Source organism: uncultured Flavobacterium sp., from assembly GCF_963925185.1.
Classification (GTDB): domain Bacteria; phylum Bacteroidota; class Bacteroidia; order Flavobacteriales; family Flavobacteriaceae; genus Flavobacterium.
On the sequence record NZ_CAWURC010000041.1, the window covers coordinates 1 to 57671 of the forward strand.

40 protein-coding genes, 3 tRNA genes and 1 pseudogene are annotated in these 57671 nt (G+C 34.4%); 24 read left to right on the plus strand and 20 right to left on the minus strand.

Translation table 11 applies throughout. The features are described from left to right. Positions 1-234: 234 nt before the first annotated feature. Positions 235-2073 (plus strand): SulP family inorganic anion transporter, encoded by a 1839-nt coding sequence (locus AABM59_RS09225; RefSeq protein ID WP_338408679.1) that lies wholly within the window; start codon positions 235-237, stop codon positions 2071-2073. A 12-nt stretch (positions 2074-2085) separates the two neighbouring features. Here the strand turns inward: AABM59_RS09225 and fumC are convergent, their stop codons facing one another. After that, complete coding sequence (gene fumC / locus AABM59_RS09230) at positions 2086-3483, minus strand: class II fumarate hydratase (protein ID WP_338408680.1); 1398 nt, start codon at positions 3481-3483, stop codon at positions 2086-2088. Positions 3484-3835: 352 nt separating this feature from the next. On the opposite strand from fumC, the gene AABM59_RS09235 reads away from it, so the two are divergent. Further along, entirely contained in the window at positions 3836-4006 is a 171-nt protein-coding gene (locus AABM59_RS09235) for a hypothetical protein (RefSeq protein ID WP_338408681.1), read from the plus strand. Between the two features lie 51 nt (positions 4007-4057). Here AABM59_RS09235 and AABM59_RS09240 read toward each other — a convergent pair whose 3' ends face one another. Together AABM59_RS09240 and arsC are read right to left on the minus strand one after the other, a co-directional pair. Next, on the minus strand, positions 4058-6424 hold the full coding sequence (locus AABM59_RS09240; protein ID WP_338408682.1) for a TonB-dependent receptor: 2367 nt from the start codon (positions 6422-6424) through the stop codon (positions 4058-4060). Positions 6425-6597: 173 nt separating this feature from the next. Then, a complete protein-coding gene (gene arsC, locus AABM59_RS09245; RefSeq protein WP_338408683.1) occupies positions 6598-6939 on the minus strand; it encodes an arsenate reductase (glutaredoxin) in 342 nt (113 codons plus the stop codon). A gap of 115 nt (positions 6940-7054) precedes the next feature. On the opposite strand from arsC, the gene AABM59_RS09250 reads away from it, so the two are divergent. Together AABM59_RS09250 and AABM59_RS09255 are read left to right on the plus strand one after the other, a co-directional pair. Continuing rightward, positions 7055-7975, plus strand: coding sequence for a CPBP family intramembrane glutamic endopeptidase (locus AABM59_RS09250; RefSeq protein ID WP_338408684.1), 921 nt, complete (start codon positions 7055-7057; stop codon positions 7973-7975). A gap of 8 nt (positions 7976-7983) precedes the next feature. Beyond that, positions 7984-9027, plus strand: a complete 1044-nt coding sequence (locus tag AABM59_RS09255; RefSeq protein ID WP_338408685.1) for an AMP-binding protein — start codon at positions 7984-7986, stop codon at positions 9025-9027. A gap of 211 nt (positions 9028-9238) precedes the next feature. On the opposite strand, the gene AABM59_RS09260 is transcribed toward AABM59_RS09255, so the two are convergent. From AABM59_RS09260 to prfB, 3 genes are all read right to left on the minus strand, one after another. Further along, the gene (locus AABM59_RS09260) at positions 9239-10867 is read right to left on the minus strand and encodes a carboxyl transferase domain-containing protein (protein ID WP_338408686.1); all 1629 of its coding nucleotides are present in this window, start codon (positions 10865-10867) and stop codon (positions 9239-9241) included. 149 nt (positions 10868-11016) lie between these two features. Continuing rightward, positions 11017-12015 (minus strand): UDP-3-O-(3-hydroxymyristoyl)glucosamine N-acyltransferase, encoded by a 999-nt coding sequence (gene lpxD / locus AABM59_RS09265; RefSeq protein WP_338408687.1) that lies wholly within the window; start codon positions 12013-12015, stop codon positions 11017-11019. A gap of 107 nt (positions 12016-12122) precedes the next feature. Further along, positions 12123-13221 (minus strand): peptide chain release factor 2 gene (prfB, locus tag AABM59_RS09270; protein ID WP_338408688.1). Its coding sequence is split into 2 segments (ribosomal slippage): positions 12123-13157 and positions 13159-13221, totalling 1098 coding nucleotides; the frame shifts between segments, so codons are not numbered across the junction. Positions 13222-13303: 82 nt separating this feature from the next. Here prfB and AABM59_RS09275 point away from each other — a divergent pair. Beyond that, positions 13304-14326 (plus strand): GntG family PLP-dependent aldolase, encoded by a 1023-nt coding sequence (locus AABM59_RS09275; RefSeq protein ID WP_338408689.1) that lies wholly within the window; start codon positions 13304-13306, stop codon positions 14324-14326. A 208-nt stretch (positions 14327-14534) separates the two neighbouring features. Here the strand turns inward: AABM59_RS09275 and AABM59_RS09280 are convergent, their stop codons facing one another. Further along, positions 14535-14855, minus strand: coding sequence for a YbaB/EbfC family nucleoid-associated protein (locus AABM59_RS09280; protein WP_338408690.1), 321 nt, complete (start codon positions 14853-14855; stop codon positions 14535-14537). A gap of 143 nt (positions 14856-14998) precedes the next feature. Between AABM59_RS09280 and AABM59_RS09285 the strand changes: the two genes are divergently transcribed. Continuing rightward, positions 14999-17059, plus strand: a complete 2061-nt coding sequence (locus AABM59_RS09285; protein ID WP_338408691.1) for a S9 family peptidase — start codon at positions 14999-15001, stop codon at positions 17057-17059. 71 nt (positions 17060-17130) lie between these two features. Continuing rightward, positions 17131-18171, plus strand: a complete 1041-nt coding sequence (locus AABM59_RS09290; RefSeq protein ID WP_338408692.1) for a cysteine synthase family protein — start codon at positions 17131-17133, stop codon at positions 18169-18171. 73 nt (positions 18172-18244) lie between these two features. Here AABM59_RS09290 and AABM59_RS09295 read toward each other — a convergent pair whose 3' ends face one another. The 5 genes from AABM59_RS09295 to thrA form a co-directional block, all read right to left on the minus strand. Beyond that, the gene (locus AABM59_RS09295; protein WP_338408693.1) at positions 18245-18955 is read right to left on the minus strand and encodes a YebC/PmpR family DNA-binding transcriptional regulator; all 711 of its coding nucleotides are present in this window, start codon (positions 18953-18955) and stop codon (positions 18245-18247) included. Positions 18956-19096: 141 nt separating this feature from the next. Further along, on the minus strand, positions 19097-20179 hold the full coding sequence (gene gcvT / locus AABM59_RS09300) for a glycine cleavage system aminomethyltransferase GcvT (RefSeq protein WP_338408694.1): 1083 nt from the start codon (positions 20177-20179) through the stop codon (positions 19097-19099). Positions 20180-20450: 271 nt separating this feature from the next. After that, a complete protein-coding gene (gene thrC, locus AABM59_RS09305; RefSeq protein WP_338408695.1) occupies positions 20451-21740 on the minus strand; it encodes a threonine synthase in 1290 nt (429 codons plus the stop codon). Positions 21741-21779: 39 nt separating this feature from the next. Then, on the minus strand, positions 21780-22703 hold the full coding sequence (locus AABM59_RS09310) for a homoserine kinase (protein WP_338408696.1): 924 nt from the start codon (positions 22701-22703) through the stop codon (positions 21780-21782). Positions 22704-22784: 81 nt separating this feature from the next. Next, positions 22785-25232, minus strand: coding sequence for a bifunctional aspartate kinase/homoserine dehydrogenase I (gene thrA, locus AABM59_RS09315; protein WP_338408697.1), 2448 nt, complete (start codon positions 25230-25232; stop codon positions 22785-22787). A 381-nt stretch (positions 25233-25613) separates the two neighbouring features. Between thrA and hutH the strand changes: the two genes are divergently transcribed. The 11 genes and pseudogenes from hutH to AABM59_RS09370 all read left to right on the plus strand — a co-directional run bounded on the left by hutH (position 25614) and on the right by AABM59_RS09370 (position 38504). Then, the gene (gene hutH, locus AABM59_RS09320; protein WP_338408698.1) at positions 25614-27128 is read left to right on the plus strand and encodes a histidine ammonia-lyase; all 1515 of its coding nucleotides are present in this window, start codon (positions 25614-25616) and stop codon (positions 27126-27128) included. A 48-nt stretch (positions 27129-27176) separates the two neighbouring features. Further along, on the plus strand, positions 27177-27821 hold the full coding sequence (locus AABM59_RS09325) for a DUF47 family protein (RefSeq protein ID WP_338408699.1): 645 nt from the start codon (positions 27177-27179) through the stop codon (positions 27819-27821). A gap of 98 nt (positions 27822-27919) precedes the next feature. Continuing rightward, on the plus strand, positions 27920-29287 hold the full coding sequence (locus AABM59_RS09330; protein WP_338408700.1) for an inorganic phosphate transporter: 1368 nt from the start codon (positions 27920-27922) through the stop codon (positions 29285-29287). Positions 29288-29956: 669 nt separating this feature from the next. Continuing rightward, a pseudogene (locus AABM59_RS09335) lies at positions 29957-30298 on the plus strand (heavy-metal-associated domain-containing protein); the annotation flags it as partial. 25 nt (positions 30299-30323) lie between these two features. Further along, positions 30324-30593 carry a heavy metal-binding domain-containing protein gene (locus tag AABM59_RS09340; RefSeq protein WP_338408701.1) on the plus strand — a complete coding sequence of 90 codons (270 nt, stop codon included), beginning with the start codon at positions 30324-30326 and terminating at the stop codon, positions 30591-30593. A 52-nt stretch (positions 30594-30645) separates the two neighbouring features. Further along, positions 30646-31914 (plus strand): efflux RND transporter permease subunit, encoded by a 1269-nt coding sequence (locus AABM59_RS09345; RefSeq protein ID WP_338408702.1) that lies wholly within the window; start codon positions 30646-30648, stop codon positions 31912-31914. A 49-nt stretch (positions 31915-31963) separates the two neighbouring features. Next, positions 31964-33898 (plus strand): efflux RND transporter permease subunit, encoded by a 1935-nt coding sequence (locus AABM59_RS09350; protein WP_338408703.1) that lies wholly within the window; start codon positions 31964-31966, stop codon positions 33896-33898. After that, positions 33888-35138, plus strand: a complete 1251-nt coding sequence (locus AABM59_RS09355) for a TolC family protein (protein WP_338408704.1) — start codon at positions 33888-33890, stop codon at positions 35136-35138. Before AABM59_RS09350 ends, AABM59_RS09355 begins: the two co-directional genes overlap by 11 nt. A 2-nt stretch (positions 35139-35140) precedes the next feature. Continuing rightward, on the plus strand, positions 35141-36391 hold the full coding sequence (locus AABM59_RS09360) for an efflux RND transporter periplasmic adaptor subunit (protein ID WP_338408705.1): 1251 nt from the start codon (positions 35141-35143) through the stop codon (positions 36389-36391). Between the two features lie 2 nt (positions 36392-36393). Further along, a complete protein-coding gene (locus AABM59_RS09365) occupies positions 36394-37596 on the plus strand; it encodes an efflux RND transporter periplasmic adaptor subunit (RefSeq protein ID WP_338408706.1) in 1203 nt (400 codons plus the stop codon). A gap of 197 nt (positions 37597-37793) precedes the next feature. Next, positions 37794-38504: a hypothetical protein gene (locus tag AABM59_RS09370; RefSeq protein WP_338408707.1), complete on the plus strand. Its 711-nt coding sequence runs from the start codon at positions 37794-37796 to the stop codon at positions 38502-38504. A 423-nt stretch (positions 38505-38927) separates the two neighbouring features. Here AABM59_RS09370 and AABM59_RS09375 read toward each other — a convergent pair whose 3' ends face one another. From AABM59_RS09375 to AABM59_RS09390, 4 genes are all read right to left on the minus strand, one after another. Continuing rightward, positions 38928-40568: an AMP-binding protein gene (locus AABM59_RS09375; protein WP_338408708.1), complete on the minus strand. Its 1641-nt coding sequence runs from the start codon at positions 40566-40568 to the stop codon at positions 38928-38930. Positions 40569-40782: 214 nt separating this feature from the next. Next, positions 40783-41529: a malonate transporter subunit MadM gene (gene madM / locus AABM59_RS09380; RefSeq protein ID WP_338408709.1), complete on the minus strand. Its 747-nt coding sequence runs from the start codon at positions 41527-41529 to the stop codon at positions 40783-40785. After that, a complete protein-coding gene (gene madL / locus AABM59_RS09385; RefSeq protein ID WP_338408710.1) occupies positions 41516-41914 on the minus strand; it encodes a malonate transporter subunit MadL in 399 nt (132 codons plus the stop codon). The genes madM and madL overlap by 14 nt, the downstream gene beginning before the upstream one ends. A 6-nt stretch (positions 41915-41920) precedes the next feature. Next, entirely contained in the window at positions 41921-43411 is a 1491-nt protein-coding gene (locus AABM59_RS09390; RefSeq protein WP_338408711.1) for an acyl-CoA synthetase, read from the minus strand. Between the two features lie 261 nt (positions 43412-43672). On the opposite strand from AABM59_RS09390, the gene AABM59_RS09395 reads away from it, so the two are divergent. Continuing rightward, the gene (locus AABM59_RS09395) at positions 43673-46186 is read left to right on the plus strand and encodes a heavy metal translocating P-type ATPase (protein WP_338408712.1); all 2514 of its coding nucleotides are present in this window, start codon (positions 43673-43675) and stop codon (positions 46184-46186) included. A gap of 140 nt (positions 46187-46326) precedes the next feature. On the opposite strand, the gene rimK is transcribed toward AABM59_RS09395, so the two are convergent. Then, complete coding sequence (gene rimK / locus AABM59_RS09400) at positions 46327-47697, minus strand: 30S ribosomal protein S6--L-glutamate ligase (RefSeq protein ID WP_338408713.1); 1371 nt, start codon at positions 47695-47697, stop codon at positions 46327-46329. Positions 47698-47794: 97 nt separating this feature from the next. Then, entirely contained in the window at positions 47795-50338 is a 2544-nt protein-coding gene (locus AABM59_RS09405) for an ATP-dependent Clp protease ATP-binding subunit (protein WP_338408714.1), read from the minus strand. A gap of 262 nt (positions 50339-50600) precedes the next feature. Here AABM59_RS09405 and gyrA point away from each other — a divergent pair, with 262 nt between their 5' ends. Both gyrA and AABM59_RS09415 read left to right on the plus strand, forming a co-directional pair. Next, complete coding sequence (gene gyrA, locus AABM59_RS09410) at positions 50601-53252, plus strand: DNA gyrase subunit A (RefSeq protein ID WP_338408715.1); 2652 nt, start codon at positions 50601-50603, stop codon at positions 53250-53252. Positions 53253-53304: 52 nt separating this feature from the next. After that, a complete protein-coding gene (locus tag AABM59_RS09415; protein WP_338408716.1) occupies positions 53305-54594 on the plus strand; it encodes a tetratricopeptide repeat protein in 1290 nt (429 codons plus the stop codon). A gap of 53 nt (positions 54595-54647) precedes the next feature. On the opposite strand, the gene AABM59_RS09420 is transcribed toward AABM59_RS09415, so the two are convergent. Then, positions 54648-55409 carry a C40 family peptidase gene (locus AABM59_RS09420; RefSeq protein ID WP_338408717.1) on the minus strand — a complete coding sequence of 254 codons (762 nt, stop codon included), beginning with the start codon at positions 55407-55409 and terminating at the stop codon, positions 54648-54650. A 146-nt stretch (positions 55410-55555) separates the two neighbouring features. Then, a complete protein-coding gene (locus AABM59_RS09425; protein ID WP_338408718.1) occupies positions 55556-56734 on the minus strand; it encodes an acetyl-CoA C-acyltransferase in 1179 nt (392 codons plus the stop codon). Positions 56735-57040: 306 nt separating this feature from the next. Here AABM59_RS09425 and AABM59_RS09430 point away from each other — a divergent pair. From AABM59_RS09430 to AABM59_RS09440, 3 genes are all read left to right on the plus strand, one after another. Then, positions 57041-57127 (plus strand) — tRNA-Ser (locus AABM59_RS09430). Positions 57128-57141: 14 nt separating this feature from the next. After that, positions 57142-57216 (plus strand) — tRNA-Pro (locus tag AABM59_RS09435). A gap of 45 nt (positions 57217-57261) precedes the next feature. Beyond that, positions 57262-57335 (plus strand) — tRNA-Arg (locus AABM59_RS09440). Positions 57336-57671: the final 336 nt, after the last annotated feature.

Sequence of the window (57671 nt, forward strand, 5' to 3'; positions counted from 1 at the left end):
CAGAGAAAAAAATTTGGTTTTAAAATATTAAATTAACTATATTTATAAAAATTAACAAACAAGGAAAATGTTGCATTTATGGCTTGAATTTATTATACAAAATGAATTTTAAAAATAGTATTTTAGATTTTTTTTTTTTAGCTATGTTGAATACAATTTAGATGATAAAAATCTTTAATTTTATGTTGGAGATGTAAGACTTTAATAAAGATCTTGTAATAAAAGTAAATAAAAATGAATAAGCTATTTAATTTTAATCACCTCAAAGGAGATTTGTTTGGAGGTATCACTGCGGGTATTGTTGCTTTACCACTTGCATTAGCGTTTGGTGTTAGCTCAGGGTTAGGGCCAAGTGCAGGTCTATATGGAGCTATTTTTGTAAGTTTCTTTGCAGCACTTTTTGGAGGAACTAACACTCAGATTTCTGGCCCAACAGCTCCTATGACCGCTATAAGTATGGTTTTAATAGCAGGAATAGTTGCCGCTTTTGATGGTGATGTAACTAGATCATTACCTACAATTTTAACTGTTTTTTTGTTAGCAGGTTTAATTCAAATTGGCTTAGGAGTGTTAGGTTTAGGTAAATATATCAAATACATCCCTTACCCTGTGGTTTCTGGCTTTATGACAGCTATTGGTGTTATTATTTTGATTACACAGATTTTGCCTTCTATTGGTTATTATCCAAAAGAAGATAAGGAATTTGTTTCCAGATTTGGTCCTCAAGCCAAAGAAATTATATTAGATAATATTTTTAAAAAAGAAATAGGTGAAGGTGTTTTGGTTCTTGAAAACTTTAATGAAACTTTAAAAAAAGCAGAAGATATTTCAGACATTCAAATACTCAAAGAGTCACAATCATTAGCAAGTAAAGACGCTTCGGGTGTAATAGGTTCTTTAAAAGTATTGCCTAGAGCATTGCAAAATATAAATTGGTTGGAATTAATTTTAGCAGGAAGCACAATTCTTATTATTTATGGTTTCAAACGCATAACAAAAACAGTTCCAAGTACATTGGTAGCACTAATTGTAATGTCCGGAATAGCAATAGGTTTTAAATTAGAGTATAGGTCAATTGATGAAATACCAAGTGGATTGCCAATACCTAATTTAGAAATTTTTACCGGTTTTAATTTTGACATTATTACCTCTTATATTTTTACAGCACTGACATTAGCGATTTTAGGTTCTATAGACTCCTTGTTGACTTCGGTAGTTGCTGATAATATGACCAAAACCAATCACAAACCCAATAAAGAACTAATTGGTCAAGGCATCGGGAATTCTATTGCATCTATTTTTGGCGGAATCCCTGGAGCAGGAGCAACGATACGCACTATTGTAAATATTGGTGCAGGTGGAAAAACTAGGTTGTCTGGAATGATATCAGGGGTTTTACTACTTTTTATTTTATTAGCATTAGGACCCATTGCATCTCAAATTCCAGCAGCAGTATTAGCAGGAATATTAATTACAGTTGGTATTGGTGTTATGGATTATAAAGGATTAAAGGCAATTCCATTTATGCCCAGAACAGAAGTGTTGATTATGATTACAGTTTTAATTTTATCCTCTGTTTGGAATCTTGTTTATGCTGTTGGAATTGGCTTGATAATAGCATCGTTAATGTTTATGAAAAAAATTGGAGATTTAACGACCGAACATTCCCATATTAAACCATTACTAAATGAAGAATATTGGCCCGATGAAATTAATTTTCCTGAAAATTTAAAAGAAGAAGTTTTTATCAAACACATAAATGGACCTTTATTTTTTGGTTCTACCGGAGATTTTCAACAATTGATGAGTCAGATTCCAGATACAGCTACAACTGTTGTCATAAGAATGGAACTCATGCAATATATTGACCAAACTGGGCTGTATGCTTTAGAAGATGCATTAATGGAATTAGTAAATCAGAACAAAAAAGTGCTATTTGTAAACATTTCAAAACAACCAAAATATTTACTGGAAAAAATAAATGTTATTCCGGACTTTGTTCCAAAAGATCAAATGTTTGACAATTTTGATGATTGTTTGCTGTGGATAATAAAAAACGTGAAAGATAATTAAAAACCACCTAAATTATTTCAAGCTTCCCACCATTTCCGCAGGGACTACCCAAGCATCAAAATCTTCGGCGGTTACATAACCCAAACGAACGGATTCTTCTTTTAAAGTAGTTCCGTTTTTATGCGCGGTTTGAGCGATTTCGGCTGATTTATAATAGCCAATTTTAGTATTCAAAGCCGTAACCAACATCAAGGAATTATTGACTAATTCTTCGATACGTTTGTAATTCGGTTCAATTCCGCTGGCGCAATGTTCGTCAAAAGACAAACAAGCTTCGCCCAATAATCTAGCTGATTGCAGGAAGTTAGCCGCCATCATCGGTTTAAAAACGTTCAGTTCATAATGACCTTGCATTCCTCCAACAGTAATCGCCATGTCATTTCCCATCACTTGAGCACAAACCATAGTCAGTGCTTCGCATTGTGTTGGGTTTACTTTTCCGGGCATAATCGATGAACCGGGTTCGTTTTCTGGAATGATGATTTCGCCAATTCCGGAGCGTGGTCCAGAAGCTAGCATTCGAATATCATTTGCAATTTTGTTCAATGATACGGCTAGTTGTTTCAAGGCACCATGGGTTTCCACAATGGCATCATGAGCGGCCAAAGCTTCGAATTTGTTAGGAGCAGTTACAAAAGGATGTCCGGTGAATTTGGCAATATATTCAGCTACTTTTACATCGTAACCTGCCGGCGTGTTCAAGCCAGTTCCTACAGCAGTTCCGCCCAAAGCTACTTCTGACAAGTGTGCCAAAGTGTTTTTAACTGCTTTTAAACCATAACTCAACTGCGCTGCATATCCAGAAATTTCTTGTCCCAAAGTTAATGGAGTTGCATCCATTAAATGGGTACGACCAATTTTTACGACCGTATTAAATTCGGCTGCTTTTGCTTGAAGCGTATCTCTTAATTTTTCGACACCAGGAATGGTGATTTCAACAACGGCTTTGTAGGCTGCAATGTGCATTCCTGTTGGGAACGTATCGTTTGAAGATTGTGATTTGTTTACGTCGTCATTTGCTTTTATGAATTGTTCGCCTTCGCCAATAGTAAATCCTTTTAAAACTTGGGCACGATTTGCTACTACTTCATTCACGTTCATATTACTTTGCGTTCCGGAACCTGTTTGCCATATCACGAGCGGAAATTCATCGGCTAGTTTTCCGGCAAGGATTTCGTCGCAAACGGCAGCAATGGCATCCCGTTTTTCGATTGGAAGAACACCTAAATCACAATTGGCATAAGCCGCGGCTTTTTTTAGATAAGCGAAACCTTCGATGATTTCATTTGGCATGGAAGCCGAAGGTCCAATTTTGAAATTGTTTCTGGATCGTTCTGTTTGTGCACCCCAATATTTATCAGCGGGAACTTGCACTTCACCCATGGTATCTTTTTCGATTCTGTATTTCATCTGTTTATTTTTATTATTTTTATTGGTCAGAAGTAACGCTTTGATAATCTTTTTCGTGTGTAAAAAAAAAATAGTTATGCACGTTCCATTTTATTTTTTATTTCTTTATTTTTTATTTGGTAATTCGACTTCCTAGCCCAGATAGCAGTGGAAATCCTTTTTTTAAACCTATAAGATTTGTTAAACCATATAGGTTTAAAAAAGATTGCAACGTATAGCTGGAAAAAGCTCCTGTAAATTGTAGTCCAAATTTAGGGATTACCGTTGTTTTAAAAAAATATTATGAACTATTTATTGGTAAGAAAAAATATTACACTTACATTTGTTGTTACATTCAAAAATTCCGGAAAAAATGTTTGATTTCTCACAGTATTTAGGCTTTTTACTTTTCTTAACCGTCCTTACAATGGGATTTTGGTTAATGTTTTTTTTAGTTGGTTTTGTATCCTATTGGGTTGGCGGAGCAACTTGGGAAGCATTTAAAGAGAAAAGAGCAAAAAAGAAACAAGAAGAATCAGTTTAGTTTGATTCAGCTCGAATAAAAAAAGGACCCGTAATAACGAGTCCTTTTTTTTTATCCTTGAAAATCATCGCCATTATCGTATTCTCTTTTTTGAGGTTTTTCTTTTTCCTTTTGTTTATTAAATCGATAGGTAAACGAAAAATTAATTTGTCGCGAGCTCCATTGCATTTCGCTATACGAGTTTAGTACTTTAGGAATAGTAGTTTCATATTTTCTTTTTCGAGTATTGAATATGTCTTGGGCATTTAGGGCTAAAGTTCCTTTTTCTTTAAACACATCTTTGCTAAAGCCTAAATTAGCACTAATAACTCCTAAAACACGTCCTTGAGCACTGTTTTGAGGACCATTGTAGGTGATGTTTGTTTGCCAATCAATTTTGTAAGGTAAGTTAACTTTTGATGATAATCGGGTAAACCAAGATTTAGCAGTGTTGTCAAAATTTTGGCTAATCAATACATTTTGTGTATTGGTATACGAATAATCCCCTTTGTTATCTACCCTAAAAAAATTGAAATTACTGTTTAATTTCCACCATTTATAAGGAGAATAATTCAGTGTGAATTCGAAACCATAACGAAATTCAGTAGCTAAATTAATTGGTGTGCTCAAAATTACAGGAGTTCCATTTATAAAATTACCATTTTCTCTTCGAATAAACTGAAAAGAATCGGTTGTTTTATTCACATACATCGAAGTATTGAAAGTTAGTTTATTCCAACGTTTCAAGTAGCCAAAATCTAAAGCATTTGTAAACGCTGGATTCAAATCTGGATTCCCCTTGAAGATATTGATATTGCTCGAATAGTTCGAAAACGGATTAATCATTCTTCCTCTGGGTCTGGAAATCCTTCTACTATAACTGATAGAAGTACTACTTTCGTCTGACATTTCATAGGTAACGAAAGCACTTGGAAAGAAGTTGTTGTATTTTTTAGTGTTAAAATCATTCGTTACTAATTGGTTGACATCTATATTTGAGTCTTCCCAACGCAATCCAAACAAGAAGGAAAATTGATTAATTTTAGTCCCTAATTGCGTATAAAAAGCGTTTACCTTTTCTGTATAATCCAATATGTTTGTAAATTGACTATTTGGAGTGTATTTACCTGAGTTATCTAAATCACCAACTTTATAGTCTGTAAGTAAGCTATTAAAATTGCCTTTATACCCCATTTCAAACTGGCTTTCTTTACCGAAAGGTAAAACGTAATCTGCTTTAATCAAACTTTCGTTTTGTTTTTGCGCATTACTTGTTTGCTCTAGAGCATCGCTAGTAATAATGGAATTGTCGTTGTCTTTATCAAACGAAAAGGAGGCGTCAATAGTAATTTTGTGTCCCTCTTTTTTAAATTTTTTAATAAAATTTGAGGTGTATTCAATGTCTTGGCTATTACTATTTTGATTACTATAACGGAAATTCGTAAACTCATATTGATGGTTTAAATCATAATTGTCATAGGAAATGGTTTCGGGAGTATTACCATTATTTTTTCTGATACTAAATGCATTTGTCCAAGTCGTAGTTTTGTCAAGATACAAATCCATACCAAAATTCGAATTATAACCATCTCTTAATCTGTTGCTATTTTTGCTTTCATCAATATAGTTTCGGGTGCTTCCGTCCTGATTTAAATAGGCAGTATTAGTAAATGAATTTCTGGGATCCCTTCGGTAACTATAAGCTGTTGTCGAAAATAAATTAATCCGTTCTGATTTATAATTTATATTTCCGGAAATCCCATAGTTTTTCGGATTTCCTGTAGAAGCAATTACGGTTCCGTTTAAACCTAGGTTTTTTCCTTTTTTTAGAACAATATTTAAGAGGCCTCCACCACCTTCAGAATCATATCTAGCCGATGGGTTGGTAATTACTTCCACTTTTTCGATGGCATCGGCAGAAATTTGACGTAGCGCTTCAGCAATATTAATAGCGTTAGAAGGTCTTCCGTCAATAAGAATTCGAACATTACTGTTTCCTCTCAAGCTTACAGCGCCGTCTGGATCTACTGAAACAGAAGGAATATTGTCTAAAACATCACTCACAGTTCCGCCCCTCACCATTAAATCTTTACCTACATTATATACTTTTTTATCAAGTTTGATTTCAACAGTGGTTTTTTCGGAACGCACGATAACTTCATTCAATTGAGAAGTATCTTCCTCTAGATTTATAATTCCTAAATCAATATTTTCTTGAAGTTTTCTTTGTTTAATAATAATTGGCTTAAAAGAAATAAATTCTATTTTTACGTCGTATACGCCTGGGGTAATGTCGATATTAAATTCGCCTTTTTCATTTGTAATTCCTCCGGTTGTTTCTTTAGGGGATTTTGGGTTTACAAAGATAATTGTTGCGTATTCAAGAGGTTGTTGGCTAATTTTTTCAACCACTTTTCCAGTTATTTTTATTTTAGGCATTTGAGGCCTTTGTTGTGCAAAATTCAAAAAAGTTATAAAAAGAAGTAGAGATGTTAATGCAAATTTATATTTATTCATAAGTGAAAAATTATTTTTCTATAGGACTGCAAAAGTAAACTATGGTTTAATTATTAATTCATAAAAAGATGTTAAATTGACAAATTATAGTACTATTAAATTATTGTATTTGCCTTTTCCAAAGGCCTTGCAACTACAGCTTTTTCACCGTTGATGACGATGGGTCTTTCGATAAGAATGGGATTCGAAATCATTGCCCGAATAATTTCATCATCGGACATTTTCAAATTTTTAAAATTTTCTGTCCAATTTTTTTCTTTTCTACGCACTAGTTCTATGGGTTTTATGTTTAATTTCTTGATAATTGACTTCAATTCATCAAAAGAGGGAACGTCATTAAGATAGGTAACAACTTCGAAATTTTGACCAGATTCTTCAAGAAAAGCTAAACATTCTCTTGATTTTGTACAACGCGGATTGTGATAAATTTGAATCATGAAATAAGTGTTAAGTTTATTGCAAAGGAATAGATAAAAACGAAAAATTTAGTTAATTTCGAAAAAAAGTAATAAAAGTATAAAACGAATAAATAGTAATTCAACCGATTTTAAAATGTTTATAGAACAAGCGCATAAAGGGAATAATTCATGTTGGCGGGTTTTGATCACGTCATTATTTACTGCTGGGGTTTTTCTAGCCAATTTTGTGTTGTATTTATTTATGTCCAAAGAGCAAATGGATGAGGCATATCAATCGATGAGTGAGGTTCCAAATAATTTGTCATTGATAATCAACTTGTCTCCGTTTATTTTTCTTCTATTATTGTTGTTCTTTTTTGTTGGGATTTTGCACAAAAGAAGTATTATTTCACTCACGACATCAAGAGATAAAGTTGATTTTACAAAATTTTTTTTCTCTTTTGTATTAATAATTATATTAACCTTAGCTGGATTTACAGCATCCTATTTTAGCGATAATTCCGAAATTATTTGGAATTTTAATCCCACGAAATTTGCCGTTTTGTTTTTAGTGAGTATTTTATTTTTCCCATTTCAAATAGCTTATGAAGAATATTTATTTAGAGGGTATTTAATGCAACAAATTGGTATTATTACTAAAAATAGATGGTTTCCGTTAATTTTCACCTCTGTCGTATTCGGATTGTTTCATAGTGCAAACCCCGAAGTGGCCAAAATGGGTTTTGGAGTTATGCTGTTTTATATAGGAACTGGTTTTTTTCTTGGAATAATAACTTTAATGGACGAAAGTATTGAACTTGCTTTAGGGTTTCATCTAGGAAATAACCTTATGGCAGCACTATTGATAACTTCTGATTTTTCGGCAATACATACCGATGCTGTTTTTAGATATTCGGGTGTTGAAAATCCTGTTGATATGTTAAATGAAATGTTAGTTTCGATAGCAATTGTCTATCCAATTATGTTATTTATATTTGCAAAGAAATTCAAATGGACTAATTGGATATCAAAATTAAGTGGTAAAATAGAAAATTCCGCTTCAATTTTAAACTAACATAATTAATGCTTAAAATAACGTACAAAAACATACACAATCGTTTTAAATTAAATGGTTACCATATTACTAGAGATGAAATATTTTATGTGGCTTATTGTTTTATAAAAGAAGGAGAACCGTTTGAACAACATATAGGAAATTTTTTATTAGACTGGTTTGACGATAAATCATATATCGAATTAAGTACATCTGGAACCACAGGAACGCCAAAAGTTATCAAAATAAAAAAACAAGCAATGCTTAATTCCTCCATAGCAACAGGTGATTTTTTTGATTTGAAACCTGGAGATACTATGTTGCATTGTTTGCCAACTAATTATATTGCAGGAAAAATGATGTTTGTTAGATCCATAATTTTGGGGCTTGAAATGAAATTTGTAGAACCATCTTCGGATCCTTTAAAAAAATGTGATGATGAATTTGATTTTTGTGCAATGGTTCCGCTTCAAGCAAAAAATTCATTGGAACAACTGAAAACAAAACAAATCAAAAAATTAATTATTGGAGGCGTAAAAGTGCATAAAGCATTGGAAGAAGAACTTGTAAAATTGCCAATAGAAATTTATGAAACTTATGGTATGACTGAAACCATCACGCACATTGCTGCTAAAAAAATAGGAGAGAAAGCATTTACGGTCTTACCAAATGTAAAAGTATCTGCTGACGAAAGACAATGTTTAGTGATTAATGCCAAAAATATAAGCAGTCATGAAATCGTGACCAATGACGTTATAAATTTAATTTCTGACACTCAATTTGTTTGGGAAGGAAGATTTGACAATGTAATTAATAGTGGTGGAATCAAATTAATACCAGAACAAATAGAGAATAAACTTTCTAACTTAATTTCGAGAAGGTATTTTATTTATGGATGCCCAGACGACACGCTTGGCGAAAAGGCCGTGCTTTATGTAGAAGGAGCGTTTTTTGTAATTGAGGAATCTGTTTTCAATGTTCTTGAAAAATATGAAAAACCAAAAGAAATTGTGTTTATTCCAAAGTTTAAAGAAACTCCAACAGGAAAAATCAGGAGAAAGGAAAGCTTATAATTTTTTTGCAATAGAATATTTTACATAAATAAAAAGGGAGGATTTTTTTTAAAAATACTCCCTTTTTATTTGGAGTTTATTTCTGGATTTTAAAATCGTAATTTTATAAATTAATTAATACATCCCAATAACAATTTGTACTTGATTTACTGAAAAATAAGTCTGCACATTCGAAGTAAACAGCCTTTAACGAAACACTTAATACTAATTTTTAAACTTGGATAACGCCTAAATTAAATTTCTTTTCGATAGGCGAGTGGTTCGCAGCTTCAATTCCCATAGAAATCCAGTTTCGGGTGTCTAAAGGATCAATTATGGCATCTGTCCAAAGCCTAGAAGCGGCATAATAAGGAGAAGTTTGTTCATCGTAACGTGCTTTTATTTTGTCGAATAGTTCCTTTTCTTTCGCTTCGTTAACGACTTCTCCTTTAGACTTAAGCGATGAAGCTTCGATTTGTGCTAATACTTTTGCGGCTTGAGTTCCGCCCATAACGGCGAGTTCTGCGCTTGGCCAAGCCACGATTAATCTAGGATCATAGGCTTTTCCGCACATTGCATAATTTCCTGCTCCATACGAATTTCCCACTATTATGGTGAATTTTGGCACAACCGAATTCGAAACCGCATTGACCATTTTGGCACCGTCTTTTATGATTCCGCCTTGTTCCGATTTAGAACCCACCATAAATCCGGTAACGTCTTGCAAGAAAACCAATGGGATTTTTTTCTGGTTGCAATTGGCAATGAACCGGGTAGCTTTATCAGCAGAATCCGAGTAAATTACACCACCAAATTGCATTTCGCCAGTCTTGGTTTTCACCACTTTTCGTTGATTAGCAACAATTCCCACAGCCCAGCCATCTATTCTGGCATAACCCGTGATAATGGTTTGTCCATAACCGTCTTTGTAGGCTTCAAACTCCGAATTATCGACCAAGCGACTAATGATTTCCATCATGTCGTATTGCTCATTTCGAGCTTTTGGTAAAATGCCGTAGATTTCTTTTTCTTCCAATGCTGGTTTCACGCACTTAATTCTGCTAAATCCTGCCTTGTCATAATCACCAATTTTGTCGACGATGTTTTTTATTTTGTCTAAAGCATCCTTGTCATCCTTGGCTTTATAATCCGTAACTCCCGAAATTTCGCAATGTGTTGTTGCTCCGCCAAGTGTTTCGTTGTCAATATTTTCGCCTATGGCCGCTTTGACTAAATAGCTTCCAGCCAAGAAAATGCTCCCTGTTTTATCTACAATCAAAGCTTCGTCACTCATTATGGGTAGATAGGCACCACCTGCTACACAACTTCCCATCACGGCAGAAATTTGGGTAATTCCCATACTGCTCATTATGGCATTATTCCTAAATATGCGTCCAAAATGTTCTTTGTCTGGAAAAATCTCGTCTTGTAATGGCAAAAATACGCCCGCACTATCGACCAAATAAATGATTGGAATTCTATTTTCCATCGCAATTTCTTGCGCTCTCAGGTTTTTCTTTGCTGTAATCGGGAACCAAGCTCCTGCTTTTACAGTGGCATCATTAGCCACGACAATGCATTGTTTTCCTTTGATGTACCCAATTTTCACAATAACTCCGCCCGATGGACAACCGCCAAATTCCTTGTACATTCCTTCTCCAACAAAAGCACCAATTTCGACATACTTTCCTTTGGAGTCAAGCAAATAATCGATGCGCTCGCGTGCTGTCATTTTGCCTTCGGAATGTAATTTTTGAATTCGTTTTTCCCCACCGCCCAGTTTGACTTTGGCAAATCTATGACGCAAGTCTGAAAGAAGAAGCTTATTGTGGTCTTCGTTTTTATTGAAGTTCAAGTCCATAATGAAATTGTGTTTATCTAAAGAGATGGCTAAATTACGAAATCCATTGAAACAAATTTAACTCTTATTTTTTTTAGCCACGAACTATACTAATTTTCATAAATTAATTTGTCAAATCTGTGCTTAAAGTTTGAGTCTGATATTCTGATTTATTTCTTAGATTCGTTGACTAATCTTTTTAAAATTGCCCATTGTCTCAAGGCATCACGTGCTTCTATGGCAGGATAACCCAACAAAGTTACACCGGCAGGAACGTCTTTTGTTACGCCAGAACCTCCGCCAATAATTGATCCATCGCCAATGGTTACGTGATCTGTGATGGATGCGCTTCCGCCAATCATTACTCCGTTTCCTAAAGTTACCGAGCCAGCCAAACCGCTTTGTCCCGCCATAATACAGAATCTACCGAGCTTGCTATTATGACCAATTTGTATTAAGTTATCAATTTTGCAACCATCACCCAAAATTGTCGAACTGAATTTTCCCCTATCAACACAAGAGTTAGCACCAATTTCGACATTGTTTCCAAGAACAACATTCCCTATTTGTGGGATTTTGACCAAACCTTTTTCGGGGTCAGGACGAAATCCAAAACCGTCCGCGCCGATCGTGGCATTGGAATGAATAATGCAACCATTGCCCATATGACAACGTTCCCTAACTACTGCGCCTGACCAGATTACCGTGTTTTTTCCAATAGTGCATTCATCGAGAATAGTGACATTTGGATAAATCGTGACATTTTCACCAAGTTGAACTTTTGGTCCAATATAACTTCCGGCACCAATTCGGGTTCCGTTTCCTATGACGGCAGTGGAGTCAATAATTGCTGTTGGATGAATATCTGTGCTAAATAGTGGAGTAGGTGGTGCGAAAAGTTCCAATACTTGTGACATGGCCAAATCAGCATTCTTCACCTTGATAAAAGCCCTGTTTTCACCGGGTTCTATCGAAACATCTTCATTAACAATGGCGGCACAAGCTTTGGAAGATTCCCAAAATTTTTCGTATTTTTTGTTTCCAATAAAAGAAATTTCGTTAATACTAGCCAGTTCTAATTGTTCTGGAGCTGACATTTTTATGGTAGTTTCGCCAACAATAGTGCCTTTTAAAACTTCATTTATTTCTTGGATGGAATACGATTTCATTAGTTTGAGAGTATTTAGATTTGGAATATATTTATCAAATAAAGCAAATTTGCGTTGCAATTCCTAATGGATTTTTTTATGTAATTTATAGTTAAAGATAATGCAAATTATTCCTCTTCTTTTTGTCCCATCATCATCAAGAAAGCTTTCAAAAATTCATCGATATCGCCGTTCATCACACCATCTACATTGCTAGTTTCATAACCAGTGCGAACGTCTTTGACTAATTTATAAGGTTGCATCACGTAATTCCGGATTTGTGAACCCCATTCGATTTTCATCTTTCCGGCTTCAATATCGGAGCGTTGTGCTTGTTGCTTTTTCAATTCAATTTCATACAATTGCGATTTCAGCATTTGCATCGCTCGGTTTCTATTATCGTGTTGTGATCGCGTTTCCGAACATTGAATTTGAATTCCAGACGGTTTGTGGTACAGTTGAACTTTAGTTTCTACTTTATTTACATTTTGACCGCCAGCACCGCTTGATCTAGAGGTTATAATTTCGATATCAGCGGGATTGATTTCAATTTCTATTGTATCATCGACAAGCGGATAAACATAAACAGAAACAAATGAAGTATGTCTTTTAGCATTACTGTCAAAAGGGGAGATGCGTACCAATCGATGTACGCCATTTTCCCCTTTGAGATACCCAAAAGCATAATCACCTTCAATCTCCAATGTTACTGTTTTTATACCTGCTGCATCGCCTTCTTGATAGTTGAGTTCCCTTATTTTGTAGCCCGATTTTTCAGCCCACATCATATACATTCGCATCAACATCGAAGCCCAATCGCAACTTTCCGTTCCACCAGCACCCGCCGTAATTTGCAAAACGGCACTCAAACTATCGCCTTCATCCGAAAGCATATTTTTGAATTCGATTGCCTCAATATGATTTTTTGTAGCTAAGAATTGCTCGTCTAATTCTTCTACAGAAAGTTCTCCTTCTTTATAGAATTCCTGAGCTAACTGCAATTCGTCGGTCATTTCGATTGCCTTATTGTAATCTTCAATCCATTTTTTCTTGGAACGGAGCGTTTTTACATAGCTTTCGGCTTCTTTGGGATTGTTCCAAAAATCAGGAGCCAAGGTTTTCTCTTCTTCGTTTGTTATCTCAATTAATTTGGCATCAACGTCAAAGATACCTCCTCAACGCACCAAGGCGCTCTACAATACCTTTTATTTGTTCGGTAGTTGTCATAAATTATAGTAATTTTGTGCTACAAAAATAGAAAAATTTTAGAAAGGGACAAGTCGAGTCTTGTTCATAATACTATAAAAAAATGGAAATAAATTTAGTAAGCGATACCGTTACCAAACCAAGTCAGGAAATGATGCGTGCAATGTTTCACGCTGAAGTAGGGGATGATGTATATAGACAAGATCCAACCGTAATAGAATTAGAAGTCAGAGTTGCTGAAATGTTTGGAATGGAAGCAGCACTTTTTTTTCCCTCTGGAACGATGGCTAATCAAACGGCAATCAAATTACACACACAACCGGGCGAACAATTAATAGCTGATAAATATGCCCATGTTTATAATTATGAAGCTGGTGGAGTTTCCTTTAATAGTGGAGTTTCCTGCTGTTTATTGAATGGAAATCGTGGAATGATTACTGCCGAACAAGTCGCTGGAGCTATCAATGACCCTGAGTTTTATCACAGTCCACTAACAAGTTTGGTTTGTGTCGAAAACACAACTAATAAAGGAGGTGGTGCTTGTTATGATTTTGAAGAATTTAAGAAAATAAGACAAGTTTGTGATGCCAATAATTTAAAATTTCACTTGGATGGTGCGAGGATTTGGAATGCTTTGGTTGCCACCAATGATAATCCGGAAGCATACGGAAAAGTATTTCATACGATTTCCGTTTGTTTGTCAAAAGGTTTGGGAGCACCAATTGGATCCCTTTTATTATCCGACAAAGCAACTATTCATAGAGCACTTAGAGTTAGAAAGTTATTTGGCGGAGGAATGCGGCAAGTAGGTTATTTGGCGGCAGCCGGAATTTACGCTTTAGATAATAATATCGAAAGATTAGCAGACGACCACAGGCGTGCGAAAGAATTAGGCGATGTTTTAGAAAAGCTAAACTGGGTTGCTAAAGTAGAGCCAGTAGAAACCAATATCTTAATATTTTCGGTTCAACCACAAATTAACGAAGCTGTTTTAATGGATAAATTAAAACAAAAAGGAATATTCATAAGCTCAATGGGACATGGAAAACTCCGTATTGTGACTCATTTAGATTATCGAGAAGTGATGCATACCTATGTATTAGAAACCTTAGAGAAGTTATTTTAGTTTACCGTTTAAGGCTTCCGTTTTTGGTGTAATAATAAACTGTAAACCTTAATTGTTTTTTTTATTTCTTCGAGCATTGCGATAAACTTATCTAACTTACTAACATCCAGTTTATTGAGTATTAAAGTCAATACTTCAATTTCTTGTTTGGCTTCAATGTTGGTTTGTTTTAGGGTTTTGTTAAATTGGGTTGTTTTTTTGAATGTTTTTATTTAAACATTTCATCCATTCCGGGAATCATTGGCATATCAACTTTGGCGACTGCATCAAGTTCTGCTTGATTTACTTTTGCCGCTTTTTCGATAGCTTTGTTTAGCGTTACTGTCAAATAATCTTCTAATTGCTCTTTGTCCTGAAGTAAAGAATCGGCAATAGAAATTGATTTTAATTTTCCGTTGGCTGTGAAAGTAACTTTCAATGTGCCGTCATTGCTTTGTTCGTCAATTAAAACAGAATCCATTCTTAGTTTAGTTTCTTCCATTTTACGTTGGGTTTCCTTCAATTTACCCATCATTCCCATTAAGTCCATCTTTTATTATTTTAAAAATTATGTTGACAAAATTACTATATTGCAAGCTGATATTTAATAAAATTTTATTAAAATATAGACTTGTTCTAAGTTGACATTATGTTATTTTTGCGATAGATACATGAAAACCGAAATCTTAAACTATGCCAAAAACAATAATTCCACCAGTTGCTAAAATAATTCCTAAAATATTGGAGAAATTCGGCAATATTAGAATCGATAATTATTTTTGGTTGAAAGACAGAGAAAACCCCGAGGTTATTGATTATTTGAAAAAGGAAAATGCTTATTACAAAAAAATGACCGCTCATACTAAGGAATTCCAAAAGGAATTGTTTGAAGAAATGAAAGGCAGAATTAAAGAAGATGACCAATCGGTACCTTATTTATACAATGGCTATTACTATATTACCCGTTTTGAAAAAGGAAAAAATTATCCTATTTATTCGAGAAAAAAAGAAAGCCTTTCGGCAAAAGAAGAAATTTTGTTTGATTGTAATCAATTAGCCAAAGGACATTCTTATTTCCAATTGGGAGGTTTAAGCATTAGTCCCGACAATAAATTGGCCAGTTTTTCTTTGGATACCGTTGGAAGAAGAATTTATACCATTCAAGTAAAAAACCTGCAAACGGGTAAAATACTGTCTGATAAAATCGAAAAAGTTACTGGAAGTGCGGTTTGGGCAAATGATAATAAAACTATTTTTTATTCGAGTCAAAACGAAACCACATTACGTTCGGATAAAATTTTTAAACATAAATTAGAAACAAATCAGGCGGATGATGTATTGGTTTACTTTGAAAAAGATGAAACTTTTAATGTAGAAATTGCCAAATCAAAATCTAGAAAATATTTAGCTATAGAATCCGGAAGCACTCTTACGACCGAATATAGGATATTAGAAGCTGATAATCCGGATGGTAAATTTAGGATTTTTCAAAAACGTGTGCGAGGTTTAGAATACAGTATCAATCATTACGCGGACAGTTTTTATATAATGACAAATAAGGATCAGGCTACGAATTTCAAGCTGATGAAAACCCTGGAAACAGCCACTTCAAAAGAGAATTGGATAGAAGTGATCTCACATAGAGAAGATGTTTTGTTAGAAGATATCGAGATTTTTAAGGATTTTTTGGTTCTTGAAGAACGTTTCAATGGTTTGAACAAAATTAGGATTATGCCTTGGAGTGGGGAAGGAGAATATTATTTGCCTTTTGAAAGTGAAACTTACACGGCTTACACAACAACTAACGTTGATTTTGAAACCGATACGCTACGATATGCTTACCAATCGATGGCAACTCCTTCTTCGGTGATTGATTTCAATATGAGGACAAAAACAAAGGAAATCAAGAAAGAGCAACAAGTTCTAGGCGGAAAATTCGATAAAAATAATTATACCGAAGAACGTGTTTGGGCTACTGCGAAAGATGGAACTCAGATTCCTATTTCGATGATTTATAGAAAAGGTTTAATAAAAGAGGGTTCAAATCCATTATTGCTTTATGCTTACGGTTCTTATGGCCATTCTATGGACGCCACATTTTCCTCAACACGTTTGTCATTACTCGACAGAGGATTTGTCTTCGCAATTGCGCACATTCGCGGAGGTGAGGATTTGGGAAGACATTGGTATGAACACGGAAAATTGATGAAAAAGAAAAATACTTTTACCGATTTTATCGATTGTTCCCAATTTTTAATTGACCAAAAATACACTTCCCCACAACATTTGTATGCCGAAGGAGGTTCTGCCGGAGGGTTATTGATGGGCGTAATTATAAATTTAGCACCCCAATTATATCATGGTATCATTGCTCAAGTGCCATTTGTAGATGTCATTACTACAATGTTAGATGATACTATACCTTTAACTACGGGAGAATATGACGAATGGGGAAATCCAAATGTTAAAAAATATTACAATTACATGAGGTCCTATTCGCCTTATGATAATATTAAAAAGCAAAATTATCCCAATGTATATGTTTCAACAGGTTTACATGATTCTCAAGTTCAATACTGGGAACCCGCTAAGTGGGTTGCTAAATTAAGAAATATGAAAACAGACAATTCAATTTTATTTCTAGACACTAACATGGATGCTGGCCATGGAGGAGCTTCGGGAAGGTTTGAAGCCATTAAAGAATTAGCCAAAGAATTCAGTTTTTTGTTAGATTTAGAAAAAATAGAAAAGTAATTCAAAAATTTTTGTTAAATTTGCAAGGCTTTTACTTTAAAAAAAAAGTGTCCTTGATTAACTATTTTTTTATGAAAGAAGAAATTAATGCTTATAATAATATTTTAGAATTAATAGGAAACACGCCTCTTATTAAGCTAAATAGAGTTACCGAAGAATTGAAAGGAAATTTTTACGCAAAAGTAGAGGCTTTTAATCCCGGTCATTCCAGCAAAGATAGAATTGCTTTATTCATAATAGAAGAAGCTGAAAAGCGAGGTATTCTTTCTCCAGGTGACACCATTATTGAAACCACTTCTGGTAACACCGGTTTTAGTTTGGCGATGGTTAGTATCATTAAAGGCTACAACTGTATTTTGGCTGTAAGTTCAAAATCCTCAAAAGATAAAATTGATATGCTTCGTAGTTTAGGAGCAAAAGTATATGTTTGTCCAGCACACGTTTCTGCTGATGATGAACGTTCTTATTACAATGTTGCCAAGCGTTTACACGAAGAAACCAAAGGATCCGTTTACATCAATCAGTATTTTAACCAACTCAATGTTGATGCACATTATAAATCAACAGGTCCGGAAATTTGGGAACAAACTAACGGTAAAATAACACACCTTGTCGCTTGTAGCGGAACTGGCGGAACTATTTCTGGTACAGCAAAATACCTGAAAGAACAAAATCCAAACATCAGAATCTTAGGAGTAGATGCTTTTGGTTCTGTATTAAAAAAATACCACGAAACTAAAGAGTTTGACAACGACGAGATATATCCATACAGAATCGAAGGTTTGGGGAAGAACTTGATTCCATCGGCTACAGATTTTGACGTAATTGATAAGTTCATGAAAGTTACTGATGAAGAAAGTGCTCATGCAACTCGAGAGTTAGCAAAAAGAGAAGGTTTGTTTGTTGGGTATACTTCTGGAGCAGTGCTTCAAGCCATTAAACAATATTCCGAAGAAGGGGAGTTTGACGAAAAAAGTAATGTAATCGCTATTTTTCCGGATCATGGTTCTCGTTATATGAGTAAAGTATTTAGTGATGACTGGATGAACGAACAAGGGTTCTTTGATAGTATTAACGAAGAAGAAGTACAAAAAATAGAATTTATAAAATAAAGTATTTAGTACCAAGACATAAAAAAAACTCCATTCGATAAACGAATGTAGTTTTTTTTATGTAATCTAAAATCTATTCCTCCATAGTATGATACACGTTCATCACGTCATCATCTTCTTCCAGTTTTTCGATTAGTTTCTCCACGTCAGCAACTTCTGCTTCGGTCAGTTTTTTTGTGATTTGAGGAATTCTTTCAAATCCTGAAGAAAGGATTTCTAATTTTCTGTTTTCCAATTCTTTTTGAATCGTTCCAAAACTACCAAAAGCAGCATAAATCAATATTCCATCCTCGTCTTCAAAAACTTCTTCCGCACCAAAATCAATTAATTCTAATTCCAGTTCTTCAGGATCCATTCCGTTTGCTGGAATTCTAAAATTACACGTATGGTCAAACATAAATTCTACCGAACCTTGTGTTCCCATTGTCCCGTTGCATTTATTAAAATAACTTCTCACATTAGCAACAGTTCTGTTGTTGTTGTCGGTGGCAGTTTCAACCAGAATTGCGATTCCGTGTGGTGCATAACCTTCAAACAATACTTCTTTATAATTCGCCGTATCTTTATCGGTAGCTTTTTTAATGGCGCGTTCCACATTTTCTTTAGGCATATTTACTGCCTTCGAGTTCTGGATAACGGCTCTTAATCTTGAATTCGCTTCAGGATTTGGTCCGCCTTCCTTTACAGCCATTACAATATCTTTCCCAATTCTGGTAAATGCTTTGGCCATTGCTGACCAACGTTTCATTTTTCTTCCTTTTCTAAATTCGAACGCTCTTCCCATTTCTTATTTTTTTTACTTCTAAAATCAAAAATCGTTAATCATCAATCTTAAATCATTTTTTCAACAAGCAAAAATAACTTTTTCAATAGCAATATCAAAATTCAATTTCAAACTTCAATTTTTCAATCTTCAAATCTTTCCTTACTTCTTATAAAAAGGCAATTTCACTACCTTAGCCGGAATATCATTTTTTCGGATTCTAATGAAGATCTCGCTGTCAATTTTGCTGTTTTCGGTAGTTACATAACCCATTCCAATCCCAACATTCATTGATGGCGACATGGTTCCCGAAGTTACAATTCCAATTACAGTTCCCGAAGCATCCACAATTTCATAATCGTGTCTTGGTACCGAACGCTCTTGCATTTCGAAAGCCACTAATTTCTTAGTAGCACCCGCTTCTTTTTGCTTTTTCAAGTTTTCTGAATTCGTAAATTCTTTATTGAATTTGGTAATCCAACCCAAACCAGCTTCAATTGGCGATGTCGTATCGTTGATGTCGTTTCCGTACAAACAAAAACCCATTTCTAATCGTAACGTATCACGAGCCGCAAGGCCAATAGGTTTGATACCAAAGGCTGTACCCACTTCAAAAACTTTATTCCAGATTTGTTCGGCATCCGCATTTTTGCAATAAATCTCGAAACCTCCAGAGCCAGTGTAACCTGTTGCTGAAATAATCACGTCCTTAATTCCTGCAAAATTTCCCACTACAAAATGGTAATATTCAATCGCCGATAAATCTATAGAAGACAAGGCTTGCATAGATTCCACCGCTTTTGGACCTTGAATGGCCAATAACGAATAATCATCCGAAAGGTTTTTCATTTCCACGCCCAAATCGTTGTGCGCCGAAATCCAATCCCAATCTTTATCGATATTCGAAGCATTTACAACCAATAAATACTGCTCGTCTTTCATTTTGTAAACCAATAAATCATCTACAATTCCGCCCTCATTATTAGGTAAACAAGAATATTGCGCTCTTCCAATGGTCAAAGTCGATGCATCATTCGAAGTCACTTTCTGAATCAAAGCCAAAGCATTTGGACCCGTAAGCAAGAATTCACCCATGTGCGACACATCAAAAACGCCCACAGCATTACGAACCACCTCGTGTTCAGCATTCACACCTTCATATAAAATAGGCATATTGTATCCGGCAAACGGAAGTATTTTTGCTCCCAAAGCTTCATGTAGGTGCGTAAGCGCAGTATTTTTCATTGTAGATTTTGTGTAAAAATTGTGTAGCAAATTTATCGATTTTTTATGGAGTGGCAAAGGTTTTCTTGTAGCATTTTGCTTCGCCAGTTCGCTTCGCTCGAGACCGGATTTACATTGCAATCTGTCATTGCGAGTCACTAATCAATCTCATTTGTAACTCTCGATAGTTAGATGGCGCTCATGCCTGGTAATGACACAAAATAAACGCTAATTCACAAATTATATAATCTGCGAATTAGCGGTTGTTATTTTTTGAAATTACAATCCTGTTTTATCCCAAAAACGCTTTCAATTCTTCGTAAGTTTTGATTTTTAAACTTACTTTTTCTTTATTCAAGACGCTTTCAATTTGCTTAGGAATTGGTAATTTTACGTTCAATGCAGGTTCAACCACATCCAAAAACTTGATAGGATGCGCCGTTTCTAAGAAAATCCCAATGGCGTTTGTGTGGTTTTTCAATTCTTTTTTCAAACCTAGATAACCAACAGCACCGTGTGGTTCTGAAATATACCCATTTGTTTTATAGATTGATTTCATCGCTTCTAAAGTTTCGGCATCGGTATAAGAAAACGAAGAAAAGTCTTTTTTGAATTGTTCCAAATCGTTGTTATACATTTCCTGAATACGGATAAAATTACTAGGATTCCCCACATCCATCGCATTCGAAATCGTAGCTTTTGAAGGTTTTGGATCATAATTTCCGTTTTCTAAAAATCTCGGAACGGTGTCATTTATATTGGTGGAAGCCACAAAATGTTCGATTGGTAAACCTAATTTTTTCGCGATAATTCCGGCGCAAATATTTCCAAAATTTCCACTCGGGCAAGAAAATACCAAAGGCTTATTTTGCGATTTCAGTTGCTTGTAAGCAAAGAAAAAATAAAACATTTGAGGCAACCAACGCGCAATATTGATCGAATTGGCCGAGGTTAGGTTTTTATGTTTCAGACTTTCGTCCAAAAATGCTTTTTTGACCATATCTTGGCAATCATCAAAAACACCATCCACTTCAAGGGCTTTTATATTTTGTCCCAAAGTCGTTAATTGTCGTTCTTGAATGTCGCTCACTTTTCCAGAAGGATACAAAATAATCACTTCTACACCTTGAACACCAAGAAAACCATTGGCCACTGCGCCACCAGTATCGCCCGATGTGGCTACAAGAACCGTGTTGGTATTGTCTTTTTGGTCTTTATTAAAATACGCCAAACAACGTGACATAAAGCGTGCGCCGACATCCTTGAACGCCATCGTGGGTCCGTGGTACAATTCTAATGCGTAAATATAATCTTCGACTTTCACCGTTGAAAAATCAAAACATAAAGTTTGGGTAATAATTTCTTTTAAAGTTTCGGATGGAATTTCGTCCCCTACAAATTGTTTTATGGCTTCGAAAGCAATTTCCTCGTTGCTTAGGTTTTCGATATTTTCGAAGAAATCAGCATTTAATGGCGTTATTGATTTCGGAAAATACAATCCTTTGTCGGTTGCTAATCCTTGTATTACCGCTTCTTGGAAAGAAACTTCAGGAGCATTATGATTTAAACTGTAGTATTTCATTTTATTGTCATTGCGAGGCACGAAGCAATCTGTTTGTTGTTATTTTATTATACTTATTCCTTCTGCATTCACTTTTGAAACGTGAATTTCATAAGGCAATTTCATTTCGTCATATACAGTGCTCATGGCGACTGCAATTTTATTGGCGGTTACTTTTCCTTTGCTTAATGCAAAAATAGAAGGCCCAGAACCGGAGATTCCAGAACCTAAAGCTCCGTTTTCGTAAGCGGTTTTCTTGATTAAATCGAAACCAGGAATTAGCATGCTACGAACGGGTTCGATGATTTCATCATGCAAGGAACGACCGATTAATTCGTAATCATTCGTGTATAAACCGGCAATTAATCCACCCACATTTCCCCATTGTATGATGGCACTTTTTAGAGAAACCGTTTGTTTCAAAACTGAACGCGCATCCGAAGTTTTCAACTCAATTTGCGGATGAACTACAGTAGCGTACAATTCTTCAGGGCTTTCAATTTTAATAATATCCAAGGTGTCGGAGCATCTTACCAAAGTAAAACCACCTAATAAGCAGGGAGCAACATTATCGGCATGGGCATTTCCACTGGCTAATTTCTCGCCTTGCATGGCAAATTTAACCAATTCTATTCTGGTAAAAGGTTGTCCCAATAATTGGTTGATTCCAAAAACTGCTCCAGCCGAACTGGCTGCACTGCTCCCAATTCCGCTTCCAGCTTTGATGCGTTTGTAGATTTCAATTTCAAAACCAAAATCGGTTTCCACTTCCTCTAACATGGCTAAAGCCGCAACTCCAGCAACATTATTTTCGGTTTCCAATGGCAAATTAGCCCCTACAATTTTAGTGATACGAACTCCTTTAATAGCCGATTTACGGATGATCATTTCATCTCCCGCAGTAGTTAAACAAAGTCCTAAAACGTCAAATCCACAAGAAAGATTGGCAATTGTTGCAGGGCAAAATATTTTTATTTCATTCATAGTATTATTGTTGTCGGTTGTCGGTTGTCAGTTGTCGGTTGATTTTGTTTTCAACCAATAGCCAACTAATGATCAACTAAATTATATATTTCCCACACGAATCACATCGGCAAAAATTCCCGAAGCCGTAACCGCAGCACCAGCACCAGCACCTTTTATCAATAAAGGTTGGTCGATATAACGGTCTGTATAAAATTGTACAATATTATCTTTTCCTTCTAAATTATAGAACGGACTTTCTTTCGGGATGAATTCTAAACCAACGCTTGCTTTTCCGTTTTCGAAAGTGGCGACAAATTTTAATCTGCTGTCTTTGGTTTTGGCTTCTGCCAAAAGGTTTTCAAAATGCGATGCATTGGCAATTAATGACTTGAAAAAATCATCATTGTTTCTTGTACTCATACATTCCAATGGAAGAAAAGAATTGTTTTCGATGTCTTCAATTTCCATCATATAACCACTTTCCCGAATCAGAATTAATATCTTTCTAGCAACGTCGACTCCGCTTAAATCTATTTTCGGGTTAGGCTCTGTAAATCCTTGAATTCCAGCTTCTTTTACTACATCATGAAAAGAATTATTTTCGTCAAAATTGTTAAAAATAAAGTTCAAACTTCCTGACAAAACTGCTTGAATTTTGTTGACTTTATCGCCAGATGCAATCAAGTTTTTCACGGTGTCGATAATAGGTAATCCTGCGCCCACATTGGTTTCAAACAAGAACGGTGCATTGTATTGGTGGGAAAGATTTTTGAGGTTTTTGTAGTTATCATAGCCTGAAGAACAGGCAATTTTATTACAAGTAACCACAGCAATATTCTGTTTTAAATACTGTTCGTAAGTTTCAGAAACACTTTGATTTGCCGTAATATCAACAAAAATACTGTTGCGTAAATTGAGTGCTGCCACTTTTGAAGTGAAAGCTTCCATAGTGGCAGGTTCACCATTATTTAATACTGATTTCCAGTTTTTTAGAGAAATTCCTTCATCGTCAAAATGCATTTTTCTAGAACTAGACAAAGCAATAACTCGAAGGTTTATTTTTAGATTCTCTTTCAAGAATTTTTTTTGTTGATGAATTTGCTCGATAAATTTCTCACCTACATTTCCAACGCCCATCACAAATAGGTTAAGCTGTTTTGTATTTTCCTCAAAAAAGTTTTCGTGAAGTGAATTTAGTGCTTTTTTTACATCTCTTTCGTTGATAACTGCCGAGATATTTCTTTCGGAAGCGCCTTGAGCAATTGCTCGAATGTTGACATTATTTTTCCCCAAAGTACTGAACATTCTGCCGCTTAACCCTTGATGATTTTTCATGTTTTCACCAACTAAAGCGATGATACACAAGTCTTTTTCGACAATACAAGGATCGATTTTATTTTGAAAAATCTCTGTTTCAAAAGCTTTGTTAATGGCTTTTTCGGCGATTTCGGCGTCAGTATTTAGAATTCCGATACAAATAGAATGTTCAGATGAAGCCTGGGTAATAAAAATCACGTTAATGTGTTTGTGCGATAACACTTCGAAAAGTCTTTTTGAAACACCAGCAACACCAATCATTCCGGAACCTTCGAGCGTAATTAAAGTAATATTATCAATAGAACTAATCCCTTTTACAGGTTTATTATTTTTTGGAACATTATTGGAAATAAAAGTTCCTTCGGTTTCCGGTTCGAAAGTGTTTTTTATTAGAATTGGAATATTTTTTTTGAATACGGGTTGAATCGTAGGAGGATATAAAACCTTTGCGCCAAAATGCGATAACTCCATTGCTTCCTGATACGAAATTGTAGCAATTGCTTGGGCTTGTTTTACAATTTTTGGATTTGCGGTGAACATTCCGTTGACGTCTGTCCAAATTTCTAATTTGGATGCATTCAAGGCTCCAGCTAAAATTGCAGCAGTATAATCCGAACCACCACGACCAAGCGTTGTGCCAATTCCATCTGCCGAAGTAGCTATAAAACCAGGCATTATTAAGATTTGAGATTCATTCGACGAAAAATAATCAGCAATTAATTGATTTGAAATTTCAAAATCAACAGCCGCTTTTCCAAAATTATTGTTGGTTTTTATCAACTCACGACTGTCTTTATATCCGCTATTTTTATGATTTTGTTTAAAAGCTTCAGCAATGATATACGAAGATAATAGTTCGCCGAAACTTAAAATAGTATCTGATGTTCTTGGAGATAATTCGCCCAAAAGAAAACAACCTTCAAGTAGTGTTTCAAGATGATTTATGATTCTTTTAATGTGGCTCAAAGCGCTGCTTTGCTCGCTTACTGGAATCAATTGCTTAATGGCGTCTAAATGTTTTTTCTCGATTTCGACAACAATTTTTTTGAAACTCTCGTCGTTTGAAGCCGCTTTCTGGGAGGCGAGAACTAATAAATCAGTAACTTTTGTAAAAGCTGAAACGACAACAATATGTTTTTCTTGGGTCGCTTTTTTGATAACGATGTCTAATACGAGTTTTATGTTTTCTGCATTGGCTACCGAAGTTCCGCCAAATTTTAATACTTTCATTTTGTTTCTTTTATTTTAAAACGCATTTTTTTTTATATACCTACTTAACCCTCTTCATTTAGAAAAAAGCACAAAAACTGGATTATATGAAAAATGTATACCCCTAAAGGGTAGTTGTAGTCATTGTAGTGGTGGTAGCTATAACACAAAGCGCAACCCCAATTTGAGTTGTTATCGAAGAATGATATGTTTTGCTGTTATTTCCCATTATTATTTTTCAAAAGTACATTTTTTTATAAAACATCAAGCCCTTTTGTTCTGTTTTTGCGAATATTTTAAAAAATAGAGGTCTAAAAAAAGAATATTAAATAATTTACTTCCAAAATCTTGCTTTTTAATATTCATTTATTGAATTTTGGACTTTCAAAATCAAAAAATTAAATGGACAATACTCATTATATAAGTACCGAAGTACTTTCATTAGAAGCATTACAAGAAATCATTTCACAATACAAAACCTTAGCATTATCCGATGAAGCCAAGGTAAATATTCAAAAGTGTAGAGATTTTCTCGATAAAAAAATGGCTTCCCATTCGAAACCTATTTATGGTATCAATACGGGTTTTGGATCGCTTTGCAATGTAAAAATTTCGAATGAAAATCTTTCGAAACTTCAGGAAAACTTGGTAAAATCGCATTCTTGCGGAACTGGTGAAGAGGTACCAAACGAGATTGTCAAACTTATGTTGTTGCTCAAAATTCAGTCGTTGAGTTATGGACATTCTGGGATTCAATTGGCAACTGTAGAACGATTAGTTGATTTTTATAATAATGATGTGTTACCTATAATATATACTCAGGGTTCACTTGGTGCTTCGGGCGATTTAGCTCCGTTAGCTCATTTGTCGTTACCATTGTTAGGTGAAGGCGAAGTGTTTTTTGAAGGTAAAAAAGTACATTCTAGTGTAGTATTAAAACATTTTAAATGGAAACCTATCGTTTTGAAATCTAAAGAAGGCTTAGCTTTATTGAACGGCACCCAATTTATGAGTGCTTATGGAGCTCATATTTTATTAAAAGCCAACAAGTTCTCCTATTTAGCGGATTTAATTGCGACCATTTCCTTAGAAGGATTTGATGGAAGAATCGAGCCTTTTCATGAATTGATTCATTTTATTCGTCCACACAAAGGGCAAATTGTGACTGCTAATCGTGTAAAAGAACTTCTGGAAGGAAGTGAAATTATCAGTCAAGAAAAAATACACGTTCAGGATCCGTATTCTTTTAGATGCATTCCGCAAGTTCACGGCGCCTCGAAAGATGCGATTGATTATGTTCGAAAAGTTTTTAAAACAGAAATTAATTCGGTTACGGATAACCCTAATATTTTTATCGAAAGCGACCAAATCATATCTGGCGGTAATTTTCATGGACAGCCATTAGCATTAGCTTTAGATTTTATGGCAATCGCTTTGGCCGAATTGGGTAGTATTTCTGAAAGAAGAACCTATCAATTGATTTCTGGTTTACGTAATCTCCCCGCATTTTTGGTTGACAATCCCGGTTTGAATTCGGGTTTGATGATTCCGCAATATACTGCCGCGAGTATTGCCAGCCAAAATAAACAATTAGCAACTCCGGCAAGTGTTGATAGTATTGTTTCTAGTAATGGGCAAGAAGATCACGTGAGTATGGGAGCTAATGCTGCTACAAAAGCCCTACGGATTATGGAAAATTTAGAGCGAATTCTCGCCATTGAATTAATGAATGCTTCACAAGCTATTGAATACCGAAAACCATTAAAATCAAGTTATTTTATAGAAATGTTTTTAAAATCATATCGTCAGGAAGTTCCTTTAGTAAAAGAAGATCGCATTTTACATTATGATATTGAGAAAACAGTAGCTTATTTGAATAGTTTTGAAATCGAAGATGATTTGTTAACAATAACCTAACATTGGTCAAAAATAAAGAAGTAATTTTGTTTTCTAAATTTAATTAAAATGTCAATAAATAGTATCTTTCAATTTTTAGTTCCAAAAGACAAAAAATTCTTTCCACTTTTTGAGGAAGCATCAAGCAATTTAGTTCAATTAGCTTCTATTTTACATGAAGTAGTTAATCTTCCTTTGAAAGAAAGAGATGAGCTATTTACGAAAATAGATGAATTAGAACAAAAAGGCGAAGATATTACGCGTCAAACCAATATTGAGTTGAGCAAAAATTTCATCACCCCTTTTGATAGAGAAGATATCCATTCCTTGATTACTTCGATAGACAATGTAGCCAATTATCTTCATGGAGCTTCAAGTAGAATGAAGCTATATCAAGTAGACAAGATTACAAAATCAATCCGAAAATTGACTGAAATTAATCTAGATGCCTGCCAGCATATTGATTCCGCAGTTAGAGAATTAAGAGATTTGAAGAAAATGAAAAATATAACTTCAGCTTGCGCCAAAATAAACAAGCTTGAAGCTAAATCGGATGATGTTTATAATAAAGCGGTTGCAGATCTTTTTGAAAATGAAACAGACGCTAAAAACATTATTAAGTATAAAGAAGTATTATCGGTATTAGAATCGGCAGCCGATAAATGTAAAGGCGTGGCTAGTGTTTTAGAGTCTATTTCTGTAAAACATTCTTAATTATTTTAGAGTTTAATTATTATAAGTTAAAAGGATTCCTTTTTTGAGGATTTTTTTAAGTTTTAAAATTTAAATTTTCAATCCTTTTAAATAAATTTATGGAATTCTACTTACTTATTATTATCATAATATTGTCATTAGTTTTTGACTATATTAATGGGTTTCATGATGCTGCAAATGCCATCGCTACAGTTGTTGCTACAAAAGTACTTTCTCCTCTTCAAGCAGTAGTTTGGGCTGCATTTTTTAATTTTTTAGCCTATTGGGTATTTGGTTTGGGTGTGGCCAATACAGTTGCAAAGACCGCCGATTCAAGTCAAATTAATTTAGTGGTTATTCTTGCGGGAGTTATTGCGGCTATTATATGGAATTTAATCACATGGTGGCAAGGAATTCCTTCGAGTTCGTCGCATACATTAATTGGTGGTTTTGCTGGAGCAGCTATAGCACATGCGATTGCTGTTCATGGATTTTCTGATTATAGTATTACTGAAGCCGGAGTAAGTATCACAAGACATTGGTATGATATAGTAAGTTGGTATAAAGAAGGAAAAAATGGAGGAATGCCTTCTGGAGTTGTTGTAATTATTTCATTTATTGTATTAGCCCCATTAACCGGAGTCATAGTTTCTTATTTGATATCAATTTGGTTATTAAATGCTTCGAAAAAAAACATTGTTCCTAAGCTATTTACTATTTTATTAATGGTATTGACAATTTTGTTTGTTTACTATCAAATGGTTCCTTACGAAAAAATCATTGCTAACGGTGGAATCCCTCGCTCTGAGTCATCTGTTTTTTGGAGCGTTTTATTAGAATCACACAACATCAAATGGTTTTTGGTAGCCTTTATTATATTATCTATTTCATTGTTTGCATTAGTATTTAGTAGTTTAAATATGAACCAAGCTAATTCCGCTTTAAAAAAAATGCAATTATTATCCTCTGCAGCTTTTAGTTTAGGACATGGTGGAAATGATTCTCAAAAAGTGATGGGTATTATAGCGGCGGCCGTTGCAGTTTATATAAAAACTAGCGGTGTCGATATTATGACTCTTCCTGATTGGTTGCAAGTGATTCTTCCAAATGATGATAAAGGCATAAAAGGAGTAATGCCAGACTGGATACCATTGGCTTGTTATACTGTAATTGCTGCTGGAACTTTGAGCGGTGGTTGGAAAATAATAAAAACAATGGGTACTAAAATCACAAAAGTAACCTCCTTTGAAGGAGTAGCAGCAGAAACTGCAGGTGCCTTAACCCTTTATTTCACGGAACATTTTAAAATACCGGTGAGCACAACCCATACTATTACAGGGTCGATTATTGGGGTTGGTTTAACGAAACGTGTTTCAGCCGTTCGCTGGGGAGTTACTGTAAGTCTTTTGTGGGCTTGGGTCATTACCATTCCTGTTTCCGCTCTTTTAGCAGGATTAATTTATTATTTACTTAGCATGTTTTTGTAATTTCAGCATAACTTTATTTATTATTGTAGTGGTGTTTTTTTTTAATCATTGCTATTTTAACTAGGGATAAGTCTTAATAAAATTTTATAACACATAACTAAAATTAATTTCATAAATTTGTATGTTAAATAATTAAAATGACAAAAAAGTTTCACATATTATTACTCATAGTTACGCTTGGTTTCTTTTTGATTCCAACTTTGACTTATTCATGTGAAATGAAATCCAAAAAATCGTGTTGTAATAAAGAGATATCTTCTTCTAATAAAGAAAAGATGGATTGTTGTAAGAATAACAATCCTTCTAAAAGCAATGATGAAAAAAGCGAGGGTGGTTGTAGCGGAAAATGTGGGCATACAAATTGTACAACTTCCTCAGTACAATTCAGTTTAACATTTTTTGAGATAAAATTCAAAGGTAATAATCTTGAATTTTCAGAAAAAGAACAAAATTATTTCAATTCAGAAACAAATATTTCTTCCGGTTTCTCGTCAATCTGGCTTATCCCAAAAATAAGCTAAATTAAATTTTGACAGCCATAATTATGTCAAATCCAAAGCAAATCTTGCTTTAAAATCATTTATTTTACGGTTAATTGAATTATTAAAGTATAGTTTTACTGTAGTTTTAAAATTCTTTATCCCATTTTCAATTTAAAATTCAAAAACGATGAAATCATTATTAAAAACAGTGGTAGTAATAACTTTATTACTATTCGGCGTAGTTGCTACTGCACAAATACAAAATTCAAAAACACAAATAGTAAAAGTTTACGGTAACTGCGGAATGTGTAAAAAGACAATCGAAAAAGCAGCAAATCAAAAAGATATTGCTATTGTTGATTGGAACAAGAATACTAAAATGGCAACACTAACCTTTGATTCTAAAAAAACGAACCAAAGTGATATCTTAAAAAAAATAGCCTTAGCTGGTTATGATAGTGAAAAAATTAAAGCTAAAGATACTGATTATGATAATCTACCAGGATGTTGCCAATACGACCGAGTAAAGTAATTCTAATTTAAAATAAAAAACAATGAAAAATTTAATTATAGCCATGATAGTAATGGCATTCATTATGGTTTCTTGTAACCAAAAAAACAAGCAAAATGAAACTTTAAATGATACAATGATCGAAAATGATTCAACGATGATGATGACTGATTCGACAATGAATCATAAGGATTCGGAAATGAAAAATGAACATACAAAATTGTATGCTTGTCCGATGCATCCTGAAGTTCAAGGAAAATGGAACGATAAATGTTCAAAATGCGGAATGGATTTGACCGAAGAAGTTAAATAAAACACAAACACTTCAAGGTATTTGTCTTGAAAAGTTACTTATCAAAATTATTATGGTAGAGAAATTAATATCATTTTCATTGAGAAATCGTGCAATTGTCTTGCTTGTATCTGCATGTCTATTTGCCTGGGGAATCTATAGTGTACAGCAAAATCCCATTGATGCTATTCCTGATTTATCCGAAAATCAAGTCATTGTTTTCACGGAATGGATGGGTAGAAGTCCTCAGGTTATTGAAGATCAGGTTACTTATCCTTTAGTTTCAAACTTGCAAGGAATTCCAAAAATTAAGAATATTCGCGCTTCCTCTATGTTTGGGATGAGCTTTGTTTACATTATTTTTGAAGACAATGTCGATCCGTATTGGGCAAGAACCCGCGTTTTAGAACGACTAAATTATGCGCAACGCTTGTTACCTCAAAATGTGGTTCCAACTCTTGGACCTGATGGGACTGGTGTTGGGCATATATTTTGGTACACTTTAGATGCCAAAAAAATGGATCTCGGAGAACAACGCGCTTTACAAGATTGGTATGTGAAATTTGCATTACAGACCGTTCCTGGCGTTGCTGAAGTAGCTTCTTTTGGAGGATTTGAAAAACAATACCAGTTGGTTTTAGATCCTTTAAAAATGCAATACTACAACGTCAGCATTATGGAAGTGATGAATGTAGTGAAGTCAAGCAACAATGATGTGGGTGGACGAAAATTCGAGATGAGTAATATGGCCTACATTGTCAGAGGTTTGGGCTATATTAAAAACATCAAGGATGTAGAAGACATTGCCATAAAAAATTACAATTCTGTTCCTGTAAAAGTTAGCGATATTGGATCCGTACAAATGGGAGGTGACCTGCGTTTGGGAATTTTTGACCAAAACGGAACTGGCGAAGTTGTTGGTGGAATTGTAGTAATGCGCTATGGCGAAAATGCCGATAAAGTAATAAAAGCAGTAAAATTAAAAATGGAAGAAGTTCAAAAAGGATTGCCCGAAGGCGTTACTTTTAAAACTTCCTATGACAGAAGTGATTTAATAGAAAAAGCAATCGAATCCGTAAAGGGTACTTTATTAGAGGAGATGATTGCTGTTTCTATTATAATTCTTCTTTTTCTTTTTCATTGGCGAAGCGCTTTAATTATCCTTATACAATTACCAATTTCTGTTGCTATCGGATTTATATTACTCGAAGCATTTGGGATTTCCTCAAATATAATGTCGTTAACCGGAATTGCCTTGGCAATTGGTGTAGTGGTCGATGATGGAATTGTAATGGTCGAAAACTCCTATCGGAATATTTCAGAAAGACAAGATTCTTTATAAAGACACATTGTGGAGGCTGCAGTGCGTTTCTACCAAAAAATTAAATAAAATGATAAATTTACTTAAAAACATATTCAAAAAAGAGTCGGATCCGCTTTCTTCTGAAGAACGCCTCAAAATAATTGAAGAATCCTCAAAGGTAGTAGGGCCAGGCGTTTTTTATTCGACCATAATTGTAATTGCCTCTTTTTTACCCGTTTTTCTTCTCACAGGAATGGAGGGCAAATTGTTTAGCCCATTGGCTTGGACAAAATCGTTTATTTTGATTGTTGATGCTTTTTTAGCAATAACACTCACGCCAGTTTTAATTAGTTTTTTACTAAAAGGGAGACTTCGCCCAGAAAATAAAAATCCAATTAATCGAAAGTTAGAAAGTATTTATACTCCAATTCTAATTTTTTGTTTAAAATGGAGAAAAACAGTTTTAACCATTAATATCATTGCACTTTTGATAGGCGTTTCAATGTTTACAAGGCTTGGCTCTGAATTTATGCCACCGCTAGATGAAGGCTCTATCTTGTTTATGCCAGTCACTTTGCCGGATGTCTCCAATTCTGAGGTAAAACGAATTTTACAAGTTCAAGACAAATTGATAAAATCAATACCCGAAGTCGCCCACGTTTTAGGAAAAGCAGGTAGAGCAAATACAGCGACCGATAATAGTCCAATTAGTATGATTGAAACAATTATTTTGCTGAAACCTCAAGAGGAATGGAAAAAAGGCAAAACAAAAAATGATGTCATTAATGAAATAAACAATAAACTGCAAATTCCGGGGGTGACTAATGGTTTTACGCAGCCTATTATCAATCGGATTAATATGCTTTCGACAGGAATTCGAACGGATGTTGGTATTAAAATTTATGGATCCAGTTTAGACACTATCCATGTTTTATCACAAAAAATTAAAAAAGCGCTCGAAGGAACTTCTGGTGTAAAAGATTTGTATGCAGAACCAATTACTGGCGGAAAATATATCGATATTGTTCCAAAACGGGAAGTAATAGGAAGATATGGCCTATCAATTGATGATATAAATAACGTAGTTGAAGCTTCTATCGGTGGAATGAAACTCACTACAACCATCGAAGGAAGACAGCGCTTTTCAGTCAATGCTCGATATGCACAAGAGTATAGAAATAGTATTGAATCCTTAAAAAAACTGCAAGTACAAACGATGCAATTTGGACCAATTCCTTTAGAAACTGTTGCCGATGTAAAAATTAGCGATGGTCCTCCTATGATAAATAGCGAAAACGCAATGATTCGTGGTAGTGTTTTGTTTAATGTTAGAGATCGTGATTTAGGAAGCACTGTTAAAGAAGCGCAAGAAAAATTAAATGCAATGATGACAAAAATGCCAAAAGGATATTATGTAGAATGGAGCGGACAATGGGAAAACCAAATCCGAGCTAACAAGACATTAAGTTTAATTTTGCCAATCGTTGTCCTTATCATTTTTCTCATTTTGTACTTCACTTACAATTCAATGAAAGAAGCTTTGATCACGATGATAACCGTTCCATTTGCTTTAATCGGAGGGATTTTTATGGTTTATTTTTATGGAATTAACTTGTCAGTGGCTGTAGCTGTTGGATTTATTGCTTTATTTGGCTTGGCGATCGAAACAGCAATGTTAATGACTATTTATTTGAATGAGGCAATGAATAAAATGGTAGCCAAACACGGAAACAGTTCCGCAACAATTACCGAAGCCGTTTTGAGAGACTATATTATTGAAGGTTCAGCCAAAAGATTACGCCCAAAACTAATGACGGTTTCGGTTTCATTATTTGGATTGATCCCTATTCTTTGGGCAACGGGAACAGGCGCAGACATTATGCTACCCATCACAGTTCCACTCATTGGCGGTACAATTACCTCCATAATTTATGTGTTATTAGTAACTCCTGTAGTTTTCGAAATGGTTAAACTCCGAGAATTAAAAACAAAAGGAAAAATTGAAATTATAGATGCTAAATAATAAATTTTATATCGTTTTAAGTTGTTTGATTTTAAGCTTTAACGCTAAAGCCCAAACACTTTCGTTGGATGAAATTTTGAGTAATATCAAAGAAAATAATCCACAATTAAAAATGTATGATGCCGATATTCAAAGTATGGATGCAGTAGCAAAAGGAGCAAAAAGTTGGATGCCACCACAAGTGAGCACAGGTTTTTTTATGTCACCTTACAATACTAAATTATGGAAAGCTGATGAAATGGGCTCTGGTATGGGAAATTATATGATTGGTGTTCAACAAATGATCCCCAATTCTTCAAAGCTAAAATCCGACTTTAATCTAATGAATGCAATGTCTTCGGTCGAAAAAGAAAACAAAAACTATACGATAAATCAATTAAAAGCTTTGGCAAAAACAAATTATTATCAATGGTTGGTATTAAATAAAAAGATAAAAATTGCCGATGATAATTTGTTGCTTTTAGACTATATGATTAAAAGTATGGAAATTCGCTATCAGTATAATATGGATAAATTGCCCATGTATTATAAGGCAAAATCTCAATACAGCGCATTAGAAAGTATGATTGCAATGTTGGAAAATGACATTTTTCAAAAACGAATTATGCTCAATACCTTAATGGCAAGAGAAAAAAATACCGCATTTGAAGTGAATGAAATCTATGAATTAAAGGATTTTAACTCAATAGTTTTAGACACTATTTTGCTTTCAAAAAACCGAAGCGACGTGAAAGCCATTGAAAAAACAATGGAAATTAACCAATTAAAAATTGAAACCGAAAAAACAAAATTTCTACCAGAGTTTGGTGTTAAGTATGACCATATGTTTGGATTTGGTCAGCAGCCACAGCAATTTTCCTTAATGGGAATGGTCAATATTCCAATGCCGTGGTCAACTAAAATGAATAAAGCCAATATCGAAAGTTTTAAAATTAAAAACGAAAGCCTAAACTGGCAAAAACAGATGATTTTAAATGAAGCAAGCGGAATTATTTCGGGAATGAATACAGAGCTAACCAATCTTAAAAAACAATACGAAATTATTCAAAAAAGTATCATTCCGTCTTTGAAACGAAATTATGATACCGCAATTTTAGCTTGGCAAAACAACACCGGCGATTTATTTGCCGCTCTCGATGCTTGGGAAGCCCTGAACATGTCTCAAATTGATTTGCTCGATAAACTGCAACGTATTTTAGTTACACAAGTAGAAATAGAAAAACAACTCGAAACCAATTAATTATGAACAAATACACAAAATATGTTTTGGCTGCAATTGTAATTTCCGCTATTGGATTTGTAATTTATTTTTTTGGATTAAAGGCTAATAATCATTCGGTAATGACACAGCAAACCGAAGTTTATATTTGTCCAATGCCAGAAGATTCAGTATTTAGCGATAAGCCAGGTAGCTGTCAAAAATGCGGAATGACATTGGAAAAAAAAGTTATGGAAAGTACTAATATCGAAGACAATTCTATAGACAATCTTTTGAAACCAACCGATAAATTTATCGTAGGAAATTATCAAACCACAGTGGCAAAAGACACCGTTATTTACAGCGAAATAAATTTACCAGGCGTTGTGGAGTACGATCCAAATTCCTCGGTAAATATTGCTGCTCGAATAAGTGGAAGAATTGAACGAATGTATGTTAATTATAAGTTTCAAAAAATATCCAAAGGACAAAAAATGTTTGACTTGTACAGTCCAGAATTGCTTACTGAACAACAAAATTTTATCTATTTAATATCCAATGATACAAACAATAGTTCCATAATTAAAGCTTCTAAACAAAAATTATTGCTTTACGGAATGACTGAAAATCAAATAAATTTATTATTTTCAACCCAAAGAGCTAATCCAATAATTTCAATTTATAGCCCTGCCTCAGGAATTATTCAAGGAACAGAAAATAGGCCTATTTCTATAAATGGGTCGATGACAAATACCTATTTAACAACAGAAAATTTATCAGTTAAAGAGGGGGATTATATAAAAAAAAATGAACCCGTCTTCAAATTATTAAACACAGAAAAAGTATGGTGCATTTTTAATGTAAGTCAAGCTTATAGCAGTGTAACAACAATCAATCAATCTATTAACATTACCACTGAAGTAGATAAAAACAAAACTTTACATGCAAAAATAAATTTTGTTGAAACCCAATTAAATTCTGTGGATAAATCCAATAGAATTCGAGTTTATTTGAATAATTCTCAATTGAAACTACCTATTGGTTTGCGATTAGAAGGAGTTCTAAAAACAAGTCCCACAAAAGGAATTTGGATACAAAAAGAGTCTATGGTTAGCATTGGGACTAAGAAAATAATTTTCCTGAAATTGGAAAATGGTTTCAAAGCATCCGCCATAAAAACAGGAGTCGAACTTGGTAATTTTGTTCAAGTTATTGGGGGTATTTCTGTAGAAGATTCGATTGCCAAAAACGCACATTATTTAATTGACAGCGAAAGCTTCATTAAAACCGAATAATTATGAAAAAGATATTTTTATCACTGATAGTCCTAGTTTTTTTAGCCTGCAATACTAAAAAAAGTGAAGATAAAAACGGGCATAAAATCAAAGAAACTACCTTTTATACTTGCTCTATGGATCCGCAAGTTAAGGAAGACAAGCCAGGAAAATGTCCCATTTGCCATATGGATTTAACACCAATTAAACACAGCGACAATAATGCTGGTGAAATCAGTTTAAGCGACCAGCAAATACGATTAGGCAATATTACCACCCAAACTATTGGGGTAACTCAAAGCGGTTTATTACAAAATTACACTGGAATTTTAACTATTAATCAAGAGGGAGTAAAGACCGTTTCGGCAAGAACTATGGGTCGAATAGAAAAATTGTATTTCAAAAATATTGGTGATTATGTTAAGAAAAATGAAGCCGTTTACGAATTGTATAGCGAAGATATAGCCATAGCAAAACAGGATTATTTCACTGCATACAAGCAACTTGCAATGCCAGGAGATTTTGGAAAAAATGCTCAAAATATGGCACAAGCAGCAAAACAAAAATTGGTTTTTTATGGGTTGTCAAATGCTCAAATCGAAAGTATAAAAACAACTGCGGTAATTTCACCTTACACTACTTTTTACAGTACTAATAGCGGAACTATTTCTGAAATTATGGCCACCGAAGGAAGTTATACTATGGAAGGTTCCGGAATCATTAAGCTAGTAAATTTAGATAATCTTTGGCTCGAAACTCAAGTTAATGTAAACTATGTAAAAAGTCTAAAAATAGGACAAAATGCAAAAATAACATTTACCGATTTCCCCAATAAAACTATCAACTCTAAGGTTTCTTTCATCAATCCCGAAATAAATTCAGACACTCGTTTGCTTTTAATCCGAATGGAAATACCAAATCCTAATTTGAAATTAAAACCAGGAATGCAAGCCATTGCCCAATTATCTCAACCCAAACAAAAAGGATTTTTTATTCCGTTAGATGCTGTAATTCGAGAAGAAAACTACGCTTATATTTGGGTAGAAAAAAGCCAGGGAGTTTTTGAAAACAAGATGGTAGAAACCGGCATAGAAACTAACGGAATGATTGAAATTAAATCAGCAATGGATCCTACAAAAAAAGTAGTGATTACAGGAGCTTATGCCATAAATAGCGAATATATTTTCCGCAAAGGAAGCGATCCAATGGAAGGAATGAAGATGTAACTTTTAAAATTAAAAATACACATTCCGATATTGATTAGTAATAGTTTAAGTTGATAAAGTTGAAATTATGGAGATGAATATAATAATATTATATATTCTGAATTACATAATTTATTTGAAGCAATTTGCAAATTAGGAACGAATTATTTAATAATATAAAAACCAGCAAAATCGATTTAAAAATATATATAAAATTAATGATTATAGGAGCAAAAGTAAAATGGATTAGAAAATCCCATCGGTATTTAGGAATATTTATAGGGATTCAATTTTTGATGTGGACCATTAGCGGCCTGTATTTTAGTTGGACTAACATTGATGACATTCACGGAATGCAATTTCATAAAAAAGGAATTGTTTCGGAGTCGTTTTCCGGTTTAATAAGTCCCTCCCTTCATCATCCTTTGATGGACATTCAATCTATTGAATTAAGGACAATAAATCATCAGCCTTTTTATTGGATAAATGACAAGGTGCTTTACAACGCCAAAACAGGATACTTAAAAGACTGTGTCACTAAAGAAGAGGCATTGGCAATTGCAGATAGAAACGTTGTGTCAGGTTTAAAAGTAAAAGAAATACAACTTATTAAAGAAGTAGGAAAACATCATGAATATAGGGAGCATTTATTGCCTGCTTATGTTATTTCTTATCAAGAACCAGATAATTTAAAGGTTTATATATCTGCAAATGATGGTGCTTTTCAAACCACCAGACATAGAGATTGGAGATGGTTTGATTTTTTATGGATGACCCATACTATGGATTATGAGAGTAGAGATAATATGAATAATCTTGCTTTAAGGATATTTTCATTATTAGGGTTAATCACTGTATTAAGCGGTTTTTTACTTTGGTATATAACTTCGCCTACCATTAGAAAAATATGGAAGAAAATAAAAAAATAATATAAGTAAAATCATCAAAAAAACACATTCACAATAGTTTTTTATCACTACTGTGAACCGTTAAGCACGTTTGCCCAGACGACACTGATGCTTAAAAAAAGAATTGCTAAAACAGTTTAATACACCATTGATAAATTAGATGTTAGCGTTACAGAAAAGCTATTTATTTTCGATTTTAAAAATATATGAATCGGGCTGTAATGAAGGTAGCTTGAACTATTATTTAGATTATTACCTTGCTCCCGAAATAAAAGAATTCAAATCGTTCATTTTCAGCGATTATAAAATTCATACCACAGTAAGTAGCAAAAGAAAATAAAGAAATTAAACCCAAAGAAAGTGATCCAATGGAAGTAATGAAAATTTAAAAAAAGTAAATAACTTTAGAATTACAAATTATCTAAAGCATTTATTAAAATTTAATTACTCAAATAGTACCTTTTCTTTACTGTCAAACCATGATTTATAATAGTGCTGATGAATTTTTTCGACACTATTGCGTTTCACTTTCAAAGTTGGTGTTGTTAATCCGTTACCAACATTCCAATCTTCTTTCATAATGATAATTTTTTCAATCTTTTCATGCTTTTCAAAACCCGGATTTATTTGGTTAACCGTTTCAATTAATCCGGCACACAATGATTCTTTAGATTTTGCCTTCCCTAATTCTGACAAGGTAATTAAAGCAATAGGTTGAGGAATACCTGTACCCACAATACATATTTGATCAATGTCCTTGTTTGCAGCCATTTTTAGTTCCAATGGTGCTGGAGATATGTATTTTCCTTTGTCCGTTTTAAACTGGTCTTTCACTCGGCCTGTAATGGTTAAAAAACCATCATGATCATACTCGCCAACATCCCCTGTTTTAAAATATCCTTCTTCGTCAAAAACGGAAGCAGTAATTTCAGGGGCTTTGTAATAGCCTTTCATTAAACAATTATTTTTAATGCAAATTTCCCCTTCGCTAGATAATTTAATACTTACATTGACCACAGCTTTTCCTACTGTACCAACTCTATTTGCAGTGGGTTTATTAAAATGTGAAATTATACAGTCTTCAGTCATACCATATCCTTGTAGGATTGTAATACCGATAGTTTCAAACCAATGTACTAAACTTGGTGCTATTGGTGCCGCTCCCGAAACAATATATTTTGCTTCGCGTAATCCTAATTTTTGTTGTAATTTTTTCTTGATGATACCATTTACAATAGGAATTTTTAAAAGTGTACTCAATTTTTTTTGCGGAAGATTTTCTAATATTTTTTCTTGAAATTTACTCCATATTCTTGGAACTGCAAAAATAAAATTGGGTTGTGTTTTTTCTAAATCTGACGCAAAACTCTCTAAAGATTCCGGAAAAGAAACGGTTGCCCCAATTACAAAACTTAAATTTTCTAAAACACGTTCTGCTACATGAGCGATAGGTAAGAAAGAAAATAATTTAGAATTATCCTCAATTGGTAAGCCCGCATAAAGAGATTTAACACTTACCATAAAATTATTTACTGTATGCATTACACCTTTTGGTTCTCCAGTTGTACCAGATGTGTAAATTATTGTATACAAATCCTCTGGTTTTTGAATATAAACCGTTGTGATTTCTTGCCCTTTTGAAACAATATCTTCCCAAAGTGGTTCTTTATAATCACCATAAAGCCCTACACAAATTTTTGGTATATCTGGAATGCCAGATTGCTGAGATTCATAATTATCGAGTTTCCCTATAATAATAGCCTTACTTTCACTATGAACCAGAATTTGATTGATTGAAGCGGCATTAAGGGTTGGATAAATTGGTATCGAAATGTGGCCAGACATCATAATAGCCAAATCAGCCATGTGCCAATGTGGACAGTTTTTAGAAATTAACGCAATAGGGCTCTTTTCGGGTAAATTAAAGTTTTTTATTGCATTGGCAATCTTACGAGATTCTTTTCCTACTTGAGCAAAAGTATAGTTAGTTAGGATGCCATTAATAGGCTGTTTTAAAAAAATTGCATTTGGTATTTTCCTTTCCCAATATTGAAAAGCTTCTAAAGGCGAATTAAAGTTTTGCATACCGATTTATTTAATTTTTTAATAGGGAATTTCAATTCCGTTAGACTGATTAGTTGTTAGAAGGTAAATATAGTAATTTTTGGTTATTGAAAAAAAAATATTCTAGTGAGTAGTTACAATACTTATAATAGGTTAAATTTGAGTAGTATAGAATACGAACTTTAATATTCCATAAATCTAAACGCTTTAAAAGTTGAAAAGCTATTTTAAATTTTTAAAAATGAAAAAACTTTATAATAATAAAAAACACTGATGGACACAATAAGCAACTAAGTCCTGTATAAAAAGTAGCGGTTAGTGCACCATAAGGTACTAGTTTTTCATCCGTGGCCGCAAGACCCGCTACCACGCCACTAGTTGTTCCAATTAAACCTCCAAATACTACTGCGGAATGAGGATTGTCTAATTTTATTTTTTTTGCGATCAATGGTGTAATTATCGTAGTGAAAATTGTTTTTATAACACCTGTTGCTACGCTTATAGCAATCACCTCTGAACTAGCCCCTATGGCAGAACCAGTTACTGGGCCCACAATATAGGTACAGGTACCGGCGCCAATAGTCGTAAGACTTACAGCATCAGAATAGCCCAAACTTAGGGCAATCAAAACACCTAGAAAAAAGGAGAGACTAACCCCTATAAATAAAGAAATAATTCCGGCAAGTCCCGCTTGTTTAATTTTCGAAAGATCTGCACTCATAGCAGTTGCTACAATAGCAAAATCACGTAGCATAGATCCTCCTAGTAAAGCCAAACCTGCAAATATTGGAATGTCTGCAATTCCATTCTTATCTCCAAAAAAAGCAAGTGACAAACCTATTATAATGGCAACGGCAACTCCAGGAATTTTTTTATTGGTTATATATTTCGAAATCCAAAAGGAAAACGACATAATGATACCCACAAAAAGAAAAGCGAATACTAATCCGTTTTTATCAATGATATTTTTAACTATTTCCATTTTCTGTTTTTTTAGGAAGTTCCGTTTTATTGCTTTTTCCAATTTTAGACAAAATGGGAACAAGTAACATACATACAGCAGTAACCCCAATACCTGCTACAACAGCTACTAAACCTCCAGAAATAGCGGCCTTAACATTTAGGGTAGCGGCCATAGCAACAATAATTGGAATGTACATAGCACTCCAAAACCAAATTCCTTTTTCCGTTTCTAGTGGCATCCATCCTTTTTTTCTAAGATAAATGCTTGAAGTCATTAAAAGGAACATGGCAAATCCTACGCCACCAATATCACTATTAATATTGATAAGGTTGCCTAATAGGTTCCCCATTAGTTTTCCTATCAAAAAACATGCGGATAAAAGCGCTACTCCGTAAATTTTCATATGTTGTTATTGTCCATTAGTAAACAGATCTTTGATATCTTTTTTAGTAACCTTTCCCATTACATTTCTAGGCAGATCATCTTGAATAATGTATTTTTTTGGTGTTTTATAACTGGGTAATTTTTCACTCATCCAATCTTTCAATTCTTCGATATCCAAATCATTTGTCTCTAAGATTAGGCTTGCGCCAATGATTTCTCCCCATTCTATATTCGGAATTCCGACAACGCCACAATCCTTAATTTTAGGGTGGGTGCGTAGTACTTCTTCAATTTCCAAGGCAGAGATTTTATATCCTCCAGATTTTATAATATCTACAGAATTTCTTCCTAGAATCTTATAACTACCTTCGTCTAAAACTGCAATGTCGCCAGTTTGAAACCATCCATCAAGTGTAAAAGCATCCCTAGTTTCTATTGGTTTATTCCAGTATTCTTTAAAAACATTGGCTCCTTTTATTTGAATTTCACCAGGAAGCCCTATTTCGGTAATTGTTTCATTGTTTTCATCGGCTAACCGTATTTCAACTCCGGGTAAAGCGAGTCCTATATGTCCTGGTTTTCGTTGGCCATTATATGGATTGCTAATAGCCATACCTATTTCGGTCATTCCATATCGTTCTAATAATGTATGATCACTAATTTCTTTCCATTGTTCCAGAACACTAACAGGTAAGGCTGCAGAGCCAGATACCATTAGCCTAAATTTGTTAAGATGCATTGAAATCAATTCCTGTTCAGGCCCTGTGAGTGTATTATAATAGGATATCAATTTGAAATAAATGGTGGGAACTGCCATAAAAACATTCACTTCATCTTTACATAACAAATCAAAAACCGCTTTTTGGCTGAATTTAGGAAGGAATTCACAACAAGCACCACTCCATAACGCACAACTTAACATATTAATGATGCCATGAACATGGTGTAGTGGAAGTACGTTGAGTACGTGATCATTTTTATTCCATTCCCAAGACGTCGTGAGCGCCGTTATTTGGGACTCAATATTTTTATGGGTTGTAACCACTCCTTTAGGAGCTCCAGTTGTGCCGCTTGTATAAAGAATTAGGGCATTTCGCTCCATATCAATATTTGGTAAGTCCCCTTTTTTATTGCCAATTTCTGTCGATGGGATGAAAAGGATTTCATTACTATTAAAAAGTGGAGATAACAGGTCTTCAAATCCTTCTGAAAAAATAACCGTAGAAGCCTTAGTGTCTTCAAGGATGTATTCAATAGATGGTAAAGGGTGTTTTTCACAAAGTGGAACAGCAATTCCACCAGCTCTCCAAATTCCCCATTGAATTGATGCGTATTGAAAACTAGCAGGAACAAGAAAAGCAATTCGTGCTCCGTTCAAATCTTTTTTGCCATTTAATAAGTTGATGGCGACATTTTCAGATCTCTCTAATAGTTGGTTATAGGTGTAATTCTGATTATTACTTTTGACAGCTGTTCTTCCTATAAATGAAGATGCTCTTTCTATTAATTGTATCATTAACTTTTTAGCTGTTTTAAATTTTGGTAAGTTGATTTGTCAAGTTATAAAGGAAAATTATAACTTTGCATGACGAATTTCTTACAATATTTTAATTCAAATATATAACTAAATTATTACAAATTATTAAAAGGATATTTTATTGGTCCTATATTATTATTATTAGAGTAAATAAAAGAGTCATTAACTGACTAGATAATCATCTAAATCTCTTAAACTACCCTAAACATAATTTTGTAAATTTGTAACTCAAACTACAAAATGACACACACCTATATAATTAGCGGAATGTCCTGCAACGGCTGCCGTACTAAAGTAGAAAAAACCTTAAACGAAATGGAGGGAGTAGAAGCTACGGTTTCTTTAGATCCAGCTGTGGCAATTATAACAACCGATAAAAGCGTCCCTATTTTCAAATTCCAAAAAGCATTGTACGCCACAGGAAACTATATTATTAGCGAAAACACTTCGAATGATTTAGTTATAAAATCCATTTACAGCACACCGGTTTCAAGCGAAATGAACGTTGTAGCATTACCAATGAGCGCTTCAGGTAAATATTATTGTCCCATGTTTTGCGAAGGCGAAAAAGTGTATGATAAAGCCGGAGATTGTCCCGTTTGCGGAATGGATTTGGTGAAAGCTCCTGATTTAAATATTAGTAAAACGGAATATATTTGTCCGATGCATCCAGAAGTTGTTCAGGATTCGCCTGGATCCTGTTCCATTTGCGGAATGGATTTGGTGCCAATGAAACCAGAAGATAACGAAGAAAACAAAGCTTACACTGATTTATTAAAAAAAATGAAAATTGCCATAGCATTTTCATTGCCCGTTTTCATCATTTCTATGACTTTAATGTATCCTAACAATCCATTGCTAAAAATCTTAGGAATGAAGGAATGGAATTGGGTGCAATTTATCTTGACGCTTCCCGTAGTTTTTTATACCGGTTTGATGTTTTTTGAACGTGCTTGGAAATCCATCATCACATGGAATCTCAATATGTTTACGCTGATAGGAATTGGAACAGGAATCGCTTTTTTGTTTAGTATTGCGGGTTTATTATTCCCAGAATATTTTCCAGCCGAATTCAAACACAACGGTGCCGTAGCACTCTATTTTGAGGCCACGGCAGTAATATTGACTTTGGTTTTATTAGGACAATTAATGGAAGCCAAAGCTCATGGACAAACAAATGCTGCTATAAAAGAATTATTGAAACTCGCACCAACTCAAGCTACTTTAATTATTGACGGATCAGATAAAGTTATTTTGATACACGATATTAAGAGAGATGATTTATTACGAGTAAAACCTGGAGAGAAAATCCCTGTTGATGGAAAAATTACTTATGGAGAAAGTACCATTGACGAATCGATGATTTCAGGAGAACCTATTCCCGTGGATAAAACTGTAGGTGATGCCGTTATTGCTGGAACCATTAACGGTACTAAATCCTTCGTTATGATTGCCGAAAAAGTAGGTTCGGAAACGGTGCTTTCACAAATTGTGCAAATGGTAAATGACGCCAGCCGTTCCCGAGCACCAATACAAAGATTAGCCGATAGTATTGCCAAATACTTTGTGCCTATTGTAGTTATTATTTCAGCGTTGACATTTATAGTTTGGTCCAAATTTGGTCCTGAGGAAAATGCTGTAATCTATGGTTTTATCAATGCTGTTGCTGTTTTGATAATTGCCTGCCCGTGTGCTTTGGGATTAGCCACACCAATGTCGGTTATGGTTGGGGTAGGCAAGGGAGCACAATCTGGAATTTTGATAAAAAACGCGGAAGCTTTGGAAAACATGAACAAAGTAAATGTTCTAATCACCGATAAAACAGGAACAATTACAGAAGGAAAACCGTCCGTAGAAAAAGTGTTTTCTTCTAATAATGAGGAAGATTATTTGTTGCAAAACATTGCGTCGTTGAATCAGTATAGTGAACATCCTTTGGCGGAAGCCGTGATAAAATATGCAAAATCAAAAAATATTTCATTGATAGAAGTAAAAGATTTTGAAGCCATTTCGGGCAAAGGGGTTCTTGGAACAGTAGTTAACAAGAAAGTGGCTTTGGGAAATAAAAAATTGATGGAGCAAATCAATGCAAGTGTTTCCGAGGATTTAGAAAACAAAATCAGCACCGAACAAAAACTAGGGAAAACGGTTTCCTATATTTCTATAGACGAAATCGTTGTTGGTTTTGTATCCATTTTCGATGCTATAAAATCAACAAGTGCAGCTGCTATAGAAGAATTAATGCGCCAAGGAATTGAAGTGATAATGATTACGGGAGATAACGAAAACACAGCAAAAACTGTTGCAGAGAAATTGCATTTGTCGGGTTTCATTGCTAATTGTTTACCCGAAGATAAACTGGCTGCAATAAAACGAATGCAAGCCGAAGGTAAAATCGTGGCCATGGCAGGAGATGGTATCAACGACGCACCTGCTTTGGCACAAGCTAATATTGGAATTGCAATGGGAACGGGCACCGATGTTGCGATTGAAAGTGCTAAAATAACCTTGGTAAAAGGCGATTTGCAAGGCATTGTAAAGGCCAAAAACTTGAGTCATGCCGTAATGCGAAACATCAAACAGAACTTGTTTTTTGCGTTTATTTATAATGTATTTGGAATTTCGGTTGCTGCAGGAGTGTTGTATCCCGTTTTCGGAATATTGTTATCGCCAATGGTAGCGGCAGCTGCAATGAGCTTTAGTTCGGTTTCGGTGATACTAAATTCGCTCAGATTGAAAAGTTTTAAAATATAAAATTATTGAAAAATTTGTTACTCAGATATGTAGATTTAAAATTGAATTAATTTTGATTGTGTTGTAAATATTTTAAAAACAATAATAATCAGATTTAATTATGGAAGGAATATAAGCTAAAACTTAAAGGATAAAATGCCTTATTTCATTTTAATGTTTTTTTCAATAGCGATTATCATTTCGCTTGCAATGTCTTTATTTGTGGCACCTTCGATTCCTTCAAGCCCTGGCGATGAGTTAACTTCGAGCAATAACGGCCCTTTTGAGGAACGGATAATATCTACTCCAGCGACTCTTAAATCCATTGCTTTTGCAGCACGAATTGCAATTTTCTTCTCTTCGGAAGTTGGTTTTATAATAGAAGCGGTTCCTCCAAGATGAATATTGGCTCTAAATTCTCCTGGCATCGCTTCCCTTTGGATGGTGGCAACTACTTTTCCGTCGACGACAAACAAACGCAAGTCTTTACCGCTAGCTTCTTTTATAAATTCTTGCACCAAAATATTAGCATTCAAGCTTTTAAATGCATTTATAACACTCTCGGCAGCTTTTTTTGTTTCGGCTAAAACGACTCCTTTTCCTTGAGTTCCTTCAAGTAATTTCACTATTAAGGGCGGGCCACCAACCATTTTTATCAAATCATTGGTATCCAAAGGGGAGTTAGCAAAACCCGTTGTGGGAATGTCAATTCCGCTCTGTAAAAGCAACTGTAAGGAGAATAATTTATCGCGCGATTGCGTAATTGCTATTGAAGAATTTAAGCAGTACACATTCAAGGCTTCAAATTGTCGAGTTAAAGCACAACCATAAAAGGTAATGCTAGGACGAATTCTAGGAATAATAGCGTCAAATTTATTTAATATAATTCCGCCACGATAATGAATTTCAGGAGTTTTGGCATCCAGTTTCATATAGCATTCCTTGATGTTCAAAAAGTGCATTTCATGACCACGCATTTCGCCTGCTTCCATAATTCGTTTGTTGCTGTAAAGCTCAGGGTTGCTAGCCAAGAGGCCGATGCGCAAACCAGAACTTGCTTTTTCAGAATTTTTATAGACTTCCATCAAATTATCGGTAGAGGGTTGTCCCAAAAGGTATTGTTGTTCAGGATCAACCAAAACTCTTCCGCTCATTGCTTCACGTCCCAATAACATTCGGAAACCCATTGAATCTCGATTAGTTAACGTCATTTCGATGAGCCAATTTGAACTTCCAATTTCTAAATTTGTTTGAATTACAAAACGTTGTTCCCTAAAACCACTAGAACTCTTTACGACTCTTTTATCTACTAAATGAGCTTCGCAATGAATAATTGTTTTTACATTGTTTTGTATGGGATTGATGTCAAATTTGACCCAATTTTGTCCATCTTTTATAAATGGAGCGATGTTAATGGCGTGCAAAGCTGAAGTTTTTGCTCCAGAATCGACACGTGCTTTAATAACGGGAATTCCTAATTCTGGAAGCGAACACCATTCCTCACTACCCAATATGATTTTATTTTGTGGCATAAATGAATTTATAATAAATTAAATAGAGTGTAAATATGTATTGAAATAAAGAATTAAAAATATTAAATTACGGTTAAATAGAACAAAAAAAAACCTACTATTTAGTAGGTTTTTCTGCTTTGTAGACATTTACGACAAGTTCTTGCGAAGTATCATTCAATTCCATAAATATTTCGTCACCAAAAGAAATTTTCGAAGTAATAATTTCTTCTGCAAGTGCGTCTTCAACATATTTTTGAATGGCTCTTTTTAGCGGTCTAGCTCCAAATTGCCTGTCAAAACCTTTCTCCGCAATAAATGCTTTTGCTTTATCGGATAGCGTTAATTGATAACCTAATTCTTTGACACGATCGTATAATTTTTTTAATTCTATTTCGATAATCAAGTCTATGTCGTGTTTTTCTAAGGTGTTAAACACGATTACATCATCAATTCTATTCAAGAATTCTGGAGCAAAAGTTTTCTTCAAAGCGCTTTCGATAATGCTTTTTGAGTTTTCATCAGCTTGAGCTACTTTGGCGGCAGTACCAAAACCAACACCTTGTCCAAAATCTTTTAATTGTCTGGCACCAACATTTGATGTCATAATAATAATAGTGTTTTTGAAATCGATTTTACGTCCTAAACTATCGGTTAAAAAACCATCGTCTAATACTTGAAGAAGCATATTGAAAACATCGGGATGCGCTTTTTCAATTTCGTCTAAAAGTAGTACACTATAAGGTTTACGACGTATTTTTTCAGTTAATTGCCCACCTTCTTCATAGCCAACATATCCTGGAGGAGCTCCAACTAATCTTGAAATTGCGAATTTTTCCATATATTCGCTCATATCAATTCGTATCAATGCATCTTCTGAATCGAACAATTCTTTAGCTAAAACTTTGGCTAATTGCGTTTTACCTACACCAGTTTGTCCTAAGAAAATAAAGGATCCAATTGGTCGATTTGGATCTTTTAATCCAGCACGATTTCTTTGTATGGCACGAGAAATTTTCATCACAGCTTCTTTCTGACCAATTACTTTGCCTTCAATAAGTTCCGGTAAACTAGCTAATTTGTTACTTTCAGTTTGTGCAATACGATTCACAGGAATTCCCGTCATCATAGACACTACGTCGGCAACATTATCTTCGGTAACTTCGATACGATTATTTTTAGAATCTTCCTCCCATTGTTCTTGCGCTACAGCTAAGTCTTTTTCAAAGCGTTTTTCATCATCACGAAGCTTTGCGGCTTCTTCATATTTTTGTTTTTTGACAACAACATTTTTTAATTCTCGCACATCTTCCAATTGTTTCTCCAATTCTAATATTTGTGCTGGAACATCTATATTGATAATATGAACTCGAGAACCTGCTTCGTCCAAAGCATCGATTGCTTTGTCTGGTAAAAAACGTTCCGACATATACCTGTCAGTCAGTTTTACACAAGCTTCAATCGCTTCAGGAGTATAGGTTACATTGTGATGATCTTCATATTTATCTTTGATATTGTTCAAAATAGTAATGGTTTCCTCAACCGAAGTTGGTTCTATTATTACTTTTTGAAAACGTCTTTCTAAGGCGCCGTCTTTTTCAATATATTGACGGTATTCGTCAAGTGTTGTTGCTCCAATACATTGAATTTCACCTCTCGACAAAGCGGGTTTAAACATATTTGAAGCGTCAAGCGAGCCCGTTGCTCCACCAGCACCAACAATAGTATGAATTTCGTCAATAAAAAGAATGATATCATCATTTTTTTCTAATTCATTCATCACCGCTTTCATTCGTTCTTCAAACTGTCCGCGGTATTTTGTTCCCGCAACAAGACTAGCTAAATCAAGGGTTACCACCCGTTTCCCAAATAATATTCTCGAGACTTTCTTTTGAATAATCCGCAGGGCTAAACCTTCGGCAATTGCCGATTTTCCGACTCCGGGTTCTCCTATAAGAAGAGGATTGTTTTTTTTGCGTCGGCTTAAAATCTGGGAAACGCGTTCAATTTCTTTTTCACGCCCCACGACAGGATCTAATTTTCCTTCTTCAGCCATTTCTGTTAAATCTCTACCAAAATTATCTAGAACTGGAGTTTTAGATTTTTTGTTGGATTTATTTGTTGGATTGTTAAAAGTTCCTTCTTTTAGACTGTCATCTTGTCCTGAATCTTCATTATACGCATCGTTTCTTGGTAAGTTTTCTTTAAAATCTTCTTCGCTTGGTGTCATGCTTAGATATTGTTCTTTAGCTGTATCGTAATCAATTTTCATTTTATTCAACAGCTTGGTTGTTGGATCATTTTCATTTCTTAAGATGCACAATAATAAATGTGCAGTACTAATGGAATTGCTGTGAAACACTTTTGCTTCAAGAAAAGTAGTTTTTAAAGCCCTTTCCGCTTGGCGCGTGAGGTGCAGATTTTTCTTTTCGTTGTTAATCTCTATGTTAGAACTCGCAGGACTTAAAACCTCTACTTTTTTACGTAAATAGTCTAAATCTATAGATAAATTATTTAATATATTTATTGCTTTTCCGTTGCCGTCCCTTAAAATACCTAACATAAGGTGCTCCGTTCCAATGAAGTCATGCCCTAATCTTAAGGCCTCTTCTTTGCTGTAAGTAATAACATCTTTTACTCTTGGTGAAAAATTATCATCCATAATATAATTGTAAATTGTAACGTAAATTTAGTGAATTTGTAATTGAAAAACAAAAATCGTTCCCTTTAAGAACTTTTGTCAGCTAATTGACAAAAAAAGAATCAAAAAAACGTTAAAAGTTCTATAATTTATTAACTAAAAAATAAGTTACTTTTGTTAATAAATCATTAAAATAACTAGTGAATTGTTTGTTTAAAAAAATCAAAATGACGTATATTAGCACGTTTTGAAATTAAAATAAATTTATTAAATATTATAACCTATGTCTGAAGGAGAAAAGTTAATTCCCATTAACATTGAAGATGAAATGAAATCAGCTTACATCGATTATTCGATGTCGGTAATTGTATCAAGGGCACTTCCTGATGTTAGAGATGGCTTGAAACCAGTACATCGAAGAGTACTTTACGGAATGTATGATCTAGGGGTAAATTCAAGATCTGCCCATAAAAAATCTGCGAGAATCGTTGGAGAAGTTTTAGGAAAGTATCACCCTCACGGCGATACTTCGGTTTATGACGCAATGGTTCGTATGGCCCAAGAATGGAGTTTGCGTTATTTATTAGTCGATGGGCAAGGTAATTTTGGATCTGTTGATGGTGATAGCCCAGCTGCAATGCGATACACTGAAGCTAGAATGCGAAAAATTTCGGAAGAAATAATGGCAGACATAGAAAAAGAAACCGTTGACTTTCAACTGAATTTTGATGATACTTTATACGAGCCAAAAGTAATGCCTACACGAGTTCCCACTTTATTGATAAATGGGGCAACTGGAATTGCTGTTGGTATGGCTACTAACATGCCACCACATAATCTTACCGAAGTTATCAACGGAACATTAGCTTACATCGATAATAACGAAATTGATATTGATGAATTGATGACCTATATTAAAGCCCCAGATTTTCCAACTGGTGGGACAATATATGGTTATGAAGGTGTTCACGAGGCCTTTAAAACCGGTAGAGGACGTATAGTTATGCGCGCCAAAGTTGGTTTTGAAGAAGTTGACGGAAGAGAATGTATTATCGTTACCGAAATTCCATACCAAGTCAATAAAGCTGACATGATCAAGCGTACTGCGGATTTGGTTAATGACAAAAAAATTGAAGGAATTGCTAATATTCGCGATGAATCGGATAGAAACGGTATGCGTATTGTTTATATCTTGAAACGTGATGCTACGCCAAACGTGGTTTTGAACACGCTTTATAAATTTACACAATTACAATCTTCATTCAGTGTAAACAACATTGCATTAGTAAAAGGCCGTCCGCAAATGTTGAATCTAAAAGATATGATTCACTATTTTGTAGAACACCGTCACGATGTAGTGGTTCGTAGAACTCAATTTGACTTACGTAAAGCAAGAGAAAGAGCCCACATTTTAGAAGGTTTAATTATTGCTTCGGATAATATTGATGAAGTAATTGCATTAATTAAATCTTCGAAAAATACAGAAGAAGCTAGAGAAAAATTAATCGAAAGATTCAAATTATCTGATATTCAGTCTCGCGCCATTGTCGAAATGCGTTTGCGTCAATTGACAGGCTTAGAGCAAGATAAATTGAGAGCTGAATTTGATGAAATAATGAAGTTGATAGAGCATTTACAAGCTTTATTGGACGATATTAATTTAAGAATTGCTCTTATTAAGGAAGAACTGATCGAAATTCGTGAAAAATATGGTGATGCTCGTCGTTCCTTAATCGAATATTCTGGTGGTGATGTAAGTATCGAAGATTTAATTGCAGATGAAAATGTAGTAATTACCATTTCGCACGCTGGTTATATTAAACGTACTAATTTATCAGAATATAAAACTCAAAATAGAGGAGGAGTTGGACAAAAAAGTGCCGGAACACGAGATCAAGATTTCCTTGAAAATATGTTTGTGGCTACCAACCATCAATATATGATGTTCTTTACCCAAAAAGGGAAATGTTTTTGGATGCGTGTTTATGAAATACCAGAAGGAAGCAAAACAGCAAAAGGTAGAGCTTTGCAAAACTTAATCAACATTGAAAGTGATGATAAAGTGAAAGCATTTATTTGCACACAAGACCTAAAAAATAAAGAATACACCAACAGTCATAACCTTATTATGGTGACTAAAAAGGGTCAGGTTAAGAAAACTTCTTTAGATAAATATTCAAAACCTAGAGTGAATGGTGTTGCTGCTATTACTATTAAGGAAGGCGATGAATTATTAGAAGCAAAATTAACAAATGGCGAAAGTCAGATTATATTAGCCGTTAAATCTGGGAAATTAGTTCGTTTTGAAGAAACAAAAACCCGTCCGATGGGAAGAACAGCTTCTGGAGTCCGTGGAATTACTTTAAAAGATGATACTGATGAAGTAATAGGTATGGTTACTGTTGATAAAGATGACATTAACGATTCGCAAATCTTAGTGGTAACCGAAAATGGATATGGAAAACGTACCAAATTAGTTGATGAAGATGGTGAAGATGTTTATAGAATTACTAACCGTGGAGGAAAAGGAGTAAAAACCCTGAATATTACCGAAAAAACAGGTAAACTAATTTCGATAAATGCCGTTACCGATGCGGATGACCTGATGATTATCAATAAATCAGGATTGACTATCAGAATGGCAATTGAAGATTTACGTGTAATGGGACGTGCTACCCAAGGTGTAAAACTGATTAACCTTAAAGGAAATGATTCGATTGCAGCCGTAACTAAAGTAATGAAAGACGATGTTGTTGAAGTTGTTGTTGATGAAGAAGGAAATGTCATAGAAACCGAAGCTATCGAAAGAGTGAAACCAGTTCTCGAAATTCTTGAAGACGATGGCACAGCTGAAGATGATGAGGAGGATGATGAAGAGGATGCCGACGATTCAGAAGAAGAAGGAGACGAGGACGATTCAGATGATGACGCCTAAAAATTAAATAAACCAGATAAAAAGAATACATTAAAATAAAAAATAGAATATTATGAAAAGTAAATATGTAATACTAGCGTCAGCATTATTGATATCAGTAGCTACTTTTGCCCAAAAAGATCAAATTAAAGCAGCCGAAAAAGCATTAAAAGCAGGAAATTCTGCCGAAGCAATTACGATTTTGCAAGGAGCAGAATCATTGTCTGCCGCCGCTCCAGAGAATGAAAAAGCCCAATATTTCTTTGTAAAAGGGAATGCTTATTTAGACTTAGCCAATAAAAAAGTGGAAGAAGGTAAAAATTTAAATGCTGCAGCTAAATCTTATCAAGATTTATTAGCCGTTGAGAAAACTTCAGGAAAAGATAAATACTCCTCTCAGGCAACAACTTCAATCATTGATATTAAATATAAATTATTGAATAGTGCAATAGCCGACACCAAGACCGATAAGCATTCTGAGGGAGCTCAAAAACTATATGACGCCTATTTATTAGATAGAAAAGACACCCTAAATTTATATTATGCTGCTTCTACTTATGTAAATGCAAAAGATTATGTTTCGGCTCTTAGATTGTATTATGAACTAAAAGACTTGAATTTTTCAGGTAAAGGAATGAGTTATTTGGCAATGAATAAATTGACAAGTCAAGAAGATAATTTTAATACAGCTAAAGAAAGAGATTTATCAGTGAAAATTGGAACTCACGAAAATCCAAAAACAGAATCCATTCCATCAAAAAGAGGGGAAATCTACAAAAATATTGCTTTAATTTTAGTTCAAGACGGAAAAACAGAAGAAGCTAAAAAAGCAATTTCTGATGCAAGAAAAGCTAATCCAGAAGACACTTCTTTAATTTCAACCGAAGCAAATTTATATTTAGAGACTAAAGATTTTGAAACTTACAAAAGATTAGTAGGCGAGGCTTTAGAAAAAAACCCCAACGATGCCGATTTAGTTTTTAATTTAGGTGTACTTAGCGCCAATGCAAAAAATCCTTTAGAAGCAGAGAAACATTACAAAAGAGTAATGGAAATAAATCCGAACTACATCAATGCTTACATTAATCTTGCAGCATTAAAACTGGAAGATGAGAAGGTAATTATTGACGAAATGAATAAGTTAGGAACTTCCGACAAAGATATGAAGCGTTACGAAGTTTTGAAAGATAAAAGATTTGATTTATTCAGAAGTTCTATTCCTTATCTAGTAAAAGCAGTTGAGCTTGAATCATCAAATATGGATGTTGCTAAAACACTCTTAAATGTGTACAGCGCATTAGAAATGACTACAGAAAAAAACGAATTGAAAGCGAATATAAAAGCTCAAGAAGAGAAAAAATAACAAATGTTGTCTAGTCTTAAAAAACCGTCCCGATAATTTTAGGACGGTTTTTTTTATATAATTTTTTTAATAACCCGAAGTTTGTGTGTATGTTTATTGACTTCCGCATTATAAATCCCCAGATGATCGAGTCGGTCAATCCTCACTTTTCCACTGGCATGAATAATATAATTATCTTCCATAATGATGCCCACGTGAATGATATTGCCTTCTTCATTATCAAAAAAAGCCAAATCACCAGGTTCACTTTCTTCAATAAAACTCAAAGCTTCTCCTTGTTTTGACTGTTGCGAAGCATCTCGCATCAATTTGTAACCGTTGAGTTTGTAAACCATTTGTGTAAATCCAGAACAATCAATCCCAAAAGGATTTTTCCCTCCCCAAAGATAAGGAGCGTTCAAATACATAAAAGCTGTATTTACTAATGATTCTTTAGGCTTTACACCACTAATTTTTGTTCCTTCAAAATTATAGTTCGCTCTATTGATCTCATTATTATTTAAAAATGAAAGTGACGAACCAAGAGGAATCGGCATCAACAAATTATTAGGAGCAGTAATATATTCGACCAAATCCCCGTTTAAAACAATACCCTCTTTCGACAATAATTCAAAATCCAATTCAGAAATTACCTGATATTGCTTAGAATCTACCCAACCTTCGTAATCGTCATATTGCAATTTTATTCGCGACCATTGTTTAAATTGTTCTAGTATTTCAAAATGTTCGCCAAACAAAATTTGGGAAACAATTTCACTTTTATCACTAGGTTCAATTCGAAGCGGGATTATAGCTAGATTACAAATTCCGAACATTTAAGTTTATTTAAATTTTGAATTCTATTTATTTTATTAGGAGCTTATTCCTGCTATCCGTTTCAATCTTGTCATTGCGAGCTTGCGAGGCAATCTCACAACATCAAGGATTTTTACTTCTATCAGGGCTAGGTCATACTGCATAATTAATATTTTTCAATAACAATTGCCGAAGCCCCACCGCCTCCATTACAAATCGCTGCTGCACCAATCTTGCCGTTATTTTGTTCTAAAACATTCAGCAATGTAACAATAATTCTAACACCAGAACAACCTAGTGGGTGACCTAAAGAAACAGCTCCACCATTTACGTTCACTTTAGAATCGTCTAATCCAAGAATTTTTGAATTGGCCAAACCAACAACAGCAAAAGCTTCATTAAATTCAAAATAATCTACATCTTTTGTTGTTAATCCAGCTTTTTCTAAAGCTTTAGGAATTGCAATGGATGGAGTAGTGGTGAACCATTTTGGTTCTTGGGCAGCATCGGCATAACTTCTAATATACGCCAAAGGTTTTAAACCCATTGACAATGCTTTTTCTTCACTCATCAACACCACGGCTGCTGCTCCATCATTTATTGTTGAAGCATTTGCTGCAGTCACTGTTCCGTCCTTTGTAAAAACGGCATTCAATGAAGGAATTCTGTCGAGTTTTACATTCGAAAATTCCTCATCTTTAGAGACTATTATTAGATCTCCTTTTCTTTGAGGAACCGCAACAGGAACAATTTCATTATCAAATTTTCCAGCATCCCAGGCCTTTGAAGAACGCTCATAGGATTGAATTGCGAAGTTATCTTGGTCTTCTCGGGTAAATTTATATTCAGTTGCACATAAGTCAGCACAAACACCCATAGCATTATTGTCGTAAGCATCTGTCAATCCATCTTTCTGCATTCCATCAACCATTGTGGTTGGTCCAAATTTATATCCATTTCTCAAATGCATATAATGAGGTATTAAACTCATATTTTCCATTCCACCAGCAACAACAATTTCAGCATCGTCACAAATAATTGCTTGTGCACCCAGCATCACCGACTTCATTCCAGAAGCACAAACCTTATTGACGGTAGTACAAGCAACTGTATTAGGTAATCCGGCAAATATAGCGGCTTGTCGTGCAGGAGCTTGACCAACGCCAGCCTGAACAACATTACCCATAAAAACTTCATCCACTAAATTAGGATCTAGATTAATTTTATCCAAAGCGCCTTTTATGGCCACTGCACCTAATCTTGGAGCAGCAACAGTAGATAACCCTCCCATAAAACTTCCTATAGGTGTTCTAACTGCGGAAACGATGACGACTTTCTTATTCATGATATGTTTGTATCTTTGTTAAAGATGCGAATTTAATCATTTTGTATAAATACTAAATTACAATTTTGATATTATTATAGCATTATCTTAGTAATTTTTGAATAATCATTTTTTAAGATTGTTTTTTCTAGATAATCATTAAAAGAAAAATACATTTTTTTTTTTTTAGAAAGGCTATACATTTGATTGTTAATGTTTTTAATTAAGCATTAAAAAAACATTTAAAAAAAGGGGGTAATAATTTGTAAAATATAGAATAGAAAGTTACATTTGCAACCGCTTAAAAGGAATATAAGTTCATATATTGGAGAGTTGCCTGAGTGGCCGAAAGGACATGTTTGCTAAACATGCGTATGGGTAACTGTACCAAGGGTTCGAATCCCTTACTCTCCGCTTTTTTTGCACTTCGGGGTGTAGCGTAGCTCGGTTATCGCGCCTGCTTTGGGAGCAGGAGGCCGCAGGTTCGAATCCTGCCACCCCGACTGATTATTAGGTTATTCTTTTAATAAGTTGACATAATTATCAATGGAGGCATAGCTCAGCTGGATAGAGCACCTGCCTTCTAAGCAGGCGGTCGAAGGTTCGAATCCTTCTGCCTTCACGGTATGGGACAAGTCTATTTTTTTAGACTTGTCCCATTTTTTTTTGCCTCGGGAAGCCCCATTAACACTGGCAATTTTTAATAAAATAGGATTGACATCAGCGGTTCGAACTTTTTTATTTTCAAAGCGGAATTTTTTCGGAAATATCGAACCAATTATACGTCTTTTTCCTTCAATATCAGATTTAATAAAATGATTTTCAATATTTTCCATCTTATTTATTGCTTTTTTATACAAGTCTAAAATTTCTTTATTGTCAATTGCTTCAATTTCGAGTTCCTTTAATTCATCATAAATATTTTTGTATCTTTCCTTGGCAACTTCATATTCTTTTT

Bases quoted from the DNA above. Each gene is read 5' to 3' on its own strand.
- AABM59_RS09425 (WP_338408718.1), bottom strand. From the start codon at position 56,734: ATGAATAAGAAAGTCGTCATCGTTTCCGCAGTTAGAACACCTATAGGA.
- AABM59_RS09285 (WP_338408691.1), top strand. From the start codon at position 14,999: ATGCCAAAAACAATAATTCCACCAGTTGCTAAAATAATTCCTAAAATA.
- gyrA (WP_338408715.1), top strand. From the start codon at position 50,601: ATGTCTGAAGGAGAAAAGTTAATTCCCATTAACATTGAAGATGAAATG.
- thrC (WP_338408695.1), bottom strand. From the start codon at position 21,740: ATGAAATACTACAGTTTAAATCATAATGCTCCTGAAGTTTCTTTCCAA.
- rimK (WP_338408713.1), bottom strand. From the start codon at position 47,697: ATGCCACAAAATAAAATCATATTGGGTAGTGAGGAATGGTGTTCGCTT.
- AABM59_RS09415 (WP_338408716.1), top strand. From the start codon at position 53,305: ATGAAAAGTAAATATGTAATACTAGCGTCAGCATTATTGATATCAGTA.
- AABM59_RS09340 (WP_338408701.1), top strand. From the start codon at position 30,324: ATGAAAAATTTAATTATAGCCATGATAGTAATGGCATTCATTATGGTT.
- arsC (WP_338408683.1), bottom strand. From the start codon at position 6,939: ATGATTCAAATTTATCACAATCCGCGTTGTACAAAATCAAGAGAATGT.
- AABM59_RS09390 (WP_338408711.1), bottom strand. From the start codon at position 43,411: ATGATACAATTAATAGAAAGAGCATCTTCATTTATAGGAAGAACAGCT.
- AABM59_RS09405 (WP_338408714.1), bottom strand. From the start codon at position 50,338: ATGGATGATAATTTTTCACCAAGAGTAAAAGATGTTATTACTTACAGC.
- hutH (WP_338408698.1), top strand. From the start codon at position 25,614: ATGGACAATACTCATTATATAAGTACCGAAGTACTTTCATTAGAAGCA.
- AABM59_RS09325 (WP_338408699.1), top strand. From the start codon at position 27,177: ATGTCAATAAATAGTATCTTTCAATTTTTAGTTCCAAAAGACAAAAAA.
- AABM59_RS09395 (WP_338408712.1), top strand. From the start codon at position 43,673: ATGACACACACCTATATAATTAGCGGAATGTCCTGCAACGGCTGCCGT.
- AABM59_RS09260 (WP_338408686.1), bottom strand. From the start codon at position 10,867: ATGGACTTGAACTTCAATAAAAACGAAGACCACAATAAGCTTCTTCTT.
- AABM59_RS09255 (WP_338408685.1), top strand. From the start codon at position 7,984: ATGCTTAAAATAACGTACAAAAACATACACAATCGTTTTAAATTAAAT.
- AABM59_RS09420 (WP_338408717.1), bottom strand. From the start codon at position 55,409: ATGTTCGGAATTTGTAATCTAGCTATAATCCCGCTTCGAATTGAACCT.
- AABM59_RS09295 (WP_338408693.1), bottom strand. From the start codon at position 18,955: ATGGGAAGAGCGTTCGAATTTAGAAAAGGAAGAAAAATGAAACGTTGG.
- madM (WP_338408709.1), bottom strand. From the start codon at position 41,529: ATGGAAATAGTTAAAAATATCATTGATAAAAACGGATTAGTATTCGCT.
- AABM59_RS09280 (WP_338408690.1), bottom strand. From the start codon at position 14,855: ATGGACTTAATGGGAATGATGGGTAAATTGAAGGAAACCCAACGTAAA.
- AABM59_RS09350 (WP_338408703.1), top strand. From the start codon at position 31,964: ATGATAAATTTACTTAAAAACATATTCAAAAAAGAGTCGGATCCGCTT.
- fumC (WP_338408680.1), bottom strand. From the start codon at position 3,483: ATGAAATACAGAATCGAAAAAGATACCATGGGTGAAGTGCAAGTTCCC.
- AABM59_RS09290 (WP_338408692.1), top strand. From the start codon at position 17,131: ATGAAAGAAGAAATTAATGCTTATAATAATATTTTAGAATTAATAGGA.
- AABM59_RS09235 (WP_338408681.1), top strand. From the start codon at position 3,836: ATGTTTGATTTCTCACAGTATTTAGGCTTTTTACTTTTCTTAACCGTC.
- AABM59_RS09330 (WP_338408700.1), top strand. From the start codon at position 27,920: ATGGAATTCTACTTACTTATTATTATCATAATATTGTCATTAGTTTTT.
- AABM59_RS09225 (WP_338408679.1), top strand. From the start codon at position 235: ATGAATAAGCTATTTAATTTTAATCACCTCAAAGGAGATTTGTTTGGA.
- thrA (WP_338408697.1), bottom strand. From the start codon at position 25,232: ATGAAAGTATTAAAATTTGGCGGAACTTCGGTAGCCAATGCAGAAAAC.
- lpxD (WP_338408687.1), bottom strand. From the start codon at position 12,015: ATGAAATCGTATTCCATCCAAGAAATAAATGAAGTTTTAAAAGGCACT.
- gcvT (WP_338408694.1), bottom strand. From the start codon at position 20,179: ATGAAAAATACTGCGCTTACGCACCTACATGAAGCTTTGGGAGCAAAA.
- AABM59_RS09360 (WP_338408705.1), top strand. From the start codon at position 35,141: ATGAACAAATACACAAAATATGTTTTGGCTGCAATTGTAATTTCCGCT.
- AABM59_RS09275 (WP_338408689.1), top strand. From the start codon at position 13,304: ATGGAAATAAATTTAGTAAGCGATACCGTTACCAAACCAAGTCAGGAA.
- AABM59_RS09375 (WP_338408708.1), bottom strand. From the start codon at position 40,568: ATGCAAAACTTTAATTCGCCTTTAGAAGCTTTTCAATATTGGGAAAGG.
- madL (WP_338408710.1), bottom strand. From the start codon at position 41,914: ATGAAAATTTACGGAGTAGCGCTTTTATCCGCATGTTTTTTGATAGGA.
- AABM59_RS09250 (WP_338408684.1), top strand. From the start codon at position 7,055: ATGTTTATAGAACAAGCGCATAAAGGGAATAATTCATGTTGGCGGGTT.
- AABM59_RS09310 (WP_338408696.1), bottom strand. From the start codon at position 22,703: ATGAATGAAATAAAAATATTTTGCCCTGCAACAATTGCCAATCTTTCT.
- AABM59_RS09240 (WP_338408682.1), bottom strand. From the start codon at position 6,424: ATGCCTAAAATAAAAATAACTGGAAAAGTGGTTGAAAAAATTAGCCAA.
- AABM59_RS09355 (WP_338408704.1), top strand. From the start codon at position 33,888: ATGCTAAATAATAAATTTTATATCGTTTTAAGTTGTTTGATTTTAAGC.
- AABM59_RS09370 (WP_338408707.1), top strand. From the start codon at position 37,794: ATGATTATAGGAGCAAAAGTAAAATGGATTAGAAAATCCCATCGGTAT.
- AABM59_RS09365 (WP_338408706.1), top strand. From the start codon at position 36,394: ATGAAAAAGATATTTTTATCACTGATAGTCCTAGTTTTTTTAGCCTGC.
- AABM59_RS09345 (WP_338408702.1), top strand. From the start codon at position 30,646: ATGGTAGAGAAATTAATATCATTTTCATTGAGAAATCGTGCAATTGTC.